Source organism: Vibrio sp. NC2 (assembly GCF_025195005.1).
Classification (GTDB): domain Bacteria; phylum Pseudomonadota; class Gammaproteobacteria; order Enterobacterales; family Vibrionaceae; genus Vibrio; species Vibrio splendidus.
The window spans coordinates 398,914-456,584 of the sequence record NZ_JANVFC010000001.1 but is presented as its reverse complement, the minus strand read 5'-3'; the positions used below and the strand labels follow the sequence as shown (position 1 = coordinate 456,584).

The 57,671-nt window shown below is 43.7% G+C and carries 59 protein-coding genes (2 of these 59 only partly in view); 32 read left to right on the top strand and 27 right to left on the bottom strand.

From position 1 onward, the window contains the following. On the top strand, positions 1 to 977 hold the 3' portion of the coding sequence (locus NX845_RS02090) for an L-cystine transporter (protein WP_108093543.1). 397 nt of this gene lie to the left of the window's left edge; 977 of the gene's 1,374 nt are visible here — the last part of the coding sequence; its start codon lies beyond the left edge, outside the window; the stop codon is at positions 975 to 977. 113 nt (positions 978 to 1,090) lie between these two features. Here NX845_RS02090 and NX845_RS02085 read toward each other — a convergent pair whose 3' ends face one another. Both NX845_RS02085 and NX845_RS02080 read right to left on the bottom strand, forming a co-directional pair. Next, entirely contained in the window at positions 1,091 to 1,483 is a 393-nt protein-coding gene (locus tag NX845_RS02085) for a heme-binding protein (protein WP_108123426.1), read from the bottom strand. A 9-nt stretch (positions 1,484 to 1,492) separates the two neighbouring features. Next, positions 1,493 to 2,503 (bottom strand): aldo/keto reductase family oxidoreductase, encoded by a 1,011-nt coding sequence (locus NX845_RS02080; protein ID WP_260256462.1) that lies wholly within the window; start codon positions 2,501 to 2,503, stop codon positions 1,493 to 1,495. 132 nt (positions 2,504 to 2,635) lie between these two features. Between NX845_RS02080 and NX845_RS02075 the strand changes: the two genes are divergently transcribed. The 4 genes from NX845_RS02075 to NX845_RS02060 all read left to right on the top strand — a co-directional run bounded on the left by NX845_RS02075 (position 2,636) and on the right by NX845_RS02060 (position 7,011). Continuing rightward, entirely contained in the window at positions 2,636 to 3,520 is an 885-nt protein-coding gene (locus NX845_RS02075; RefSeq protein WP_102511349.1) for a LysR family transcriptional regulator, read from the top strand. Positions 3,521 to 3,872: 352 nt separating this feature from the next. After that, the gene (locus NX845_RS02070; protein WP_260256461.1) at positions 3,873 to 4,634 is read left to right on the top strand and encodes a YdcF family protein; all 762 of its coding nucleotides are present in this window, start codon (positions 3,873 to 3,875) and stop codon (positions 4,632 to 4,634) included. A gap of 465 nt (positions 4,635 to 5,099) precedes the next feature. Continuing rightward, positions 5,100 to 6,569 carry an aerolysin family beta-barrel pore-forming toxin gene (locus tag NX845_RS02065; protein ID WP_260256460.1) on the top strand — a complete coding sequence of 490 codons (1,470 nt, stop codon included), beginning with the start codon at positions 5,100 to 5,102 and terminating at the stop codon, positions 6,567 to 6,569. A gap of 220 nt (positions 6,570 to 6,789) precedes the next feature. After that, positions 6,790 to 7,011: a hypothetical protein gene (locus NX845_RS02060; protein WP_102427808.1), complete on the top strand. Its 222-nt coding sequence runs from the start codon at positions 6,790 to 6,792 to the stop codon at positions 7,009 to 7,011. Between the two features lie 129 nt (positions 7,012 to 7,140). Here NX845_RS02060 and NX845_RS02055 read toward each other — a convergent pair whose 3' ends face one another. Continuing rightward, complete coding sequence (locus NX845_RS02055) at positions 7,141 to 7,662, bottom strand: DUF2058 domain-containing protein (protein ID WP_017091882.1); 522 nt, start codon at positions 7,660 to 7,662, stop codon at positions 7,141 to 7,143. Positions 7,663 to 8,063: 401 nt separating this feature from the next. Here NX845_RS02055 and NX845_RS02050 point away from each other — a divergent pair, with 401 nt between their 5' ends. Then, entirely contained in the window at positions 8,064 to 9,398 is a 1,335-nt protein-coding gene (locus tag NX845_RS02050; RefSeq protein ID WP_260256459.1) for a sphingomyelin phosphodiesterase, read from the top strand. 39 nt (positions 9,399 to 9,437) lie between these two features. After that, complete coding sequence (locus NX845_RS02045; protein WP_260256539.1) at positions 9,438 to 10,388, top strand: chromosome partitioning protein ParA; 951 nt, start codon at positions 9,438 to 9,440, stop codon at positions 10,386 to 10,388. Between the two features lie 4 nt (positions 10,389 to 10,392). On the opposite strand, the gene NX845_RS02040 is transcribed toward NX845_RS02045, so the two are convergent. After that, on the bottom strand, positions 10,393 to 11,427 hold the full coding sequence (locus NX845_RS02040) for an AraC family transcriptional regulator (protein ID WP_017080649.1): 1,035 nt from the start codon (positions 11,425 to 11,427) through the stop codon (positions 10,393 to 10,395). Positions 11,428 to 11,596: 169 nt separating this feature from the next. Here NX845_RS02040 and NX845_RS02035 point away from each other — a divergent pair, with 169 nt between their 5' ends. Together NX845_RS02035 and NX845_RS02030 are read left to right on the top strand one after the other, a co-directional pair. Beyond that, positions 11,597 to 12,610 carry a DUF2804 domain-containing protein gene (locus NX845_RS02035; protein ID WP_017080648.1) on the top strand — a complete coding sequence of 338 codons (1,014 nt, stop codon included), beginning with the start codon at positions 11,597 to 11,599 and terminating at the stop codon, positions 12,608 to 12,610. Between the two features lie 87 nt (positions 12,611 to 12,697). After that, a complete protein-coding gene (locus NX845_RS02030; protein ID WP_017080647.1) occupies positions 12,698 to 13,546 on the top strand; it encodes a sterol desaturase family protein in 849 nt (282 codons plus the stop codon). A gap of 15 nt (positions 13,547 to 13,561) precedes the next feature. Here the strand turns inward: NX845_RS02030 and NX845_RS02025 are convergent, their stop codons facing one another. From NX845_RS02025 to NX845_RS02010, 4 genes are read right to left on the bottom strand one after another with little or no spacing between them, the layout of a single operon-like run. Continuing rightward, positions 13,562 to 16,000, bottom strand: coding sequence for a carboxypeptidase-like regulatory domain-containing protein (locus NX845_RS02025; protein WP_260256457.1), 2,439 nt, complete (start codon positions 15,998 to 16,000; stop codon positions 13,562 to 13,564). Positions 16,001 to 16,047: 47 nt separating this feature from the next. Beyond that, positions 16,048 to 16,758 carry a molecular chaperone gene (locus NX845_RS02020; RefSeq protein ID WP_017085122.1) on the bottom strand — a complete coding sequence of 237 codons (711 nt, stop codon included), beginning with the start codon at positions 16,756 to 16,758 and terminating at the stop codon, positions 16,048 to 16,050. Next, positions 16,755 to 17,192: a DUF4402 domain-containing protein gene (locus NX845_RS02015; protein WP_004734872.1), complete on the bottom strand. Its 438-nt coding sequence runs from the start codon at positions 17,190 to 17,192 to the stop codon at positions 16,755 to 16,757. Before NX845_RS02015 ends, NX845_RS02020 begins: the two co-directional genes overlap by 4 nt. A gap of 52 nt (positions 17,193 to 17,244) precedes the next feature. Next, positions 17,245 to 17,679 (bottom strand): DUF4402 domain-containing protein, encoded by a 435-nt coding sequence (locus NX845_RS02010; RefSeq protein WP_004734871.1) that lies wholly within the window; start codon positions 17,677 to 17,679, stop codon positions 17,245 to 17,247. 1,045 nt (positions 17,680 to 18,724) lie between these two features. On the opposite strand from NX845_RS02010, the gene sbcB reads away from it, so the two are divergent. The 5 genes from sbcB to purT all read left to right on the top strand — a co-directional run bounded on the left by sbcB (position 18,725) and on the right by purT (position 23,813). Further along, on the top strand, positions 18,725 to 20,149 hold the full coding sequence (gene sbcB / locus NX845_RS02005; protein WP_017091224.1) for an exodeoxyribonuclease I: 1,425 nt from the start codon (positions 18,725 to 18,727) through the stop codon (positions 20,147 to 20,149). A gap of 24 nt (positions 20,150 to 20,173) precedes the next feature. Continuing rightward, positions 20,174 to 20,545 (top strand): CidA/LrgA family protein, encoded by a 372-nt coding sequence (locus NX845_RS02000; protein WP_017080643.1) that lies wholly within the window; start codon positions 20,174 to 20,176, stop codon positions 20,543 to 20,545. A 2-nt stretch (positions 20,546 to 20,547) separates the two neighbouring features. After that, positions 20,548 to 21,225, top strand: a complete 678-nt coding sequence (locus tag NX845_RS01995; protein WP_017080642.1) for an LrgB family protein — start codon at positions 20,548 to 20,550, stop codon at positions 21,223 to 21,225. Positions 21,226 to 21,582: 357 nt separating this feature from the next. Next, on the top strand, positions 21,583 to 22,470 hold the full coding sequence (gene cdd / locus NX845_RS01990; RefSeq protein ID WP_004734864.1) for a cytidine deaminase: 888 nt from the start codon (positions 21,583 to 21,585) through the stop codon (positions 22,468 to 22,470). Positions 22,471 to 22,637: 167 nt separating this feature from the next. After that, a complete protein-coding gene (purT, locus tag NX845_RS01985) occupies positions 22,638 to 23,813 on the top strand; it encodes a formate-dependent phosphoribosylglycinamide formyltransferase (RefSeq protein WP_102489429.1) in 1,176 nt (391 codons plus the stop codon). 193 nt (positions 23,814 to 24,006) lie between these two features. Here purT and NX845_RS01980 read toward each other — a convergent pair whose 3' ends face one another. Next, complete coding sequence (locus NX845_RS01980; protein WP_260256455.1) at positions 24,007 to 24,660, bottom strand: thiopurine S-methyltransferase; 654 nt, start codon at positions 24,658 to 24,660, stop codon at positions 24,007 to 24,009. A gap of 323 nt (positions 24,661 to 24,983) precedes the next feature. Here NX845_RS01980 and NX845_RS01975 point away from each other — a divergent pair, with 323 nt between their 5' ends. Further along, positions 24,984 to 25,760: a RelA/SpoT domain-containing protein gene (locus NX845_RS01975; protein ID WP_017077978.1), complete on the top strand. Its 777-nt coding sequence runs from the start codon at positions 24,984 to 24,986 to the stop codon at positions 25,758 to 25,760. Positions 25,761 to 25,891: 131 nt separating this feature from the next. Here the strand turns inward: NX845_RS01975 and NX845_RS01970 are convergent, their stop codons facing one another. From NX845_RS01970 to ihfA, 8 genes are all read right to left on the bottom strand, one after another. Then, entirely contained in the window at positions 25,892 to 26,491 is a 600-nt protein-coding gene (locus NX845_RS01970; RefSeq protein ID WP_102575370.1) for a c-type cytochrome, read from the bottom strand. Next, positions 26,488 to 26,991: a cytochrome C gene (locus tag NX845_RS01965; protein WP_260256453.1), complete on the bottom strand. Its 504-nt coding sequence runs from the start codon at positions 26,989 to 26,991 to the stop codon at positions 26,488 to 26,490. The genes NX845_RS01970 and NX845_RS01965 overlap by 4 nt, the downstream gene beginning before the upstream one ends. Continuing rightward, the gene (locus NX845_RS01960; protein ID WP_260256452.1) at positions 26,991 to 28,217 is read right to left on the bottom strand and encodes a molybdopterin-dependent oxidoreductase; all 1,227 of its coding nucleotides are present in this window, start codon (positions 28,215 to 28,217) and stop codon (positions 26,991 to 26,993) included. The genes NX845_RS01965 and NX845_RS01960 overlap by 1 nt, the downstream gene beginning before the upstream one ends. Next, positions 28,214 to 28,519 (bottom strand): c-type cytochrome, encoded by a 306-nt coding sequence (locus NX845_RS01955; RefSeq protein ID WP_004734857.1) that lies wholly within the window; start codon positions 28,517 to 28,519, stop codon positions 28,214 to 28,216. The genes NX845_RS01960 and NX845_RS01955 overlap by 4 nt, the downstream gene beginning before the upstream one ends. A gap of 432 nt (positions 28,520 to 28,951) precedes the next feature. Then, positions 28,952 to 29,818, bottom strand: a complete 867-nt coding sequence (locus NX845_RS01950; protein ID WP_260256451.1) for a DUF302 domain-containing protein — start codon at positions 29,816 to 29,818, stop codon at positions 28,952 to 28,954. 145 nt (positions 29,819 to 29,963) lie between these two features. Continuing rightward, a complete protein-coding gene (locus tag NX845_RS01945; protein WP_017089322.1) occupies positions 29,964 to 30,629 on the bottom strand; it encodes an NAD(P)H-binding protein in 666 nt (221 codons plus the stop codon). 39 nt (positions 30,630 to 30,668) lie between these two features. Further along, positions 30,669 to 31,160 (bottom strand): hypothetical protein, encoded by a 492-nt coding sequence (locus NX845_RS01940; RefSeq protein ID WP_017089323.1) that lies wholly within the window; start codon positions 31,158 to 31,160, stop codon positions 30,669 to 30,671. A 418-nt stretch (positions 31,161 to 31,578) separates the two neighbouring features. Then, positions 31,579 to 31,875, bottom strand: a complete 297-nt coding sequence (gene ihfA / locus NX845_RS01935) for an integration host factor subunit alpha (protein ID WP_004734853.1) — start codon at positions 31,873 to 31,875, stop codon at positions 31,579 to 31,581. Positions 31,876 to 32,528: 653 nt separating this feature from the next. Here ihfA and NX845_RS01930 point away from each other — a divergent pair. From NX845_RS01930 to NX845_RS01920, 3 genes are all read left to right on the top strand, one after another. Then, complete coding sequence (locus NX845_RS01930; protein ID WP_017080634.1) at positions 32,529 to 32,984, top strand: Fur family transcriptional regulator; 456 nt, start codon at positions 32,529 to 32,531, stop codon at positions 32,982 to 32,984. Between the two features lie 62 nt (positions 32,985 to 33,046). Next, the gene (locus NX845_RS01925) at positions 33,047 to 33,607 is read left to right on the top strand and encodes a carbonate dehydratase (protein ID WP_017092536.1); all 561 of its coding nucleotides are present in this window, start codon (positions 33,047 to 33,049) and stop codon (positions 33,605 to 33,607) included. After that, complete coding sequence (locus tag NX845_RS01920; RefSeq protein WP_260256450.1) at positions 33,597 to 34,601, top strand: GTP-binding protein; 1,005 nt, start codon at positions 33,597 to 33,599, stop codon at positions 34,599 to 34,601. Before NX845_RS01925 ends, NX845_RS01920 begins: the two co-directional genes overlap by 11 nt. A gap of 220 nt (positions 34,602 to 34,821) precedes the next feature. On the opposite strand, the gene NX845_RS01915 is transcribed toward NX845_RS01920, so the two are convergent. After that, a complete protein-coding gene (locus NX845_RS01915) occupies positions 34,822 to 35,718 on the bottom strand; it encodes an EamA family transporter (RefSeq protein WP_260256449.1) in 897 nt (298 codons plus the stop codon). Positions 35,719 to 35,821: 103 nt separating this feature from the next. Here NX845_RS01915 and NX845_RS01910 point away from each other — a divergent pair, with 103 nt between their 5' ends. After that, on the top strand, positions 35,822 to 37,204 hold the full coding sequence (locus NX845_RS01910; RefSeq protein ID WP_065681967.1) for a PLP-dependent aminotransferase family protein: 1,383 nt from the start codon (positions 35,822 to 35,824) through the stop codon (positions 37,202 to 37,204). A gap of 295 nt (positions 37,205 to 37,499) precedes the next feature. After that, positions 37,500 to 38,681 carry an alpha-hydroxyketone-type quorum-sensing autoinducer synthase gene (cqsA, locus tag NX845_RS01905; RefSeq protein ID WP_065681968.1) on the top strand — a complete coding sequence of 394 codons (1,182 nt, stop codon included), beginning with the start codon at positions 37,500 to 37,502 and terminating at the stop codon, positions 38,679 to 38,681. Between the two features lie 178 nt (positions 38,682 to 38,859). Here cqsA and NX845_RS01900 read toward each other — a convergent pair whose 3' ends face one another. The 5 genes from NX845_RS01900 to NX845_RS01880 form a co-directional block, all read right to left on the bottom strand. After that, positions 38,860 to 40,908: a response regulator gene (locus tag NX845_RS01900; RefSeq protein ID WP_260256448.1), complete on the bottom strand. Its 2,049-nt coding sequence runs from the start codon at positions 40,906 to 40,908 to the stop codon at positions 38,860 to 38,862. A 255-nt stretch (positions 40,909 to 41,163) separates the two neighbouring features. Further along, positions 41,164 to 41,979: a TauD/TfdA family dioxygenase gene (locus NX845_RS01895; protein WP_260256446.1), complete on the bottom strand. Its 816-nt coding sequence runs from the start codon at positions 41,977 to 41,979 to the stop codon at positions 41,164 to 41,166. Positions 41,980 to 42,241: 262 nt separating this feature from the next. Further along, positions 42,242 to 42,817: a hypothetical protein gene (locus NX845_RS01890; protein ID WP_017095232.1), complete on the bottom strand. Its 576-nt coding sequence runs from the start codon at positions 42,815 to 42,817 to the stop codon at positions 42,242 to 42,244. A gap of 24 nt (positions 42,818 to 42,841) precedes the next feature. Next, a complete protein-coding gene (locus tag NX845_RS01885; RefSeq protein ID WP_260256445.1) occupies positions 42,842 to 44,029 on the bottom strand; it encodes a carboxylesterase in 1,188 nt (395 codons plus the stop codon). A gap of 37 nt (positions 44,030 to 44,066) precedes the next feature. Then, positions 44,067 to 44,993 carry an SDR family NAD(P)-dependent oxidoreductase gene (locus NX845_RS01880; RefSeq protein ID WP_260256444.1) on the bottom strand — a complete coding sequence of 309 codons (927 nt, stop codon included), beginning with the start codon at positions 44,991 to 44,993 and terminating at the stop codon, positions 44,067 to 44,069. A gap of 278 nt (positions 44,994 to 45,271) precedes the next feature. Here NX845_RS01880 and NX845_RS01875 point away from each other — a divergent pair, with 278 nt between their 5' ends. Together NX845_RS01875 and NX845_RS01870 are read left to right on the top strand one after the other, a co-directional pair. After that, positions 45,272 to 45,847 carry a TetR family transcriptional regulator gene (locus tag NX845_RS01875; RefSeq protein WP_017095235.1) on the top strand — a complete coding sequence of 192 codons (576 nt, stop codon included), beginning with the start codon at positions 45,272 to 45,274 and terminating at the stop codon, positions 45,845 to 45,847. 44 nt (positions 45,848 to 45,891) lie between these two features. After that, positions 45,892 to 46,248 (top strand): DUF5329 family protein, encoded by a 357-nt coding sequence (locus tag NX845_RS01870; RefSeq protein WP_017095236.1) that lies wholly within the window; start codon positions 45,892 to 45,894, stop codon positions 46,246 to 46,248. Positions 46,249 to 46,508: 260 nt separating this feature from the next. On the opposite strand, the gene NX845_RS01865 is transcribed toward NX845_RS01870, so the two are convergent. Then, positions 46,509 to 46,670 (bottom strand): hypothetical protein, encoded by a 162-nt coding sequence (locus tag NX845_RS01865; RefSeq protein WP_260256547.1) that lies wholly within the window; start codon positions 46,668 to 46,670, stop codon positions 46,509 to 46,511. Positions 46,671 to 46,796: 126 nt separating this feature from the next. Here NX845_RS01865 and NX845_RS01860 point away from each other — a divergent pair, with 126 nt between their 5' ends. Beyond that, on the top strand, positions 46,797 to 47,198 hold the full coding sequence (locus NX845_RS01860; protein WP_102538433.1) for an ACT domain-containing protein: 402 nt from the start codon (positions 46,797 to 46,799) through the stop codon (positions 47,196 to 47,198). A gap of 106 nt (positions 47,199 to 47,304) precedes the next feature. On the opposite strand, the gene NX845_RS01855 is transcribed toward NX845_RS01860, so the two are convergent. Beyond that, positions 47,305 to 49,191: a methyl-accepting chemotaxis protein gene (locus tag NX845_RS01855; RefSeq protein ID WP_017065491.1), complete on the bottom strand. Its 1,887-nt coding sequence runs from the start codon at positions 49,189 to 49,191 to the stop codon at positions 47,305 to 47,307. 334 nt (positions 49,192 to 49,525) lie between these two features. On the opposite strand from NX845_RS01855, the gene NX845_RS01850 reads away from it, so the two are divergent. Together NX845_RS01850 and NX845_RS01845 are read left to right on the top strand one after the other, a co-directional pair. Beyond that, positions 49,526 to 50,227, top strand: a complete 702-nt coding sequence (locus NX845_RS01850) for a YafY family protein (RefSeq protein WP_102538434.1) — start codon at positions 49,526 to 49,528, stop codon at positions 50,225 to 50,227. Between the two features lie 115 nt (positions 50,228 to 50,342). Continuing rightward, a complete protein-coding gene (locus tag NX845_RS01845; protein WP_017065489.1) occupies positions 50,343 to 50,702 on the top strand; it encodes a VOC family protein in 360 nt (119 codons plus the stop codon). A 67-nt stretch (positions 50,703 to 50,769) separates the two neighbouring features. On the opposite strand, the gene NX845_RS01840 is transcribed toward NX845_RS01845, so the two are convergent. Then, positions 50,770 to 51,486 (bottom strand): DUF1826 domain-containing protein, encoded by a 717-nt coding sequence (locus NX845_RS01840; protein ID WP_260256538.1) that lies wholly within the window; start codon positions 51,484 to 51,486, stop codon positions 50,770 to 50,772. 290 nt (positions 51,487 to 51,776) lie between these two features. Between NX845_RS01840 and NX845_RS01835 the strand changes: the two genes are divergently transcribed. The 6 genes from NX845_RS01835 (at position 51,777) to NX845_RS01810 (ending at position 56,353) form a co-directional block, all read left to right on the top strand. Continuing rightward, on the top strand, positions 51,777 to 52,349 hold the full coding sequence (locus NX845_RS01835) for a YceI family protein (protein WP_260256443.1): 573 nt from the start codon (positions 51,777 to 51,779) through the stop codon (positions 52,347 to 52,349). Positions 52,350 to 52,754: 405 nt separating this feature from the next. Then, the gene (locus NX845_RS01830; protein ID WP_260256442.1) at positions 52,755 to 53,945 is read left to right on the top strand and encodes an MFS transporter; all 1,191 of its coding nucleotides are present in this window, start codon (positions 52,755 to 52,757) and stop codon (positions 53,943 to 53,945) included. A gap of 50 nt (positions 53,946 to 53,995) precedes the next feature. Beyond that, positions 53,996 to 54,652, top strand: coding sequence for a glutathione S-transferase family protein (locus NX845_RS01825; protein WP_108161488.1), 657 nt, complete (start codon positions 53,996 to 53,998; stop codon positions 54,650 to 54,652). A gap of 171 nt (positions 54,653 to 54,823) precedes the next feature. Continuing rightward, positions 54,824 to 55,519 (top strand): VC0807 family protein, encoded by a 696-nt coding sequence (locus NX845_RS01820; RefSeq protein WP_260256441.1) that lies wholly within the window; start codon positions 54,824 to 54,826, stop codon positions 55,517 to 55,519. 371 nt (positions 55,520 to 55,890) lie between these two features. After that, complete coding sequence (locus NX845_RS01815) at positions 55,891 to 56,166, top strand: HU family DNA-binding protein (RefSeq protein WP_004734824.1); 276 nt, start codon at positions 55,891 to 55,893, stop codon at positions 56,164 to 56,166. A 40-nt stretch (positions 56,167 to 56,206) separates the two neighbouring features. Beyond that, a complete protein-coding gene (locus NX845_RS01810) occupies positions 56,207 to 56,353 on the top strand; it encodes a hypothetical protein (RefSeq protein ID WP_004734823.1) in 147 nt (48 codons plus the stop codon). A gap of 96 nt (positions 56,354 to 56,449) precedes the next feature. Here NX845_RS01810 and NX845_RS01805 read toward each other — a convergent pair whose 3' ends face one another. Continuing rightward, positions 56,450 to 57,598 carry an MFS transporter gene (locus NX845_RS01805; protein ID WP_102453066.1) on the bottom strand — a complete coding sequence of 383 codons (1,149 nt, stop codon included), beginning with the start codon at positions 57,596 to 57,598 and terminating at the stop codon, positions 56,450 to 56,452. Between NX845_RS01805 and NX845_RS01800 the strand changes: the two genes are divergently transcribed. Then, a protein-coding gene (locus NX845_RS01800) for a hypothetical protein (RefSeq protein WP_181258072.1) crosses the window boundary here: on the top strand, positions 57,540 to 57,671 show its 5' portion. 60 nt of this gene lie beyond the right edge of the window; 132 of the gene's 192 nt are visible here — the first part of the coding sequence; its start codon is at positions 57,540 to 57,542; its stop codon lies off the right edge, out of view. The genes NX845_RS01805 and NX845_RS01800 overlap by 59 nt on opposite strands.

Genomic DNA, 57,671 nt, shown 5'->3' with positions numbered 1-57,671 from the left:
CGGCTGAAGGCTTAACAGAGGGCGCGCGTGAAACAGCTCGTATCGCAACACTAGAAAGCCGCATGGGAAGCGTGTCTGACCTAACTATTCCACAAATGCTGATTAGCTTCATTCCAACTAACCCGTTTGCTGATCTAACCGGTGCTCGCTCTACGTCTATCATCGCGGTGGTTATCTTCGGTGTGCTTACAGGCATTGCTGCTCGTAAAGTAATGGCTGAGAAAGAAGAGCTAGAATCACCGATCCGTACTTTCGTTGACGCTGCACAATCTATCGTTATGCGCTTAGTTAAGATGATCATGGCACTCACGCCATACGGCATCGCTGCGTTAATGGCGAAAGTAGTCGCAACATCGAGTGCTTCAGACATCCTAAGCCTGCTGGGTTTCATCGTTGCTTCTTACGTAGCAATCATCCTGATGTTTGTTGTTCACGGTGTGTTGGTTTCTTTTGTTGGTGTAAACCCAAAAGAGTACTTCCAAAAAATCTGGCCTGTCCTAACGTTCGCTTTCACTTCGCGTAGTTCTGCTGCAACGATTCCACTGAACGTTGAAGCTCAAATCACTAAGCTAAATGTGCCACCAGCGATTGCTAACCTGTCTGCAACTTTCGGGGCGACGATTGGTCAGAATGGTTGTGCGGGTATCTACCCTGCAATGCTCGCAGTCATGGTCGCGCCTACGGTTGGTATCGACCCAATGGACATCAACTTCATTCTATCTCTGATTGCTATTATCACAGTGAGCTCATTCGGTATTGCTGGCGTAGGTGGCGGTGCAACGTTCGCGGCGCTTATCGTACTTCCAGCTATGGGTCTTCCTGTAACTATCGCAGCACTGCTTATCTCTATCGAGCCACTTATCGATATGGCACGTACGGCGCTTAACGTATCTGGTGCAATGACAGCCGGTACGATCACAAGCCGCCTATTGGGTAAGAAAGACAAGCAACAAGATCTGGAACAAGCGAACGCTTAATGAGTTCGATTGATTCAATAACTTGAGTCTCGTTAAACAAAAAACCGATGCACATGCATCGGTTTTTTATTATCTGTTACTTCTAACTTCCATTGCTTCACAAGCAACAGCACTTAGAGCACAAGTTGAATCACTTTCTCAGCAAGTGCTTCATCGTCATCTTCACTTAATCCGCTGATACCAATAGCGCCAATCACCAGCCCCTTTATCTCAATGGGAACACCGCCTTTAAAGCCAGTGATCTTTGAGTCGGTCCAGTAACTTAAGTCTTTACCGGTTTCTCTCGCCCAAGCGCCTAAGTTACCGCTTGGCTGTCTGTCTCTTGCAGACGTATAAGCTTTGTTCTGTGCTAACAACCCGGCTTGTAAGCTCACATTATCCATGCGAATAAACGCCAATAACTCTCCGTGCGTATCACACACGCTCACCGCAATTGCTTGTTGATTATGCTCAGCAATATCGAGAGCGTTAGACACCAACTGTTGTGCGATCTTTTGATTCAACATGCTCATTCCTTATGGCAGTGCTTGGCCACGTGAGTACACGTATAAGTTGTACCACTCTTCACGAGACAGACTTATCTGAGTCGCTACCGATGAAGCTTTGATTCGCTCTAGGTTTGTGGTGCCAATAACAGGTTGGATACGAGCAGGGTGACGAAGCAAAAATGCCAACACAATCGCTTCACTTTCTACGCCATATTGGTTTGCTAACTGAGCCACGTAGTGCGCCGTCTTTTTCACGTTTTCATGTTCTGAATACAAACCTTGCTCAGCAAATCGGCCTTGTGCCAAACAACCCCAAGCTTGCAGTTGGATGTTATTCATTTGGCAATGTTCAAGGGTGCCTGCGGCGAAGTCTAATTGATGGTGCCCTTGCGAGTTAATCATCACCCCATCGTTCAACCAATCCAGCTTGGCTAAGCTCATCTCAACTTGATTCGCGACAATGGGCTGCCCGAGCGCAGATTGTAGGTACTGAACTTGATGGCTGTTCATGTTCGACACACCAAAGAAATCGACCTTACCTTGCGCTTTTAAGTTCTCTAACACTCTTGCCAGCTCATCAAGTTCCATCAAAGGATCAGGACGATGTAATAGCAGTACATCGAGCTTTTCAGTATTCAATCGGTTGAGAATACCGTCTACCGATTGGCTTACCCAATCAGCCGAGAAATCATAACGACCAACATTGCCCCCGCCTTCAAAACGAATCCCACACTTAGATTGAATGAACATCTGTTCACGCAGATCAGGCGCTTGTTGTAATGCTTGACCAAAGGCTTGCTCAGCTTTGCTGAAGGTATAGATGTCCGCATGGTCGAATAAATTAATACCCGATTCTAATGCTGTATCGATTACGTTTCGTGTTTGAGCAACATCCGCACTATTCACTGGATTATCATTCCATCCACCACCTAAGCCCATGCAACCATAGGCAATTTGCCCAACATTCGGTAGATGGTTTGATAATGGGATACTCTTTTTATCACTCGTTTTGTTTGTAGATTCAGTGCTGTTCGTCATATCGATTCTCGCTTAGAAGATTTGCTGACCAGAAATATGCCTCTATCATATTGTTCTTTTAAAAAAACAGAATATGCTAGTTACGAAATGATTGTTTGATATGACGAACAATAGGTTGATAGGAACGCGCGAATGAACGAACACAAAAGAATTGAACGACTGATCCTGTTTGTAGAACTTGCTCAGCAACTCAACTTTACCAAGGCAGCCGAAAAGCTCGGTATCTCTAAGAGCTACCTTTCTGAGCAGATCAAACGTTTAGAAAACGACTTACAATGCCCGCTTTTGGTCAGAACCACGCGCAGTGTTCGTTTAACCCAAGAAGGCGAACGCGCGTTACAACAAGGCTTAACGATTCGTTCGCAAGTTTTACAGCTTGAGCGCAGCGTTTCAGAGCAACACGACATCGTAAAAGGTCTATTACGCCTTACTGCGCCAAAGATGTTTACTGAGGTATATCTATTCGATATCTGCCAACAGTTTAGGCAGCAATATCCAGAAATCCGTTTCGAGATAAACAGTAGCTACACCAACTTTAATCTAAACCTAGATGATATCGATATCGCGTTTCGCGCCACCAATACGCCACCTGACAACATGGTGGCGAAACACTTGATTAGCTATCAGCATGATTTAGTCGCGACTCCTGGCTATCTTGATCAGTTTGGCCGCCCCAACAATGCCAACGACTTAAATGACCATCAATGCTTAGCAACGCTGCACCAAACCGAGTGGCCTTTAAAATCGGCAAATATTGATGTGTCCGGTTGGCTTTCAAGCAATGACAACCACTTGCTCAAACAACAAGCTATGGCAGGCAGTGGCATCATCCGTATTGCAAGTTACTACGTTGCGAAAGAGGTCGAGCTTGGAGAGTTAGAGCAAGTGCTGCCTGATGAATGTCTGCAACAAGGCAACAGTATTTACCTTTTCTATCCGCAAGTTATTTATCCGGCAAAGAAACACCAAGTGTTCGTTAAATTTGTTCAGCATTACTTCGAAAACTTGAGAGCTTGAAAACTTGAGAGCTCGATCATTTAAGAGCTTGAAGATTTGGTAGTTTAAGAATATGAGAGCAGATCTAACGAATTGAAAAAATGAGAAGCCGATGAACAGATAAATTAAATAACACGAAATAAGGTTTAAATAACCCTCTTGATTTATATGCCTATATTTAGAGTGGGGTTATCGAACAATAATAAAGCGATTTTTTCGAATGCTCTCATCGATGATTGTGTTTAATAGAAAGAAATCGTGCATTTGTTCAATAATACAATGAGTTAGCTATGAACGATTAACATAACTGATATATGATGCACCGCTTCAGTATGTCACATCATTTTGGCACCAGTTCGATAACAGGATCCTCATGAGCTTTATTATATTATTACTTCTTCTGCTATTCATAGGCTTTACACGTTTACTTAAGTGGCGAAAAACCTCTCTGTTTTTATCTCTTGTTCTTATATCGTCATTTGTGTTGATTGGTTCAGGCTTAATTCCTCGTTATTTACTGAACGACCTACAAGCCGATTACGAAAGTAAGCCTGATATCCAATGGTCTGACAATAACGCTATTGTTCTTCTGGGTGCGGGAACGCAATTAATTAAAAGCACGCAAGAGTTCGAGCCAGCCTTTTTCTCTTTTGGCCGAATCAGCGAAACAGCCAGCCAATATAAAGATTGCGCCAAAACCCAAACCACATGCAAAGTGATCATCAGTGGTGGCGATGCACAAAATAACGGTGTAACTGAAGCAGAAGTTTATCAACAACAATTGCTGAGACTTGGCGTTCCAATAGGTGACATCATTCAAGAGCCGAATAGCGTAAACACTTGGAAGAATGCACAGCTCACTAGTGACCTAATGAAGCATCATAAATTCGACAACATTGTGTTGGTTTCATCTGGCCTACATATTCGTCGTAGCGAGCTCTACTTCAACCACTTCGGCTTGAATGTTATTCCAGTGAGAGCCGACTATATGGCCGCTCAAATTTCATGGTTGCCATTATGGTACAACTTTGCGGTTACAGATTTTGCTTTGCATGAACAGATTGGCTTTGCTCGTTACAATATCTACAACTTTATGGGTTGGAACAGCAAACGCGAAAAGCCAGGTGATGCTTAATCACGTTCAATTGAGTTAACTAGAGCCATATAAAACAAAGATGCAGCAATAATCGAACGGTTGTTGGCTGCATTTTTTGATCCTGCCTATCACAACACCGTTTCTTATTCTCATTTACGTCTTTTCTTACCATTCGGCAACCATTCCTGCTAGCTAATCACTCAGCCAATTTCCCAAATAGCAAGGCTACGAAAATATAAATGTCCAACAATCAACCACCTAATATTTTGATAGTTGAAACTAATTGAAAACAATCGAGATAATCCTTTATCAAACAACAAGCCAGTCAACATAACCAACTGATAATTATAAGTATTTATTTTCAATTCATTTCAGTATTTTTGGTATTGTTTTATATGACAGAGTACACCCCGCTAGTAACCCTCGGCTTTAAATAATATCAATAAAATCTAATAACTCGATTCTAATAAAAATAGCCAAATAATGGCATTTAGGAACTTATTAATGATTAACGTCAGTAAAACCATTCTATTTAGCACTGCCCTATCGGTAATATCCTTTACTGCTCATGCGAAGATATACTCAGACCAAATCGTCTTAGACAAACTTGGAGAAGATATCTGTCGTTTCGACTATCGCGCTCTCAACAATTCAGAAGCTCAAGAACATAAAACAGCCCTGATATCCCGCATGAATGTTTGGGACATTGTTGGCCTTCAGCATGATTGGGTGATCATGGGCTCCGGCTATCATGGCCTCATTAAACCAGGTCAACCAAGCGACAAAACCTGGTGCTACCCTAATACACCAGAAGCGGGCTTGCCATACTACGAAGCACAAGCTATTCAAGAGAACAGTAACCTTGAAGTTCAACGAGCTTTAGTCAATGACGACACGAACTTTATCAGGCCGCTAAGTTACTTGGCTCATAGTCTTGGTTACGCTTGGGTTAGCGGCAATAACGGGCGTTACGTCGGTCAAGATATGGCAATAGAGCAACTTAACCATGGTTGGGAGATCAAAGGGAATAACAATGGAAGCTGTACCGGTGAGCGTTGTAATGAGAAGACAACCATCACTGTCGATAACTTCTCTTACGTACTCGATAACACTGCGTTTTGGCACGGCTCGGTAGAAGAAACTGACCAAGAGCTGGTCAACACCCTTACAGCTTATGCTATTAACAAGACTGATCAGCCGAAACAAATCGTCGTTGACCTTCATTTTAAGCAATCCACCCAATGGAGAAAAACACAGCGCTTCGACCTTGCTGATTCAGTCGTCATTGATGAGACCTTTCATTGGCCACAAGTTGGAAAAACAGAGGTAAGAGTCGCGCTAGAAGAAGGCCAACGTTTCTCCGATACCAACAGTGGCACTCGTTTTGAGCCGACAGAACTGCAAGCCATCATTACCGTGCCTGCTCACTCCGTGCTGCCTTTTCAAGTCGAGTTCTTACGCTCAACCATCACTTACCCATACCGTATCAAAACCAACATGAGTTACGACGTGAACTTCACAGGTTTCCTTCGTTATAGTGGCAATGCGCTAAGCTCACATCCAACAAACCGCCCGACTGTCTCACACACCTTTACTATGGGAACCACCAGCGAAGATCAAGCCAATATTCGTTACCAATGGGATCACCGCTATATTCCTGGAGAGATGAAATGGTGGGATTGGAGCTGGGCAATCAACACCAATGGCTTGAGTAGCATGCAGTACGCCGCAGGAGCAAGTGTCCGTCCGTTCTATTCTCACGTGTCTGGTCAATTCAGTGCTGAATCTCAATATTCAGGGATGATAGATATCGGCGCTGAGCATTCTGTTGATTCATTCGATACAACGACGTTCAACAATCACGAAACCTACTACGCGGGTGATATTAAAATAGTGACTGATTTCGCCCCTGACACCCTCGCTCAACTTGGGTATCAAGATGCTCAACTTGTGATTAACCCTGTGCAGCAATAAACCCATTAGAAATAGTTCATTTGTTGTTCCAAGCCCATTGCGTCTGCTCTGGGCTTGATTCGCCTTATATTCTCTCGGTCGAACATCTGCATTGATGCCTAGGTATTCACTCTCTGAATCGTTTTTCACTGACTTAAAAGTGAAATCATAACGACACACTAATTTGCGTAACTTAGGGTGCAAATAGGCAATTAGATTACAGTGCCTATCAGGAGGATGTATGAAACCAAATCGATCTACGGGACTCACTGGACATATAAGACATTGCCCATGTTGTTCTACCGAACTGGTCATCAAAGACCACATTCACGTTTGCCCGCGCAATGAAATTGGCGACTGTTACTTCGATGGCTATGACCAACACGAACAGCGCGCTAATACCGATTTTATCGAGCATGCAAGTGCCAATGGTAGCCTTGTTTACGGCATGTCAGAACACTAAGCGTTATTCAGGATTTGTTGAAGTCATTTCGCGCCAAAAAAAAATGCAGCGCCAATCGAGTGATTGTTCGCTGCATTCTTAGATCCTGTAAACTTAGCTAGCCATTAGAATGGAGCTAGGTAAAACGGATTACCACATTAGATCATCGGGGATCACGAAGTCTTTGTACGGGTCATCTTCGTCTATTTCATCAGAGCTTGAAGCTTGAGTATCAACGATAGATTCTTCGTCACGCATCGCGATCTTGTTCGCTACCGCAGTAGGAATAACAACATAGCTTTCGCCTTGACGCGCGATACTTAGAATGCCTTTACTTAGTTGCTTTTGAGTCAGATCTTCTACGTAAAGGTATTTAACTAGCGTACCATCGGTGAAGTTGTATTTGATCTCACCATTCTTCTGTTCGATCTTGTTCATCTCAATCAGTTGCTTCACTTGAGCTTTAATTTCTTTGCTCAACTGCTGTTCTTTCAACTGTTGGTTTAACTCTTTGTCTTTCGCTTGCTGCGCCAGTTTAGTTTCTTCTGCTGCCGCTTTTGCTTCACGAGACTGAACGCGAGACTTTTTAGAGCCCTTCTTCGCCTTCTTTAATTTTTTCTCATTTACCAAGCCAGCTTTAAGCATTTGCTCTTGGAGTGTTAACTTTGCCATGACTTTCCCAGTTCAGGATTAAAAACGACACTATCATACCTGTTTTTGAGGAATCTGTTTACTGAACAATGGCAAAATTTATGCTGATAGAGCAAGGCGGTTAGCGTTTTCCCTTATCGTGATTCACAGCATCCATTTCTGATTATTTACCGACCTATGATTTCCACGAAAACAACCAGTAGTGACTTACCCTCAAACCCAAATCGTTCCTCTATTTTTTAGCGTGCGCGCGTATCACTTATCATTCAGGCAAAGCAATATGTTAATTTTCAATGAGTAATCTAATTTATAAAACCATGGCATATATCTAATATTTGGATAATTCCCATAGAGTTATAACTCCAATGTCACAACTCTTTACTACGTTATTCTTTAAACCAATCAGTAAGGATAACGTGAAAATGAAAACTCAATGGACTTGCCTGAGTGCAATACTTGCATCAGCTTCATTCATTTCAACCTCGGCTATTGCAGATACCGATGTGTACCTAACCAATAACACCAGCCAAGTAATGACGATTCAAACCAATCACACGGGTACCGACCAGCTTCAATTCGGTGATGAGTGGCAGCAACATGTTGAACAGATTGGCCCTTGGGAGACGAAGAAGCTGATCAGTTTTAACCGCTGGACTGGTGTGAAATCTGGGAAGACCTATGAGTTTGACACTGTGGTATCGAACGCTGTGGGTGAGAGTGTCACGCTCAACCAAACCATGAAGGGTCATTGGTACAACTCGACACTGCAACATGGCTTGAGTGCCGCAGACGTCAACCTAACGTTGCATGACGATCGTAATATTCATCGCAGCACAACCGATGCATTCGGGGTCAATGCAGAGCTAGCACTTAAAGCCGATTCTACGGCGCGCTACGATGATATTTATTACACCATCACCCCACCCAAAGTGGATGAACAGCCAGAGCCAGATGCCAATACACTCAAAGTCATGACCTATAACATCTGGGCGCTGCCTGCCATCGCTTCACATATTGGTGACCGCTATGACCTGATCCCTCAATACGTAAAGGGCTATGACGTGTTGGCGCTACAAGAGGTGTTTGCTAACGGCAGAGATGAATTCTTGCGTGAGCTTTCGAAGGAGTATCCTTATCAAACCAAAATGCTCGATAAAGATGGGATTAACATATACGACGGTGGTGTGATCATTGTCAGCCGCTATCCTATCGTTAACGAAGCTCAGTATGTTTTCCCTGATTGTACGGGCACAGATTGCTTTGCTGATAAAGGCGTTAACTACGCGGAAGTGATCAAGAATGGTCAGGCTTACCATGTATTCGGCACCCACACGGCATCATTCGATACGGACACCGCTCGTGACTACCGACAACGTCAATTCAAGCAGATGCGTGCACTGGCGCAGTCTCTGAATATCCCGGCATCAGAAACTGTGGTTTACAGCGGTGACTTCAACGTGAACAAGCTCAAGTTCCCAGGCGACTACCAACAGATGTTTGCTAACCTGCAGGCTGATGAACCAACATACTCAGGTTACACCGCTTCTACCTTTGACCCACGCATCAACAACTTTGCGGGCGAACCTATGTCGGGTGGCGAGAACGTTGAGTATCTCGATTATGTGGTAGTGAGCTCGGAATATGCCGCCAAAGCTCATAATGACAATCGCGTGTATGTCCCAAGATCAACAAGCAGTGAGTTATGGAAGCACTACAACCTTTCAGACCACTTCCCTGTTAGCGCTGTCATCAAGTAACTCGGTGAATCCATAATGCATCGAGTTATATTAATCCTAGTGCTCGTCTTAACGGCGAGCATTGTTTGCTATTCGTGGTCATCAAAATCCACTGAAACACCGCTATCTTCTGCTCAACACACAGGACCTAAGCCGCGTGTTTCTGCGACAACTGCTGAAGATAATTTCACACCAACTGCAACCGCCAGTTCGGGAAATGCAGCATCACAGAATAAACAAGCCGAAGCTGAATCATCGGGCGGGGAAACGAATGCTGAAAACTTAAGCGAACTTGAAGGTAAAGCTCTATTCGATGAACTCGATGGGTTCTGGGCGCTTTGCCAACAACGCGATGACTGCACTGAGCAACTCGCACGATTGAAATCAGAGTTACCGAGTATATGGTTTGAGTTACTGAGCGACTATCCGCAACTATCAGTCGACTGGCAATTAACCCAAAGCACTATCCCACTTGAATCCATAGAGACTCTTGAAGATCGTGTTGCCTTATTCAAGCAATCTGCACAGCAAGTATGGGGAGAGTTGGCCCACCAGCTATTCGCTGACCAGTTTGCTCATCTGGATTTTACGCTTGACGCTAACACCCTTGAAAAGAACGAAGCGAGCCAGTTTTTGGCCAACTATCAAGATTTGCTTAGTGAATGGCAAAACAATACGGGCACGTTAAACGCCGAAACACAGCTTCAAAAATATGAACTGGCAGTCTCTTTGATACCCAGCAGCTATAGCCCTGCTGAGATAGTATCAGTCAAAGCCGACCTTCAAGATACCTACTTAGATGAAGCGCAGGCCAGCAACATTGCCGCGCGAGAACAACAAGTCGCACAACAGCAACAAACCGTGATGAGTTATCACGAGCAACTGGATCAGCTCAAAGCAACCTTAGACTCTCAGCGCTCATCAAGTTATGCCACTTGGACTCAACAAGATTGGGACAGTTATTATCAACAGCAAGTCACCGATTTCAGGGAGCAGTTCTTTAGCAAGTAACGCCTTAACTTAAACCATCACGAAACTGAGCGGGCGTTTTATTGAGCCAACCTTTAAACGCCCTCCTGAAATTTGCGGGGTCGCTATAACCGAGTCTTTCACCGATGTCATCGATACTCATGGTTGTGCCGAGTAACAGCTCTTTGGCCAGTTCCACTCGAACTTCGGTAAGCAATATTTGATAACTGGAATCATGGGTCACTAGCTCTCTCCTGAGCGTACGAGAGCTACAACCAAACTCATCCGCGAGTTGCTCTATATTCGGGAAACTGCCTGCGGTTTGATAAAAGATCGTTTTGATCTGGTTAGTCAGCAGGTGCTCAGAGTCCAGCGTTTCGACTATCGACTGGCAAGACGCAAGATAGCGCTTCAGTGTCGCGGCATCATGAGTCAATAAGGTTTGTGATAAAACCGAGGCATCAAAACGCAGTTCACAATGGTTTTGTTCAAAAATCACCGGGCACTGGAAACGCTCGTCATAAAGCTTGGTGTAATTAGGGCTAGCATAAGGCAAAGCCAAAGTATGAATATCCAACTCATGACCAGTCAGTTCTTTGAACAAAGAGACGATTGAACTCAAGAAATACTCACTGCAGAAAGGTAGGAGATCGCCCACTTCCAAGGTGTTCTCAATCTGAATCACTGCTTGCTCGGAGTCTAGAAACAATTTAACCGAGAAAATAGGACCGTTCAGGCGCAGATATTTAAAGCCCGACTTGATGGCCTCCCCGACATTTTGACTGGTCGATAGCGCATAACCCAACACACCAAAGTGGCTCAAGCTAGCGTGTTCGCCCAACCAAAGCCCTAGACCATCGTGAGGAAAACTCTGATTAGCCGCGCTAAATAACGCAAGTTTATCAGCGTAAGTCAGCTTTCCATTCGGGTCTCGCCAATCCATGTTCGGCAAACCCACATCATTGAGTAGCCTTTCAATATCGATACCTCGTTGCTCTAACGTATTCAACAGCAGCGCGATATCTAATGTACCCAACTGATGCCGATGTCCGGTCGGCTTATACTCCGCGATAATCTCCAATCGTCTCTCCTTATATCGAGCCCATTCCCATAAACATGACTACTCAGCTTCAACAACACTACTGACAAAATCGTGATTGGTAACGCGCTCTTGTCCGAATATGACCTCCCAATTCTACGCTACTCATCGCACAATGGCTTTAATTGTTAAATTAATGTGAACCATCGCAATGATAAAAACCAACCCAGCCCCACACAGTTTGATTGATTCTAATGGTCAGCCGATCATTGGACATTTCGATGGCATCCCCAAGCACCTGAACATCGAGAGCTTTGACTACCGAAATTCGATGGATTCAAAAGCAAACTCTTGGCAGAAGCACCTCCACTACAAACAATTCCAATTTGTCAGCATTGTTACCGACACGCACATTATTGGTGTCGCTATCGCGGATATTCGCTACTTAGGCTCGGCATTTTGTTATCTGTACGATATTGAAAACAACCATCTAGAAGAGTCATCTTGGTTGAGGCCATTAGGGTTTGATAAACAAGTTACCGCTTCGCCATTTGACGGCACGACAAGCATTGCAGGCCAAAGCATCACCTTTAATATTGAAGGCGGGCAATGGCAAGTTCGCTTGAATACCAAACTCATCAAGGCCGATATCGCTTTAGAGCCTAAAGCCGACAGCTTGCCCTTGGCGATGTGCAGCCCAACGGGTTATTCAGGTTGGACTTACACTCAAAAGCACAATGCTTTGCGCATCAGCGGTGAAATCCAAATCAAAGGAGAATCACTCGTTCTCGAACAAACTCGTGCTGGTTATGACTTTTCAGCGGGCTACATGAGACGTGAAACCAGTTGGCGCTGGGCAAGTATCAACACGCAATCCAATGGCACAGATATTGGCCTAAATCTCGCGGCGGGCGTCAATGAAACCGGAGGCTGCGAAAACGTATTATGGATCAATGGAACTCGGCACTTACTTAACCCGGTACAGTTTACGTTTAATCGCCAAGACACGAATTTACCTTGGCAGATAACATCACAAGATGGACGTATAAACCTGACCTTTACGCCCTTAAATAATCGCAGCGAAAAGCTCAATTTATGGCTGTTAAAAAGTAACTTTCGTCAGTTCGTTGGTCACTTTTCTGGCTCGATTGAAGACAACAATGGAGTGACACATCAACTCGATGGTGTTCTTGGTCTAACAGAAGATCACTTTGCTCGCTGGTAGCGAAATTCTGCTGACTGAATCTCAGACGATCAAGTCTAAGTAAGCTTGATACTAAGAACGCGTATGGCGTCTCAACAAGGATAAAACATGAATATCGACGCATTAATCAATCACCCAGAATGGCTACTGCTGGTATTAGCGCCCTTATTCGTGGTGTGCATGTTGGCTGAGTATTTTATCGGTCAGAAGCAAGGTCGACTACCAGATAATTCCAGCTATAAACTTTCAGAAGTGATGTGTAACTTCACGCTTGCGGGAATGCATCAACTCTCCGATTTGCTCACCGGGTTATTGGTCGTGCAGTTGTATCTTTGGATGTTCGGTTGGCACTTAATGGACATTGAAATGGGCGTGCTGAGTTTTGTTGTATTGATGGTGTTACAAGACTTTTTCTATTATTGGTTCCATAGAGCAAGCCATCGTATTCGCTGGATGTGGGCCGCGCACGTCGCGCACCACAGCTCAGAACAGATGAACTTCAGTACGGCTTTCCGTCAAAGCTTAATGTACCCACTTGCTGGGATGTGGCTATTCTGGGTACCGTTGGTCATCATAGGTTTTGACCCTAAATGGGTCATCTTTGTGGTGCTTCTGAATCTAGGTTTGCAGTTCTTTGTCCATACACAATGGATACGAAGCTTGGGACCACTTGAATACATCTTTAACACCCCTTCGCATCATCGAGTACATCACGGCAAAAACCCGCAATACATCGATAAGAACTACGCCGGTGTTTTGATCATTTGGGATAAGTTGTTTGGTACGTTCGAACCTGAAATTGAAACCGTGCGTTACGGCGTCACCAAGCCCGTAAACAGTTTTAACCCGATAGTAGTCACCTTTCAAGAATGGAAGGCCATATTCAAAGATTTGAGGAACCGAGAGCTAACCATGAAGCAGAAAGTCCAGTTGATACTCTCGCCTCCTTCAGACTAATCAAAGCGATCAGGTCTAATACACCTTATGAAAATCGATGAGGTTGAATGTGAGGTCGCTTACCCAGAAATCGCCGTTCAAGTCGGCACCTTGCACGTATCGCCTGTCTCCCATTTCTAAAGTCACAATGTATTTGCCCGCGATGAGCCCCTCTACCATGTAAAAGCCATCGCTCTCAATCTCGCTCGAATACTCAGTACCTTTCTGGATATGTTTAAAGTGCAGATAAGCACTGTTTTCTAGATCGCCTTCCACTGTGCCATCGACGCCAAATGACACTACCATTTCGATGTGAGCATGAGTTAGCCCGACTTGCTTAGTGTTTACAAACACAGGGTTTTGAATCGGCGTGAGGTTAAGGTCGAGTGCCCCTTCATCGATATAGATAGGTAGATTATCTCGAGCCGGAACACTTGAGAATTCAAATCGGCCTTTTGCATCACTGACCGCTCGTTGGTCCAAGATTTGTAGGCTTACGCCTGGTATGGGTTGTCTGTGGTGATCGTAGACAACGCCCGTCAGCTTAGAATGGTTGTATCGATTCCACTCAACAAACTCACCAATGCTTTCATCAAAGTAAGTTTTAGCACCGAATTCTGTCGTCATCTCGACACCGTATCGGTCTTCGGTTCCTTCTAGCTTAAAGAGTAAATAAGGGTTCACTCGAGCTTCTAAAGAAGCGGAAAACGAAACTTCCTGTTTCTGATAGCGAGCCGATACGTTCGTCGTGAGCTCTTGAAAAACCTCCAACGGATCTAACAGGCACTCTTTGCACGCATTTCTCAGAGACAGCTCCGTTCGTTCATGATGACCAGAGCCATCAACAGTTCCAGAAATATTCCACGACGTATCCGAAAAACCGCTTTTAGCCAAGCCAATCGTATGGAGGTAATCGTCTTGATGAGAAGCTTTGATGTATCGATAGTCACCGGCGTATGAGACAAACAGATTACGAGCCACTTTCGAGTTCAACTTGGGTTCAACGCTCAACTCATCTTCATCATCCCTTACCGTCAAAAAGGCCGTTAGATTGGCAAGCGACAGGTTGTATTTGAACACATCGTACTCCATCGACTCTAAGTCCAATTCATCGGTTTTATTGAGCTCTATCGATGCCGACTGATCACCATTGATCAAAATATCAAACTCCATTGGAAACCGATTGAACTCTGGTAACCAACCGATATGACCCGCAAACCAATGCGCCGGTAAGTATCGTCCTTGAACACCAATCAAGTCTTTACCATTTTGCCTCATAAAGGCACTACCCACGGTGAAGTAATCGGCAAGCCCATATTCGAGCGACACAGCGCCAGCCCGGTCAGCACCTTCATTGCCTACCACTTGCACGCCCCACTCATTACTTGGCAGAAATGCATCTTCTAAACCGGCGACGGTGATCTCTTCTTCCTGCCAGACACCTTTCGATAAGTAGTAGCGAAACTTGATGGTGTCACCGGGGGAGATGTTGTCTTCTTCAACCACGAAACGTCCAAACTCATCAGAGCGATAAGTGGTTTGATAAATGCCATTGACTAAAACATCGATGCTGATGTTGGGTTGAGTAGTTCGTTCGAGTTGAAGGTTGCCGAACTCTGTCTGTCGCTTTCGGTTGGTGTAATAGAGCCCATCTTCGAGGGTTTGATTCACGGTAAAGACGCTGCCATCTAATAACACATGGCCGACTTCCAAAGAGCCTTCACCATCATGAGCTTCTACCGCAATGTTGTAATAAACGATAGGGTTATCTTCTCGTGAATCAATCGACAAGCGAGACAAGGAGTGTTCAGTGCTTAATATGGTGTCTGAGATTGCGTAAACATCACCGCCAGTTTCACTGTCGTGATAAACAGAACTGGCTAACCGAGTCGCCAAACCCACGGCGGCAACAGGTTCGAAAGCTGGCGTGTTTTCAGCTCGCTTAAGATCCTCGGCCTTCTTACGTGATTCATTTTTCATCTTAGAAATAGCGGCTTCCAGTTCAGTCAATGAACTGAATTCTGGAGTAACGGTGAGCCGGTAATCATCAATATCCCAACGCACTTTAGCCGGGATACAAGCTTGTAAGCTGTACCAGTGGATGTAAGTTTCTGAGTCGATGACTTGATATTTGATCGACTGGATATTGGTGTCATCGCGATAACAAATGGCTTGTTCGGTATCTAAAATGTACGGAGGAGATTCTCTTCCCACATCTTGAGGCAAATACAGTTCGCAATATCCGCTTTCATCACACTGACCATTCATTTCGAGCAGATAAAAAGCGGCATTGGATATCGAAATGAAGGGTTCTTCGTAGTCATCCATCATGACACGGTAAAAGCTATCCCCCACTTTCCCGACTCGAACTTCAACATGGGCTGGATAGAGTTCACTCGCCTCACTTTCTGCTTTAGATTGCGAATACGCACCAAAAGGAAACAGTGAAGCGAGCAACAAAAGTCGCCAAACCATGCAATTGAACACTGGCTTTTACAGAGTCAGCGACAATGAAACGAGCACTACAGAACACATTCGTACAGAGGCTGTTCGTTCTGAACCAGTGAGATCTTTGAGCCTTTTGGGAAAGGCTTGGTTAATTCAGCATTACGAAGTAGCACCACTTTTTCGCTATGCTCGTCTACATTCAATTTCGCAGTAAACTGAAAGTTACCATCGTTACGAATCTTGATGCTTTGGTTGTCACACGCAAACTTAACATCTTGCACCTGCTCACCTTTCTGAACATAAACGGGTACATAACTGTTGATGTGAAAGTTCAGTTGAAAGGCTGAACCATCATTGTTGGTTTTACTTGAAGACAACGCAATGTCTGATAGCTCTGCAGCTTTTGCTATTGGGGAAAACCACAAGTAAGCACGATATTCACCATCAGCCATGTCAGCAGGCAGAGCATTCATACGTAAGCGAACCGTGCGTCTTTGATTGGGTTTAAGTTCACGAATTATTGGTGGTGACACTTTAATCCAACTCGCGATATCTTCTGATTGCGCGATATTAGCGTCAGTTCGAACTAAGCCACTCGCCTTTACCGGGCGATAAATCGGTTTTATCTCCAAGCGAATCGGTTGATCTGAATTGTTTTCGACGACGATTTTTTCAGTCACCGAAGTGTCGGCATCCAGCACAAAACGAGTCGGTGCGATGAGTAACTGAGCATAGGCTTGTGTTGTGAAGATTAAGCCGAGAACACATGAGATAAACAACTTCATTTATAATTAACCTCAAAAGGGATTGTACTGGTGTAAAGGCCTGCTGGGTGGTTAGCGCCGATTTTCACTTTGGCACCAATACACAATAATTTGCTTCTTCCATTCCCTTTGATTTTGGCTCTACCACGCTTTGATAAGCCACAACCAAAATAGAACTTTCTAATACGCAGGCGTTTGGATTTACGAGAATGGTTTAGATATTGCTTGGAAGGGAGAGAAACCACGATTTTTTTACCAGGCTCACCTTCAACATAAAAACGAACCACATAAACCTGACTATTGGATGGGTTTGAATCCGCATTCTGGCCCGACCCAGAGATATACATGCCCGGAAATTTCACTTCCATATTCTCAGGAATAATTTCTAGCGCATGAAAAGGGCTGGAGTAAATCATCAGACCAATATAAATTGCGTATTTGAATAGAACACTCATAGTAAAAGCGGCTGCTTTATAGCAGCCACAATATTACACTGGTTTCATTTAATTACTGGTAAGTTACATCTACTGCAACGTTAGCAGTATATGTACCAGCAACTAATGTCGCACTTGAAGTACGTGCAGTACCACCAATATTAAGAGCCGCAGTACCACCGGTAAGAGTAATAGCGTTATTAAAGTCGAATTCAGCTGCAATCGTATTTACGCCGTTAACCAAGTTAGTATCAGAAATACTTACTGTTACTGCATCACCAGATTCTCCAGAAAGAGTAAATGCCGCAGCTCCAGCATCACCTTGAGCGATAACAACGTCCGTTGTGTTGTCTGAAGTGATGATACCGAAGTCAAGATCACTTGTTTTTGTCATTGTAATTGCTTGTTTTACTTCTAGTGTTGCATCAAAAGTGTCACTCACAGCGAAAACGTTCGCAGAAGAGATAGAAAGTGCAGATACAGCAACAACCTTAAAGACTTTGTTCATTTCTTTAATCCTTTATATAAAATCGGCTTTATTATTAGGGTTACCTAATAGTCAATCAAAGTTAACAATTAAGTAACAACAATCCTATTTGGAAAATATATATATTGACACTTATTTATAAAGAAATGAGGCGCAGTGAGAATAAGATCACGCAAATTGATATAAATAACACTAACAATAATAATGGTATTGGATCATTTTTACCAATTATATATAAAACTGGTTTTACACTTAATTCCTTTATTTTTGTATGTAATTACTTCTATAAAAAGACCTTAATTAAAGTAACCCTAAAATAAAGGACAAGAATAAAGGACAAGAATAAAGCCTTATTATATTCAGGTTAATTACTATATAGATCACCGTGTTGCAATACAGTCTCAGAAGTGAAACACACTGACAATTAAAATAAATTGTAATAAAAATGAAATATTAGAGTTTTCTTTATATCCAATTCAAACGAGGATTATAAAAAGCATTAAAAATGAGACAGAAATAACGCTCCAGTAAAATTAACCCCGACAATCATAAATACCGAAAAATTAATTAAATCTAAGAGGATTGTATTGCGAAAAACACCTTGATTGGACAGATCCAAGACAGGCAAGTGAAGCAGTTTAAACATCTGCGCTACGGATTAGACATCTGCGCTGCGGTTTAGACACAAGCACAGCGGATTAGCCTCAGGTACAGGTACAGCCGATTAGCCACCAGTCAAAAAACAACGAGATGTTTCTAATCACACAGCTTTAGAGTACAAGACAAACAAACTCATTCGCGGTAAACCTGAAACCCGACTCATCGCCTTACAACAGCTAAGGTGACAAGATAGGTTAAAAAAGAGGTACACAGGCAGAATTGTGACCATAGAAAAGCCACAATTGGATTCAAAACCTTCCCCACCGACTCGATTGAATAGTAAAGCACCGTTTTCCGGCAATTTATTTGTGATCTGGGTTGCACGCGTACCGCATACTATCAGATACTGAACAAAACTAACCTTCAGCCACAGTAAACGTTCCGCGCTTGCTGTTCAGGAAATTCAATGAGTTCAGATAATCAGCCGACCTACTTCTTTTTCGATTACGAAACGTGGGGCGTTAGCCCAGCAAAAGACCGTCCGAGTCAATTTGCGGGTGTTCGTACCGACCAAGATTTCAATGTTATTGGAGAGCCTCTGGTTATCTATTGCCAACCTCCCGCTGATTACCTCCCTGCGCCTGAAGCTGCACTGATCACCCGTATCACACCACAAAAAGCGGCTTCACAAGGTCTTCCTGAACCAGAGTTTATCGCTAAGATCCATGCTGAGTTGGCGAAACCAAACACCACAAGCCTTGGCTACAACAGTATTCGATTCGATGATGAAGTAACGCGTTACACCTGTTACCGAAACTTCATCGACCCATATGCGTGGAGTTGGCAGAACGGCAACTCGCGTTGGGATCTGTTAGATGTAATGCGCGCTGTTCACGCACTGCGCCCTGAAGGCATTGTTTGGCCAGAGAACGAAGAAGGTTATCCAAGCTTCAAACTGGAACACCTATCTGTGGCAAACGGCATTGAACATGAGAACGCGCACGATGCGATGGCCGATGTTATTGCGACCATCGAGTTAGCGAAGAAGCTGAAAGCTGCACAACCTAAGATGTTCGATTACCTCTACAACATGCGTCATAAGCGTAAGCTGAATGACCTGGTTGATATTGTAAACATGACACCATTGATGCACGTTTCGGGCATGTTTGGCCGTGACTGCAACTACACAAGTTGGATTGTGCCTATGGCTTGGCACCCAACCAATCAAAATGCCGTTATCGTGGTTGATTTAGCCAAAGATCCAAGCCCACTGTTAGAACTGGACGCTGATGAACTCAGAGACAGACTCTACACCAAACGCAGTGAACTGGGTGAAGACGAGCTACCCGTACCAATCAAATTGGTTCAACTGAACAAGTGCCCTATTCTTGCTCCAGCTAAAACGCTGACGGCTGAAAATGCCGAAACCATCGGTATCGATCGCCAACAATGCTTGAAGAACTTAGCACTGCTGCGCGAACACCCAGAGATCCGCGAAAAACTGATCGGCCTGTACTCACAAGAGCGCGAGTACGAAAAGAGTGATGATGTTGATACACACCTTTATGACGGTTTCTTCTCACCTGCTGATAAAACAGCGATGAACATCATTCGCGAAACTGACCCAAATAACTTGGCAGCTTTAGATATCACCTTCGGTGATGAACGTATTAAACCGTTACTGTTCCGTTACCGAGCTCGTCATTTCCCATGGACGCTCGACGAAGCTGAGCAATTGAAATGGGCGAACCATTGTCGTGAGTTTTATGAAAGCCGTTTAGAAGAGTACATGCTCAACCTTGAAAACCTCGCGCATGAACATGAAAGCGACGAGAAGAAAATGGCTATCTTGAAGGCGGTTTATCAATACGTAGAAAAGTTAGCTAGTTAATTCATTATCAAGAGATGTGACACTTTGAAAGAAAGATTGATCAAACTCGTTTACTGCTTAATCTCCTTCACCTTAATCATAGGTGCTCTCACTGCAGGCAACGCGTTACAACAATATCTAGAGACCTCTATCCCAGGCAGTATCTTTGGCATGTTGATCCTATTTACTGCCATGGTGATAGGTATCGTCCCTTCACATTGGGTACAGCCCGGAGCCAGTCTGATTATTCGTTTGATGATCTTATTGTTCGTCCCAATCAGTGTTGGATTAATGGATCACTTCGACATGCTTATCGCCAATGCACTACCAATTATGGCAAGTGCAGTTGGCGGAACGCTGATCGTATTGGTGTCTCTATCATGGTTCTTAGACCGCTTGCTTTCGAGAGGTAAATAATCATGTGGATTCTACTCACTATTGTAGTGTTCTTGTTTGCTCGCTGGGTAAGCCAGAAAGTGAACTCACCGCTGTGCAACCCTTTACTGATCAGCATTGGCATCATTATTCCTATTCTGTTGTTCTTCAAGGTCCCTTTCGAGACCTACTACGCAGACAACACTTGGATTACTTACATGCTTCAGCCTGCGGTTGTTGCACTTGCTTACCCGCTTTATGAACAGCTACCTCAAATCAGAGCCAACTGGCGCATTATTACCTTTGCTTGCACGCTAGGCAGTGTGATGTCGATGACAACGACAGCATTAATCGCAGTGGCTTTTAAAGCGGACTTAACTTTGATTGCGAGTTTATTAGGTAAATCAGTCACCACGCCAATTGCGATGGAAGTATCGAGCCATTTAGGTGGTGAAGCAGCGATTGCGGCAATTCTGGTATTGATTGTTGGTCTGTTTGGGGCAATTTTTGCTTACCCAATCTACAATCTCATTGGTATTAAGAGCCCTATCGCGCGTGGTTTAACCATGGGTACTGTGTCTCACGCTTTAGGCACGGCAACCTGTGCTGAAAAAAATCAGGAAGATGCTGCATTCAGTTCGTTGGCATTGGTTCTTTGTGGGGTTATCACCTCAATCATTGCACCGAGTATATTTTCGCTCGTGGTTTGGTTCTATTCTTAACCACTTTGATTACAGTTTATACGCGTTCTAATAGATGAGTTGGTAAATAGCTAAACTCACTGGTTCGCGACTTTTAGGCGTTACAGATATCAATAAGCCCAAGCATAACCTGATTATTTCAGTGATAGCTTGGGCTTTTTTCTCTCATTTATTCATCAATACGTGACAAACCAAACTCAATTTCAAGCAATAAGTGCGATATCAATGGTAGTTTTTACTCTTGCAATCGATTTCATCTGTGACCTCACTCTAACTATGCAAACCAATGTAACAACAACAACACAGTGGTGATCAAAGTCACAGAAAATTCCTGAGCATTGCATAGAATTAAAGCCTAAGGTCAATTAAGGATTCAACATGAACAGTCGTATTACCCTGGCGCTGGAAAGTGCTCCAACAGCAATCAAAGCACTTTTGAGTGACATCGTATTAGCAGACAACTTTGACGCGACATTGTCTCCAGAACAATTTGCTAGCCTACTGCAAGCAAGTGGTTTAGCGGATGACGAGCTACGTATTGCGCTACTTCCTTTTGCCGCAGCCTATTCTTACGCTCCGTTATCTGACTTTTATGTTGGTGCAATCGTGCGTGGTTTATCTGGCACTCTGTATTTTGGTGCAAACCTTGAAATCGCTGGTGCTCAACTTGGCCAAACAGTACACGCTGAGCAATCTGCAATCAGCCACGCTTGGATGAAAGGCGAACAAGGTATTTCTGATATCACCATCAACTTCAGCCCTTGTGGTCACTGTCGTCAATTCATGAACGAACTGACCACAGCAAAAGAACTTAAAGTTCAGCTTCCACAACGTGATGAAATGTCTCTGCAAGAGTACCTACCAGACTCATTCGGCCCTGCTGATTTAGGTGTGACGACTGGCCTAATGACTAAGCTTGATCATAAACACACGACTGAAGAAACAACGCCTATTGTTGTAGAAGCGCTAGCAGCACTAAACCGCAGCCATGCTCCTTACACCAAAAACCTAAGTGGTGTTTCACTGCAATTGACTTCGGGTGAGATTTTCACCGGTGCTTACGCTGAAAACGCAGCGTTCAACCCGAGCTTACCTCCTCTACAAGTGGCGTTGATTCAACTTAAACTGGCTGGCTTCGATTTTGAACAGATTGAAAGTGCAGCGTTGGTTGAAATTGCCGAAGGTAGCATCAGTCACCTAGCGGATACGCAATCTACATTAGAAGCGATTAATCCCGACATTCCAGTGACTTACTTAGCAATCTAAGTACATCTAATTAACAAAATTTTAAATAAGCAGCCCTATTTAACGGGGCTGCTTTTTTTATACCTGTAATTAACGCAACAACTTGCGCAAACGTTTGCTTTTATCATTAAAATAAGTATGATCACCCCGTTTTCAATCAATCGCTCAAAAGATCGGAAGGAATTTCTATGTTTGGTACTGCTACTCGTGAAAATGCTACTCGTGTACTTCTATTAGGTTCAGGTGAACTCGGCAAAGAAGTTGCTATCGAGTGCCAACGTTTAGGCTTGGAAGTTATTGCATGTGACCGTTACGCAGACGCACCCGCAATGCAAGTTGCACATCGTAGTCATGTATTAGACATGTTAGACGGCGATGCACTGCAAGCAGTCATTGAACTAGAAAAGCCAGATTATGTGGTTCCTGAAATTGAAGCTATTGCCACCAGCAAGTTGGTAGAGCTAGAAGCGCAAGGCTTAAATGTCGTTCCCACTGCAAATGCGACTAAGCTAACGATGAACCGCGAAGGTATCCGTCGCCTAGCTGCAGAAGAGCTAAAGCTGAGCACTTCTCCTTACCGCTTTGCAGACACCTTTGAAGACTTCGCTACCGCTGTTGAATTCGTGGGCATGCCTTGCGTTGTTAAGCCAGTAATGAGCTCTTCAGGTAAAGGCCAAAGCGTTATCAAAACAGAGGAAGACATTCAAAAGTCTTGGGACTACGCACAAGAAGGCGGTCGTACTGGCGCGGGTCGCGTAATCGTTGAAGGCTTCATCGACTTTGATTACGAAATTACGCTACTTACCGTTCGCGCAGTCGACGGTGTGCATTTCTGTGCGCCTATCGGTCACCGCCAAGAAGATGGTGATTACCGTGAATCATGGCAGCCACAAGTCATGTCAGACAACGCACTTAAAACAGCGCAATACACAGCTGAACAAGTGGTTAATGCACTAGGTGGTCACGGTATCTTCGGCGTAGAGCTGTTTGTTAAAGGCGATCACGTTATCTTCAACGAAGTATCCCCTCGTCCACACGATACTGGCTTAGTGACATTGATGTCTCAAGACTCATCTGAATTCGCACTGCACGTACGCGCCTTTACTGGTATGCCGATCAAATCCATCACGCAATACGGTCCGTGTGCATCAGCGGTTATTCTGGGCCAAGGCACTTCAACCAACATTCGTTTTGAAGGTCTTACAGAGGCGCTAGACGCACCACAGACGCAAGTTCGCTTGTTTGGTAAACCTGATATCGATGGTCGCCGTCGTCTAGGTGTGGCGCTGACTCGTCGCAACAGCACTGAGACTGCGATTGAAGATGCAATTGAGAGTGCTTCTAAAGTAAAAGTAATTTACTAGCTGCTAATTACTATTTTCTAGCTAATGACTACTAATTGGTAACGACTAACTCAGGTCTGAACCATTACGTTCTCGCATCTGAACAATCACGACTTCAAATCTGAACAACAAAAAGACGGGCTATCGAGCCCGTCTTTTTGTTGGTGTTATCTTTTTTATTGAAGCGGTCTTTTCGCTAGAGAGCTCACTGCGCTTAAGCGTCTGACTCAATCAAGTACACTTCTTCACTAAATCGAGACAAGCCTTTTTTGGCAATCTTCGGATGTTCATCGTCTGCAATATCTTGATTCAACAATGTGATTTTGTATCCCGCGAACAACTGATCAATCTCTAGTTTAGGTACGCTAAACGGAGGCCCTGCCATCTCGTCTTGGTCGTAATCTAGAGTCACCAGAAGGATCTTACCACCCGATTTCAGCAGTTGTTTCAAACGCTCTACATACTGCACTCGCATCTCTTCAGGCAATGCGACTAAAGACGCGCGATCATAAATGGTATCGACAGGCTGGATTGGCGCAGAGAAGTAGTCGCCCGTGTAGATGTTCAGTTCATCGAATTGATACAGCTCGTGCTGACCACTGATTTGAGTCACAGTCGGGGTGTAAAGGTGCTCTGCAAAAAATGCGCGAACCGCAATCTGGCTGAGTTCGACCCCTTGCACATCACTATGCTTTGTCGCCAACCAAATCAAATCTTCACTCTTACCACAAAGTGGAACAAACACACTTTTCTCGTAGCTAGGCTCAGTATTTTCCCAAAATTTAATCAGAAGTGGGTTTACATCTTCGAGGTGGAAACCAATTTGGTTGGCTGCCCATTTATTGTGCCAAAATTCAGGATTATTCATCTTTCGTTCATGTTAAACAGTCATAATGCAAGGGTACAGTATAGAGAGGTAAGAGCAACCTTAGCTTGGTTTAAACTACCACATTGGTTTCGATGAAATCAGAAACTGGCTAAGTTCAAAGTTCTAATAATTGCGGAACTAACGGTTGGATTATTTGTCTATATCTTCACATTTTAGAGCAATATTAAACGTTAGAGTTGGTTTCTGTCTTAGCTAGCCCCATTTAATATGTAGTGAGTTTAGTTAAGCTGTTTTTACTCTTATGCGTTACTGGTTACCCCTTTTGACTACCCGTTTTTGTAACCTTGTATTTTGGAGTTTGAATGAGTGTATTTCTCCGTACGACGGCCCTAATGCTATTGGTATTGAGCCGAGCGCCTGCATTCGCAGCAGCACCTGTTTCAACAAGTTCGACTGATCAAACGCGCACTCCTGCGCAAAACCAAGTTTCATCAAACGTATTCCGTCATAGTTTGAGCGGCCTTTACGGCATCAAAGCCTTCGACTCACGCCCGACTCAGCCTTACACCGACTTCGATATTCTGTACAGCAAAGCACATCAAGGCCAAGCTGAACTAGAAACTATCTGTAAAAGTACTGCCCTACTCACCAATTCTGAAGCGCTGTTTGCTGGCGTTAAATCTCAAGCTCGTGCAGAAGAAAAAATCGCCCTTGAGCTTGATGGTGATGTAACAAAAATTACCGACTTAGCTCGTGCAACTATCATCGCGAATGATGTCGAGAGCTTGGTTGAAGTTTACGAAGCACTAAGCCGTGAAGCAGACGTTGTTAAACTGAAAAACAAGTTTAAATCACCGGCTGACTCTGGTTACCGTGACCTTAACTTGTTGGTTCGTTTGCCTAAAACCAACATCATTGCAGAGGTTCAACTTCACTTAAAAGCAATTGCTGATGTGAAAAGTGGTCCTGAGCACGAGCTGTACGAAATTATCCAAGGTATTGAGCGTCACGCAATTGCAGAACAACGCCCTATCAATGACATTGAAGCGGCACAAATTAATAGCCTAAGACGCCAATCTTTAGAGCTTTACCAACAAGCATGGCAACCTTACATTACCACGCACATCAAAGCGGCTTAACCACTGGCATAAACGCTTATCACAAACAAGAACGACAAAGGGCTGCATAATCTCAGCCCTTTGTTTTATTTACTGTTTTACCTATCGAGCCTCGTAAAAACCAACTTAACCAACGTCCCAGAAAGCCTCACCTATTGGTGATAATACTCTTTAGTGCGATTGTATAAATCCAATGGCTTCAACGTGCTATAAAACGCAGCCGCATCTTGTAAGTCTTCATCCGAAAGGTGTTTCACCACCGACTGCATGTACAAATCTTGGCGCTCATCGCTTTTAAAATTGCGCAGCTGCTTAAGAATATACCCAGCTTTCTGACCTTTGATGTTGGGATAAGATTGTACGAAGGGAATAATTTTGTCGCCATGGCACTGACTACATAAGTTCTGAACCAACTTTTCACCTGAAACTAAACTAGGTATGTAATCTTTGGTGGTTACCTTGCTATCGACAAGCGTTTCAACCTCAGTTTTAGCTTCCGCTTTAAGCTTCGGTGCTGGTTCCAACTCTATCCCTAATGATTCGACTCGCGAGGCAACTTTATCTTCAGTGCTCGGCTGTTCATCAGTACACGCCGATAACGACAAAACTACTGCTGCAGCGGCTATCGCAATAGCTCTATTAGCAACAACTCTATTAACAATAGCTCTATTAACAACAGCTCTATTAACTATAGCTCCATTCGCAACAATTCCATTTACAAGAGAGGTCCGTTTTAATCGATTGATGATCATTGGCTCTCTCCCGGCATAGGTGGCATCAAGGCGCTATCAATTGGCTTACGACGATACTTGTTCATATCGATGCCTTTGTTTTGATAGTAAGTACTGAGGTAGTCCAATACTGGATCCCAAGTATCAGACAGATCCCACAGCCCTTGAGTGTCGACCATCCACTGAATGGTTTCACGCCATTGCTCTCTGTTGCCACTGTTCTGAGCAACGATTAAGCTGGTATGGCAGGCGTTACATTGCCCTTTCACTGTCTCCCAACCGGGTGCCATGATCAGACCCGACGCTTTATCTACGCCGTAGTACTCTTTTGGGTTCTCTGGAATGTCTTCAGCATGAACAAGCATCGACGTTAACAAGCTGCACACCAATGCCGCTCTCATTATGCCTTTACGGTAACTGCGCTGACTGACAGGAGTGGAGTCTGCATGAAATGAGAGGCCATCAATCAAATTGACTTGTTTCGAACGGCCATAATTAGGCTTATTGGAAATAGACGGCATCACGACACTCTTACAGCAATACGGTGACAACCATTGAACAGATAACCTTTAGGGTTCCATTGCGGTTGTACGACTGGCTGGCTATCGCCTTCACTGTCGGTTGCCTTTGCCCAGATCTCGTAATAACCAATCGTAGGAAGGTCTAAATCAGCTTCCCACTGTTGCCACGCGCCCTTATTTACTGGCTTGTTCAGCTTCGCATCATGCCAAGTAGTACCGTAATCGTAACTCACTTGCAGCTTCTCAACTGTTCTCAAGCCAGCCCAAGTATGACCACTGACTTTGACCTTCTTACCTAACGTAAACTCAGTGCCACTCTTTGGCGAAGTAATTAACGATTTAACGATCATCTCTTCAATGATTCGGAAATCTTTATTATCCACTTTCTCACCCGGTGCGATTGGGTTCTTAGGAACTTGATAGGCAGGAGCTGCCATCTTGTGTCCATCATGGATCTTATTTCGAATACTGATGCCGGTCGTGCATTTCTGAGAAACAGAAGCCGGTCGGCCGCCAAATACCGTTCGTAGCGGATAACCATGGAGATAAGGGATCGGCTCGCCATTCATTTCCCATGCGATTAACGCGTTATCGTCCATCGCAGCTGCAATGGGAACGCCACGTGAAATCGCCTCACCTTTACCACTCAAGTGCTTATCAAAGCCATGGTTACCGACGTAAACCGCATCATCTTTAATGCCACAGTCTTTAAGCACATCACTCAGCAACACACCTGTCCACTGTGAGCAATAGACGCCAGCATTGCTCCATTGATTGCCTTTGGTGCTTGGATAAAAGTTATTACGGCTGTTACCACCACACTCCAACACAAGGCTTTGCGTGTGATGCTTAAACTTAGATTTGAGCTCAGCTATCGTGTAGGTTTTGCTCTGTTTTACCGATTCACCTTTCACTTCGAAGGTCCAAGTATCAGGGTCCATCTCCGTAAAATCTGGCATCAAGCCATTCCAACGAACAAAGGGAACACCTGTAGGAGTCACAGCAGGCGCAAGCATACTTTCTGGCGGATACGCATTCAAAGGGTTGGTATTTAAAACGGTGTAGTAATCCGGTAGATCTTCTGCTTTTGCCCACGTTAATGCATTGATGTCCAGTGCAGCTAAACCTTCAGGGCGATTCGCGGCAAATACCCACGACACCGGCAATGCAGATACTGCGGTTGCTGAAAGCGCGGCTTTAAGGAACTGTCTTCTATCTAAACTCATTGCGGTGACCCTGTGTTATTCAGTTGGTAAAAGTAATTGGCTAACTTCTTGATGTCTTCTTCTGACAATAGTTGCGCGACTTTAGACATCGTTTTGTCCTCACGCTTACCACTTTTAAAGTCAGTCAGTTGCTCAGTAAGGTAGACTTGGTTTTGCCACTTAAGGTTAGGGATAGAGGGAAACGAGGTGTCGTTGTTACTGCCATGACAAGCAATGCACATATTGGCGAGTTGCTGGTACTCCGCTGCCGAAGCGACAGTCGATAAAAAGAGTAACATCAAAGCTAAAGCGGACTTACGCAAAGCTTCTCCTTAGATTCAGATTAACAAAATAGATTGACTGGCTGTTTATTGAGCGTATTACAGCAAATAACTCGGGTGATTTAAATTCAATTAGATTTAACCTCTGTTCAATTTTACTGAACGGATTTCAAAAACAAATAAGGTGCGTTGAATACATACTGCCTAGATGTCCATTTTAAATGTACGGGTAATAAATAAAGACGGGCGTCGATGTATGGAGACAAGATAAGGTGCTGGGAACAAAGTTGTATGACTGAGCTGAAGTGGTAGGTATTGATCGACTGTGGAGAGTCACTAGAACAAAAGAGCTCTGCTTGACGGGCGTAAACAGAGCTCATGCGATGGTAATTGGTAAACTATAGATATAGATATAGATATGCAGACTTACTGGAACCGCTTAGCAAACAAATAGCGCTTCTAGTAAAACAGCCCCTACTTCGATACAGCTCCGCCAAGGGTTTTGCTTAATCGAAAGTTAATAATCTTGTGAGATATTGCGTTATCGCCGTAATGCAGTTCCGACATATCGACAATGTCGTTATAGAGCACAATCACCTTGCCCTCTTGCTCGATAACAAGAACCTTTTGACCAAAAGCATCTAAACCAATACTAGGAAAATCAGTCATCGCGGTCGCGCCAGGCGCTGGCCCTCCAAACACTAACAAAGTTGCTTTAGGAAGCGATTGTCCAATCGATTCGGCCCGAGCTTTGTAGTCCCAATTCATAAACCAAACCGTGTCATCTTGTTCAAGAACATCTCGCTTAATGTTCTTTAACGTCGTCTCAAAGTCATAATCAGATTCAAGCGCTTCAATGCCATACCCTTGCTCTAAGGTGTCACTATTAACCGCAGAAGCGTTGTCTAGCCCACGAACAAGCTGTTCAATCTTCAATTGGTATTGTGTAAGCGTGGCGTCATCTGTGATCCCATGTCTTTTTCGAATAAACTCTGCATCTGTGTAGACCGTTTTTTGAATCCCGCCTTCCATGTAGTTTAAAACTCGAAAAGGCAGATCGAGTCCTACTTCCGGGTTGAGTTTTAATAATGCGGTATTAAGAGCGTCATTGGTGTAGAAATCCACACGACTTGGAGCCAAATACTCTCCTGCTTGTTCCGCTAAACGAGAATGGTCGATAGTCAGCACATGATCCAAACTTTGCCCTTGCGCATTAGCTTCGACGGTCAAAGCATTCTGATCGACGGCTTGTAGGTCAGAGACATAAGCAATGGGATCGACTGTTGACTCACATCCCATCAAAGGTAACGCCAGCAACATCATTAAAGAACGATTTTTCATTGATAACCTCTTAATTTTTAATCACATGGCCGACAAAGCTATGCCTATACCTATACCTATACCTATACCTATACAGTATCAGTATCAGTATCAGTATCAGTATCAGTATCAGTATCAGTATCAGTAGAGTGAACGCAGATTCACGCTAAGAAATGAGCTGATTCATCGCAACCGAATTCAATCTTTCGACCTGATTAGAATGAGGCATCATCGATATCGTCAAAATGCTTTGAGCAATAACTGACGACTCAATCGGGACATACTTACTTAGATTGCCGATCATTAGCGGCTTAACAATTTTCAATAAACCTTGCAGAAATTTTTCATCCGTTCTTTTCTCATCACGGTAGCCCGCTAAAGGCCCGGGATGTAAAAAAGTCGTTTGTTCGAAACCCAGAGATTCGACCTTTGCTTCCATTTCACCTTTGCAACGAAGGTAATGGGAACGAGCGTTAATATCCGCTCCAAGGCATGACACAACAATGATGTGACCTACGCCAAGCTGCTGCATTTTCTCAGCGGTCGCTGTGACTAAATTGACATCAATTTCGCGCAGTTTTTCTTTCGTGCCAGCTTTCTTAATCGTGCTACCCAAAGCAATGATGCCAACCTCAGGCGGTTGATCCATTGTGATGTCTGGAGAGACTGATAGCGCTTCGTCAATCACTTGAGTCAACTTAGAACCTTCAACAGCCAATCGATGTCGGGACAATGCATAAACGCGATTTACCTCATCACTTTTAAGCAGTGCAGCAAGCGTTTCTTTACCGACTAGGCCACTCGCACCAGCAATAATTATTGATTTGTTCATATTGGTCTCACCATTTAGTCGATTAACACTTACTCTGTACTATTTAATTTCTTCAAGCATTGCGTTAGGTATGATGCTTTCGATGGAAATGTACTGCTCAACATCGAGTAACAAGAAACAGCCATAAGCCAAACCACTCCAACCTAGGATCGACAACGTCAGCATGGCGAACGTCTTTCTCCAATCTTGATTCAGCCGCTTCGAAACAAAGGTGTAGCTTGGAATTCCCACCAGAACAGGGGCTAAAACAGCCATCGTGAGTTGACCGTATTTATTCCATCGCTTCATAAAGCGTCTCAGCTTGGGCTTAAAAGCAACGGTTTTGTGCCGATTAAAAATGCTCGAATAAACTGGCGCGACCTTCCACCCAACGTAAGCTGCCAGCAATGCGGGAAGTAGATTAAATAATAGCATTTCAGGGTATGAATATGACATGAGCGCTGCCAGAGCAGGCCCTGAATACGTTTTCCAAAGACTCAATAGCGCCATTGAAAACCCAATGAATAGATAACTTTCCAATGCTAGTGTCATAGATGCGATTCTCTCTTTGAACTGCCTGTTTGAAAGGCTCTGTGCAGAAATGCGCTGATTTTCAGTCACCCTTTCATTCTGTACTGCTGACACAATAAACAAAACAAACCGATCGGTCTAGTGTTTTTTTGAATCTGTTTACATTGAGCTCCTAGTACAAGCATAAGAAGCAAACTAGACAATTGGGTGAACTTTAAAAGTATATGGTGCAGATTAAGTTATGACAGAAGCAGAAATACATCAGTCGTAAGCAGTGGGATTGAGAGAACCAACCGTGAAATCAACGAATCTTAAGAGATGGGCATAATGATGGTGAATCTAGGATTGGGTTTGGAATTTGGAAGCCGTTAGAGATTGAATGGTTGTTTTCTTTGGGATAGATACAAAAAGACCACGCTAGGCGTGGTCTATTGCTTGGCTACTTCTCGATTTTAATATTCTCAACTCGGGCCTTTAATTTTTGTCCCGGTCTAAAAGTAACAACACGTCGAGCAGAAATTGGAATGTCTTCACCAGTTTTCGGATTACGACCAGGTCGCTCGTTTTTCTCACGAAGATCAAAGTTACCAAAACCAGACAGTTTTACCTGTTCGCCATTTTCAAGTGCCTTACGAACTTCTTCGAAAAACACTTCAACCGTTTCCTTGGCATCCCGCTTGCTGTATCCGAGTGTTTCAAACAGGTTCTCAGCCAAATCGGCTTTAGTGAGTGCCATAAAACTTTCCTCAAAGCTATGTTATACATTGCTACCATCGCCAGTAGCGCCAAAGCATTTACCCTATTCAATCAATGAGATAAGGTCGTTTACAAGGAAAGTGTATGCCAAGCTTCTGATTTTCGCCAACTTTTTTATCTCAACTATTTAATTATTCTTTCAAATCAGAAAGATAAGTCGCTTGTAAAGTCACATATATGGCTAAAAAACATCTACTTAACCATCATCAAATAGAACAATACACCTATTAGTTGACTAAAAATAGAATTTAATACTTTAGAGACCTAAATGATAATTTTTGAGACTTTTCTCCGATACCCAATAAAATCAGCCACTTGATTTGATATCGAACTCAACAGAGGTTATTAAATAAGCGTTATTAAATATGAGATTTGTATCATTTCAGCATTTAATTCGAATTAGCCTATATCAACACGTGTGCATTTAGGATTTTACCCGACAATCACAACGTCATAAAAAAGCTTCTTTGGAACAACATGCAAAATGATTGGCAATAAACAGATAATATTCATCTACAAAGTAAGCTTGAAAAGAGAGATCCCACCTAAGAGGTTCTTTAAGTAAAAGTTCGTTCCTTGCGACTGTTTGTTATGTTATAACATACCCATATTATCACTAATTTTGTGGATTGAATGAGAGACATCGAAGCGATCATCGAGCACGTAAAACAAGGCTGTAAAACAAACGGAAAACAGTTTACCGCTAAGAGACTGTTGATACTGCGTGCACTGGTTCATGCCGACAGAGCGCTGTCTGCGTATGAACTCGTTGAATATTGTAAGGAACACTTTGATCAACACGTTCAAGCGATGTCGGTTTACCGGGTATTAGAATTTCTCGAAGAGCAGCACTTAGCGCACAAACTAAAAGTCTCCAATAAGTACATACTTTGCGACCATATCCTTTGCGATCATGAACACGGTATCCCGCAATTTTTGATTTGCTCTAAGTGCGACAAAATCAGCGAGCAAACCATCGCCCCTTCCATTATTCGCGATCTTCAATCTCACGCAAAGCAAGAAGGCTTCACCGTAATAAGCCCGCAGTTAGAGATCAGCTGCGTATGCGATGAATGCGTCGATACATAAATGCCCAGAGCCATCAATGGTGGTATGCCCAGTGGCATTACGAAAAAATAAAAGAGCTCAATATGTTAAGAAGAAACCCTAGCGGCCATATGCCAAACGTGTCCGAAACCGCCTTCATTGATCCGACCGCCATCATCTGCGGTAAAGTCATCATTGAAGATAACGTGTTTATCGGCCCCTACGTCGTCATTCGTGCCGACGAGGTTAACGAACAAGGTGACATGGAAGCCATCGTGATTAAGCGCGACACCAATATTCAAGATGGTGTGGTTATTCACTCTAAAGCAGGAGCAGCGGTTACCATCGGAGAACGCTCTTCTATCGCTCACCGCTCCATCATTCATGGGCCTTGTGAAGTCTGTGACGATGTCTTTATTGGCTTCAACTCGGTGGTATTCAATGCTGTGATTGGTAAAGGTTGCGTAATTCGCCACAACTGTGTGGTAGATGGGCTCGATTTACCGGAAAGCTTCCATGTGCCACCAATGACCAATATAGGCTCAGGGTTTGATTTAAATAGCATCTCAAAAGTGCCACCCGAATACTCTGCATTTTCAGAGTCTGTGGTTTCAGCCAACCACACCCTAGTTCAAGGCTATAGGAGAATTGCCAATGAGCTCTGATAAGTCACCTATGTTAGGCATTCCTACCAACATTATTACCGGGTTCCTGGGAGTAGGAAAAACCTCTGCGATTCTCAACCTAATGAAGAACAAGCCAGTAAATGAACGCTGGGCTGTGTTAGTGAATGAGTTTGGAGAAATCGGCGTTGATGGCAGCTTGATTCAAGGTAACCAGACCACACAACAAGTGTTCATTCGTGAAGTACCCGGTGGTTGCATGTGTTGCGCGGCAGGTTTACCGATGCAAATCGCGCTCAACCAATTGCTATCAGAAGCAAAACCAGACCGCTTGTTAATCGAACCAACAGGGCTTGGGCACCCTAAAGAAGTGCTGCAAGTTTTGTCTTCTGAGCACTACCGTAAAGTCCTGTCACTACAGAAGAACGTCACCTTAGTCGATGCGCGTAAGCTCTCTGATTTTCGCTACTCAAATCACGATACCTTCAATCAGCAAATCTCTATTGCCGATACGGTGGTTGGTAACAAGGTCGACTTATATCAAGATGGCGACGCCGAAGCACTGGCTGAATACGTCACCCAGATTTGTCACCCGAATACCAAGTTGGTCTTCGCTCATCATGGAAAAGTCCCTTTTGAAGAGTTCGAAGGAGACACTAGTTTCTTCAGTCAACAAGCGCACCATCACCACCACATCCATAAACAAGAAAAGCCGCTCGCTTCAGAATTACCGATGCCAGAAAGCGGCATGATCACAGCGACCAACCAAGGTGAAGGTTTTGAAAGCGTTGGTTGGCGATTCTCAGCAGAGAAATTGTTTGACCACCAGCGTTTGAGACACTTTTTAGTTGGATTAAAAGCAGAGCGAATGAAAGCGATATTCATTACCCCAAGTGGTATCTTCGGCTACAACTTAACAGAAGATGGTTTGACGGAATCAGAGCTCGATGAGTGTGCCGAAACCAGAATTGAAGTGATCGGGCACCAAATAGATGAAGACCTAGAGTGCCAATTGCTCAAATGTATGGTGACTTGATCGCTTAGTTACTTGATCGCCTAGTTTCCTGATCGTTTAGTTAATAGAGTTCTGAATTAAGAGCTAGTTAATTGAGAGCAAGTGAATAGAGTGCTGTTAATTGATTCTTTGAGTAATTTCACTTCTTCGACATAGAGTAAGACCTCGCAAGTGCGAGGCCTTATTGTCATTCAAAGCATTTGAACTCTATCCGTTTCATTGAATGCTGCCCGCTTATCAATCACTTTTGTTCTGCGAGTTTCGTTGTAGCTTGGGTATTCGATGCCTTAGCAGGCTTCACAATCAAACCGATACCGATTAGAAACAATATAGATGCAACAACTTGAGCGACTGACAATACTTCGTCATACATAAAGTAACCACTGATCAATGCGAATATTGGCACTAGTAAGGTTAACGGCGCTGTCGTGCTTAACGGGTATTGGATTAGCAGCTTATTCCACACCCAATAACCAAATAGCGTGGTTGGGTAAGCCTGAAACAGCACCGCAATCGTCGTGTTCCAATCCCATTGTTCAATACCCTGCCAGATAATTTGGTCACCGTGTAACATCACGGCAAACAACACCAATGGCACCGGAGCAAACAGCATCCCCCACACATTAAATGCAAAAGCCTGAGTGGTTTTAGATGCCTTAACAATCACACCCATCAAGGTCCAACTGCATGCCGCTATCATAATCAAGATAACACCATTGAGTGTCACGTTGCCCGTTGCTGCCGAAACCAACACCGCTAACGCACACATGGCTAGCATCGCACCCATTAATTTACGAACGGAAGCACTCTCCTTGAACACCCACACGCCAACCGCCATGCCGATTAATACGTTGGTTGAAAGCAAGACAGATGAAAGCCCGGAAGACAAACCCGCAGTAATCGACCATGAAGCCATACCCCAAATTCCCACACCGAACACAAAGCCATAACTGACTAAGTAGCGCCAAGCGACATTAGGTCTCGCCACGAAAAATATCACCGGAATCACCGCTAACGAAAAACGTGCTGCAGTGGCCAATAATGGGTGAACGTTGGTCACGCCCATCTTGATCATCGAGAAATTGAACCCCCAAATTGCCATAACGAATACCGCTAACAACAAATCATTTCTTTTCATACTCACCCCTCCTTTGTTTCGAATGAGTATCCCTTGAACAATAAAACCAGTACAGATACAATTTTCATAATAAAAACAAGTACAGTTAATAACGGTCGTGACAATGAGCATCTACAGAAAGCTAGCCAATCAATTTATCGATGAAATAGAAACAGGCAAAAGACCGGAAGGCGGACGCATGCCTTCGCTTCGTCAATTGGCCAAGCAACAGGCGATCAGCATGTCGACCGTGGTGAGCTGTTACCAAGAATTAGAATCACAAGGTTGGATCCATTCTCGACCGCAAGCAGGGTATTTTGTTTCTCCTCATAAACCTGCTCACTCAACCCCAGAGTGGGCACAGTTTGAGAGTAAGGTGTCGAGCGTCAAGCAAACTTCTTCGACTCACAACTCAATCAACGGACCGTTAGGGGTTTCGAGCACCACTAATGATGAGCATTCGATCGTTGAACTGGAACGCAGTTTCCGCCGCGCTATCAAACGGATGGGCAACAGACTCAACCATTATCCTGATACACAGGGCGAGCCGATGTTACGACAGGCATTATCCACTCATTTCGCCAAGCTCGATGTGCACTTTTCACCTGAAGAGATGGTGATTACGGCTGGCTGTATGTCAGCGATTAAGGCTGCGCTTGAGTCGTGTACCAAACAAGGCGACACCATCGCTATTAGCTCGCCATGTTTCAACGGTATTCTGGAATTGCTCGGACAAATGTCGCGAAAAATCATCGAGATCCCGTCTCTAGATGATGGTGTAGACTTGCAACAACTGGAAGCGCATTTGAAGAATAAACGAGTGGATGCCGCGATCTTTTGTACCTCTCATATGAACCCTCAAGGGATCAATATGTCAGCCACTCAAAAGCAGAAACTGGCTGAATTAGCGAATCACTATCGAGTGCCGATCATTGAAGATGATGTGTATCTGGAGCTTTCTTATTCCTCACACACGCCACTGCCAGCAAAATACTATGACAAAGGCGGCTATGTATTTTGGTGTGGATCAGTATCGAAAAGCCTGTCACCGAGCTACCGATTAGGATGGTGCTTACCGGGTAGGTTTATCAACGAATACAAGGCTCAGTTTTCTGCAGCAAGCTATGGCGTTGCCCTGCCGACTCAGCTTGCGGTTGCTGACTTTATCGAATCTGGTCAATACGCAAAACACGTTCGAAGAAGGTGTGCTCAAATCCTTTTATTACGCCAGCAATACCTAAGCTATTTAGCTCAGCATCTTCCTCAAGATGTTAAGATAAGTAACCCACAAGGTGGCATGGTACTTTGGCTGCAAATACCCAATTTGAACCAATCAACCTTTGCTCAGGCAGTTGCCGACCAGAACATTGATATCAGGCTTGGACACCTGTTCAGCACTCTCGACCTTTACAGCAATTGCTTACGCATCAATATTGGTTACTCGTTAGAGGGGAAAGCCAAACAGCAATTGGACGACTTAATAGAACTGATTCACATTCATAGTTAATACGTGCTAATTCATAAACGAAGCTAACACACTGTAGCTTTTCATAATCGACCTTTTCATAGCCATTCGAACACCGAATTTTAATAGCCTTTTATCATAAAAAAGAAGGCTATTATTCCCATCTGAACTAGGTTAAAGCCCCGAACCGTAAGGAAAATCACTCGCCTCAAAACCCTTAAATACTGAGTTTGCAAGCACGCACAAAAATATGCAACTTGGCTAATGACACCTCACTTTTAATCGTCAATATACAGCCGTCAGCGCTGGCGTTTTCCTGTATTTGAAGAGAACTATTATGAGTGATAAAACAAAAACCAAACCACTACCTTCCTTTATCGAAGAACGCTTGAACTTCTATATTCAAGACCTAATTACCCAGAACCAAAGCCAAAAGCATTTGGTTGTGGGCAAACGACCTAAGCCCAACGCTGTTGTCATGCAGAGCAATGATTACCTAGCGCTGTCACACAACAAGCCGATCCAACAAGCTCACCAAGCGGCGATCAGTGAACACGATGACAACGTGGTGATGTCTGCAATTTTCTTACAAGATGAGCAGTCTAAACCTGCGTTCGAAACTGAGCTCGCGAACTATGTCGGAATGGAGAGCTGTTTGCTTTCTCAGTCTGGCTGGGCTGCTAATATTGGGCTATTGCAAACCATCTGCCCACCGGGCACACCTGTGTACATTGACTTCTTTGCACACATGTCGTTATGGGAAGGCATTCGCGCTGCAGGCGCCCTCGCCCACCCGTTTATGCATAACAATATGAATCACCTGCGCAAACAGCTAGAGCGCCACGGCTCAGGCATCGTTGTTGTCGACTCGGTTTACAGCACAATCGGCACCATCGCCCCACTACGCGACATCTACGAAATGGCGCAGGAATTTGATTGTGCCGTCGTCGTTGATGAATCGCATTCACTGGGTACGCATGGTGAAAATGGAGCTGGCTTAGTTCACGCATTGGGTCTCACTAATCAAGTCGACTTCATTACCGTCAGTTTGGCTAAAACCTTTGCTTATCGTGCAGGCGCTATTCTTGGGCCGAAGCAGCTTTCAGAAACCTTACCTTTTGTCGCGTATCCAGCTATTTTCAGCTCGACCGTGTTACCACAAGAGGTGGTTCGTTTAGAGAAAACATTAGAGGTAATAAAAGGCGCAGAAGACAAACGAGAAGCCTTATTCAAAAGCGCTAAATCGCTTACTACTGGTCTCAAACGGATTGGCTTTAACATCCACAGCGAGTCTCAAATCGTGGCACTAGAGTGTGGTAGTGAAAGAAACACCGAACGTGTTCGTGATTTCCTCGAAGAACGAGATGTATTCGGTGCGGTTTTCTGCCGCCCCGCGACGGGCAAGAACAAAAACATCATCCGCTTTTCGGTCAATGCCGACATGACACCAAGAGATATTGACCATGTGCTCACCGTTTGTCATGAAGCGTACAATCATCCGGAATTAGAATTCGTGTGATTGTAACGGTAATTCACACAACAGGATTCTTTGAAAGATAAGACCCCTTCCGATAAACAATATAAACGGCAGGACTGAATGGACGCTATCATGTCGCGTTACAAAAAGAGCCCAGCGAATTGCTGAGCTCTTTTCTTGTGTTCATCTATTCATCTAGATAACCGGACGGTGCAACAAATCAAATCCAGTGAGCAATTTTGTCGAACAGTCGGTTTTTGTCTGCCGGTTTCACAATAAAATCTGACATGCCTGATGATTCCATTTTTTCCAATGTCACAGGAGAACTGTCACCCGTGTGAGCAATAATTGGCACTGAAGAGTATGCTTTGTTAGCGCTTCGAATTCGACGAGAAGCTTCAACACCGTCCATGATTGGCATCTCGATATCCATCAGAATTAAATCAATATCATCGCTGTCCAACGCGTCTAAGGCTTGTTGCCCATCTTCTTTCTGCACGACATCAAAACCCTGCTTTTCCAATAACATCGCGGTAAATCGGCGCAGAGATTCGTTGTCATCGACCACCATGATCGTGCGCTTATTGGTAGCTTCTAACGGTTTTACAGAAACTGATGGCATCACATAGTTGGAGTCGAAAAGTAAGCGTTCAATGGTCGCCTTGGTATTCAGTAGCCAAACTTGTGTTTCCACCCAAATAGGTTCAAAAGCAACGTTTCGGACACGTTTAATTGGGTGATGTTCATACAAATAGATGATTCGAGCTTCAGTGAATGAAAGTAAAGATTCAATCCTATCGAGGCAACTTGCTCTTAAATCCAAGCTCTCCATGTCAACGAATATCAAGTCGAATTCGAACTGGTATTCCTTATTTTTAAGCGCAGATGCTACATCCAACACCGTGAGCTCAAACCCCATAAAACGGGCTACCTCAGTCATTTTATTGGTGAGAACTTTCTGGTCACTCACCATTAGCACAATCTTAAGTTTAGTCAGTTCATTCTTGATTTCTTTCACCGAATGGGAAGACAAAGATGGAAAAGTCATCGTGAACTGTGTCCATTGATCCACTTCAGACTGACATTTAATTTCACCACCAAACGAGCGCATTACCTTCTGACAAAATGGCAAACCTAAGCCGTAATTACCCGATTGGCCAGTAGTATAAAAGTCCTGAAAAATGCGTCGAATCACATCATTTGAGATGCCTGAGCCGTTATCGGTAACCATTATTTGATTGGCCACTTCATCACTACACATGGTGACATGAATATGAAAGTCTTCAGGGCTGCGATGGTGGAATGCGTTCTTGAACAAGTTATACATCACGTACTTCAACAAAGTGTCGCTACCCAAGAAATCAAAGTTACTCTGTACGTCTAAAGAGATTGCTGATTTATCGGCTGAACGCTTGTAGTTAAAGCTGTCTATCGCACCCTCAATCACCGCTTGAGCTGAATGCTTCTTGAAGGTAGATCGAGATACTCGGTTTTCATCAATTGAAGTCAGTAACAGGTCAATCGTCTCGTTACCTGAGTGAATGATCTCCATCGCTTCATCGCCCACTTCACGTAATTGTACGACTTCTTCGTTGCTTAAAGCATATTGCCCTTTGTGATCACCACTTTTAGGGTTCGGCAATATGGACTGCATAACATCAATAGAGGTCAACAAACCGCTCAGGGGGTTTCGCATCTCGTGCGCGATACCGGCTCCAAAAGATTTCGCCAACGACACCTTATTCTCGTGTTCCATCTGATTGCGGAAGTAGAACAAGTTACCAAATAAGTAGATAAACAAAAAGATTGGCACATGCGTCCAATCCATTGTGAGTTCTAGGTAGAAGCCTTGTGCAATCCAAGCGCACAAGGTAGCAATCCCAATACCGGCAAAGGTTTGTGCAAACATCACTCTCGTCACGTGCACTAATAAAATATGAAGGAAAATGGCCGACATGAATGACATAACCCAAACGTTGGACCAATTATTCATGAGTAGCATGTAGAAGAAGAAACCTGGCAAACAGATTGTTACAGCAACTTGATAATAAGCCGGAAGGTATTTTCGCCATTCAAATGGGACACGATTGCGATAGATAATGCCGAAAAATAACACTGAGCAAAACAGACGCAGCATTAAGTTTTCATAAGGTTGAGGGAACAAGAACTCCCACACTATGTAGTAAATTGGGAAGCCGACAAAGCCCATCCAACCCACGAGAGTAAGGTTTGGTTCTGCGTACTGATAAACTTTACGAATAGCGTTCATACGAAATTCTTTATTCTCTAAGCCCTAACGTTTACTAATTCTATGGTTTGATTTTTATTCTTATATTTTGGCCTCGATTATATTACACATCACGTCCGAGCAGTGAGGTTTCAATCAAATATGTATCAACGCTTTTTTTTTAATTATTGACTAAGATGAATGAAGTCTCAGTTTTATACTCTAATTCAAACACTAAACCTGAGTTCCTAAGATTTGTCCGTTAGCACTTACACCAATTACCCCTCTTACTTACCATTATGTCACTGTAACGCGATGCATCTTTCTTGGGGTATCGCCGTAATCGATCACAGCATAGTGCTGAGTTACTCGATTATCCCATATCGCTATTGATCCCTTGTCCCATTTGAAACGAACTTGAAACTCAGGGTGTCGTGCAATTGCGAACAGTTGGTTAAGCAAAACATCACTCTCTTGTCGGTCGAGTTCATTGATATAACGAGTAAACTGCTCATTGATATAAAGTGTTTCTTTACCTGTTTCTGGATGGCTCTGAACAACAGGATGGATTACTGGTGGATTTTCCTGTGCGGTTTTAATTAACGACTTATGCCAATCAAGCTCAATCTGATCCGACTCTATACCTTCAAAAGCCACCAGCGAGTGAGTCGCCGATAAGCCCCTCAGCTTTGCTTTCATACTTTCATCTAATGAATCAAACACAGCGGTCATCGAACACCAAATCGTATCTCCGCCTACGCTTGGAATATGTTGGGCATGCAACAAAGAAGCTTTAGATGGCAGGCTACGCCACGTTAAATCGGTATGCCAATAGCTTTCCATGGGAGCATTGCCTCGCGTTGTTTCTATCACGCTCACCTGAGGAGCGCTTTCCACGCGAGAAAAGAAAGGATGCGCAGGTTCGAGTTGTCCAAATCGCTCTGCAATCATCAAGTGTTGTTCTGGTGAGAGTACTTGTTCACCGAGGAAGATGACTTGATGGGTAATCAGTGCCTGATACACCTTATCGAGTTCATCAGCACTGCATGTAGAGAGCTCTAATTCATGGATGTGAGCTCCGATGTGAGGAGTAATGGGTTCTATTTTCAACATACTTTCGCTTATTGATGATGTGACATTTCAGAGTCAATTTGGATACTGACTAGTAAACCGGACAAATACGCCATTTCTTTCAATCCTACTCGCTATAAAAGCAAAAAGCAGTTTTCCGACTAAGATCAATGATCTTATCTCGCCTAAAACATAAAAGCCCCAGTCTTCAAGCTGTTAAGAACAGCGTCAATACTGAGGCTCTGAGTTTGTTTGGTTTTTATCTATTAACTATTAACTATTAACTATTAACCTAGGATATCGACTAGCGAGTCGTTGGTTTAACCATTTGCCATTGAGATAACGCTTTGTCAGCAACATTGCACTCCTGCATATACAAGCTTCTCCATCGGTGCGCCGCACTGTAGGTTACTTTAGATACATCGCCGGCAGTAATACAAAGGTTAGAACCCACCAACTGGACCTGTTTATCCTCTGTAAACTCAAACGTTTGGAACTGAGTGGCTTTCAAAAATGGTTCGTCGACGTGGCAGCGTTTTAGCATCAGCGCATTGTAAGGTAACGAATTATTATTAACGCCCATAACCGTTACGCATGCCTCGAAAGCCGGAAAGAACAATGTCCCGTCATCTCTATGGGTCACCGCCTCATCAGCGTACAAGCCTTCTTTGCAATTGTGCGTCAATAACGGCAAATCGAATCTTACATAGTCACCACTTCCAGCAACATCAATACAATAGCCGTCTTCCCTGTCTAACAGATCAACCAACTTTAAGTGGGAGCCCGTTTCCTTCCAATCTGCGCTTGCTGGGCCAGCAAACAACAGCGATAGCAACGATATCAGCCCCAATGGTAATACAGGGTATGGTTTTTGATACATTTTAGTGTCCTTCTAATATCGACTCTACAGGGCAGTGATAGATTTGGCGTAATCCAACATTTCGTCAAAATATGGATTGTAGGTTAGCCTCGCATGAACTTTCCCTTCTTCCTTATACCCCCAAGCGGAATACCACGGTTCATCACTATTTAAACAAGCTTCATAATCAAGAGGATCGGTGCTGTTATGGCACATTTGGAATTCACCATTAGCGCCGTAATAAAAATTGTCTTCACGGTACAACAAGCTCATGTGAGAGAAGTTACTGATGCGTTTTGACGGCACACGACTGTCGAAGTGAACAACGCGTTTATCTAGAGTATCTGGCTTATCTCCAAACCAAATAAATCGGCTGTTTGCATTGATAAACTGTGTTTCAAACAGTCGAAGGACTTCAGTAACATTAACGACACTGTCATCTTGGGTGACGGCTAAAAATGCGGGCCTGTCGAAAGGTTTCCTTTCTAGGGATTTTTGAACCTCGTAACTACTCCAGTAATACTGCGCAAAGCCATTCAAAGGTACGCTGTTGTATTTCATTTGATTGTTGTGATTTTGCGGATCGTCTTGGAACACCCAATCCACAAATAGAGCGCCAGCAGGTGCAAGGAAATCAATGTCACTGTCAGATTTAAACGCGGGAGAAAACAGATACAGAGCCTCTATGCTTGGGTCGCTATTAGCATAATCTGTCACCAAATTCGCGCCAGTAGAGAACCCAGATAAAGAAACCTCGAGCCCCTCTTCCTGCATAATTTCAACTTGATTTTTAACCGTATTTTCCCAATCAGATATACTTATTGGCACTAAATCGGCGGGGCGGCTGCCATGTCCCGGAAGCAACACACTACGTACTAAGTAACCGTCATCAGCGAACTCTTTAGCAACATCGACAAAAGACCATGGAGAATCACCTAAGCCATGAACAAAAATAATGCCTTTTTTCACCGAGTTTTCTTGGTTTGGCATGATTTCAAAAGGGGTATTATACGAAAGCTCCGCTGCGTGATCGCCTTGCAAAAACACTCGATTCACTTCGAGCCAAGCTTGAATGGTTTGTTGATATTCGGAAAACGAATCAAACTGTTGCACTGGAAATGCACTTGCTGAGGTGTCATAGAGCGGATGATCATATTCTTGCTCGCTGCTAATACATCCAATCAGCAATAAAGCACAACCTATGATCACAAGAGCATTGAACTTACATTTCATAAAAATATTAACCTTAATGTATAACGAAACTTCATTTCTATTTTCCAGATAACTTAATGTCACACGCTTGCAGGTAAGGTGCGATAATCGATTCAAGTTGGTCCCACAGCTTCCTAGAACCAGATGCATCACAACCAGGATCACTCTCAGGTAAATCAACCAAACCAAATACATTGTGCCAATAACTTCCTCTTGGGAGATCTTGCGTTGCAGCAATCAGAGAGGAATGGGAACCTTGCTCTTCCGACACCAGTTGTTTAGTACGAAGCCATGCGAGAAACCCTTTTTTACTTCCAGCAAAGCCACTGGCAACCACACCGGGATGAACCGCAATTGGGTGGATATTTGGGTAACGCTTTGATAACTCCCGCACTTGCCATAAATTCCCCAGCTTGCTTCGTGAATAAGTACTGGATGTGCCATCAAAAGGAATATCAGCCGCACACTCATTTTCCATAATGTAAATATCGCCACTAGTCATAACCAGACGAGCACCGTCAACCAACATGTTTTTCTGCATAAGAAGCCGATAAAGAATGTGATGACCTAACACATTGACTGAAAATGTTTTTTCATAACCAGAAGGCGATATTTCAGACTTTTTAGACACCAGCCCCGCGTTACAAATGACAATGTCGAATGGCGTCTCCCCTAGTTGTTTTACAGCAGTGACAATACTCTTAGGATCCGCAAGATCCATATAGATTGATTCGGCATGAAGAATGTCATCCGTCGCATCCGATAAGCCTCTCGCTAACGATGTCACCCTCGCACCTTGAGCAAGTAAAGAGCGAGTAATGAACTCACCAATGCCAGCGGTTCCGCCCGTTACAAGTACCCTTTTCCCATCAAGCCTTGGTAACTCAGGGCAAGCATGATGTTTTCTTTTCTGTCCAATAATGGCCGATATCACTCGGCGATGCCTGCCCTTCGGGGGACGACTGGCAATCAAACTTAGCGGCATAGTGATGCTCCTAATGGATTAGATAGTAACAAATGACAATTTACAATAAATGTCATTTGTTACATTGTCAACGCGCCAATTTGATACAAGAACACATTAACTCTTATGTCTAACGGCAAGAACTTATGTATAACGGCAATAACCTTTGCATTAAACGATGACCTCGTTTGACTGAGTAGACGGTAATCGATAGCATCAAGCTAATACTGTCGTTATCGAAAGTCCTTACTTTCAAAGCCTTAAATAAGGGTTTAGACACAATTTATTGGTAATTAGAAATGCTTACTAAAGAAAAGATATTAGATGCATCGGAAATCGTTTTACGTAAGTTCGGCCCTAGAAAAACGACTGTTGTTGACGTAGCTCGTGCCCTTGATGTGAGTCACGGCACTGTTTACCGACACTTTGCAACTAAAGCGGAATTGCATGAGGCGATAACATTAAGATGGTTGGAGCGTGTGACTGCGCCATTAACTGAGATCACACTTAGATCTGAAAGCGCATCAATAAGACTTCGAGAGTGGTTTGAGGCATTAACGGCCATTAAGAGAAGCATTTTTATTGGCGAGCCTGAGTTGTTTGAGTCGTATTCATCATTGGCACAACAAACACCAGAGCACGTAAAATCAAAACACATCAACCATCTGTTGCAGCAAGTTGAGTCGATTTTGAATGATGGCGTTACAGAAGGTGCCTTTGAGATTGAGGATTGCGCTATTACTGCGCGCTGCTTCTTTTTCGGTACCGTGCGTTACCACCACCCACTTCATTCATCAGAATGGAAGAGCGACACCATTGAACAAGAATTTACACAGCTTTTTTCTTTGTTAGAGAAAGCTATTTATAAACACTGATTCCTAATCGTTCTCTGTAATAGCCGATTAGATGGGAGAGGATGATGGTGAAGCGTACACGGTTTCTATGTGGGTTGATGGTCAGCCAATTGCTATCGCTGAATCATGCATTCGCCTCTCCTCAACAAGAGATTGACCATCTGCTTACCTTTGTTGAATCAACGCAATGCAAATACGAACGAAATGGCACAATTCATAACGGACCAGAAGCGGCCGCACATATAAAAAAGAAAGCCGATTATTACGCCGACGATATTGAGTCTGCTGAAGATTTTATCGCGTATTCAGCAACAAAAAGTATGTTGAGTGGGCGCCATTACCAAGTTCACTGTGAAGGCAAAACATCGGTTAGTAGTGAAGTTTGGCTAAAATCCGAACTTGATGACTTTAGGTCTCGCTAACTTTTTAGCTTTCTTACTCTCTAATGTTCAGCCCTGTTAACTTACTGCCTTGCTAAAGACTAAACAACAAGTACACAAACAAAAAAAGAGCCCCTAAATAGGCGCTCTTTTCGTTTTTTGATACTTCCTGTATCCATAGACAAGTCCAATCTGTAGTACTTTCACTGAAAGCCAGATCATCGATATCTCCAGTTGTGTATCACCAATAAATCTAGCACACAATCTTCAAGCTTTTCTGAGACACAACCGAGATAATGAACTTAGTGCCACTCCATCTCACCACTTAGCACTTTGGCACCCAGTTCTAGGTCGCCTTCTGTTGCCTTAGATTGTGGGTATGCTTTCTTCATGTAATCACTGATATCAACAGACGTTGGATTGCTTATACTTACCAGTGCGTTTTCAATATCTGCAAGATGCAAGCAGGCTCGACATTAACGATACTGATGTGGAATAAGTATTATTAATTTTACTTATGCAGAGCTAAATTCTATCTTGGCTGCATTATCCAACACCATAAACAAACGCGATTACACAGGGAAAAGACGATGACTGCCATTACCGATTTAGACATTTTGTTAAAGTCCATGTCACCAGAACTCATTGAAGGAAACTATGTTTTTTGTACTGTCGACGGGGAATTGGCAGACTATGTTCAGCTCAATCCAATCTCGACTTTTCGTGAGAAAGAAGGTTTAACACTTGTTCTGAAAGAAGAAGTTGCGACCAAAGCTCAGCTAGACTTCGACGGTGTGTTTAGCCTGATCACTTTGTCGGTACACTCCAGTCTTGAAGCTGTGGGACTAACTGCAGCCTTTGCTACCAAGCTAGGCTCATACGGCATTAGCGCCAACGTGATTGCTGGTTATTACCATGACCATATCTTCGTTCAAAAAGACAAAGCTGAAGCCGCAATAAGTGCGCTAAGAGAATTTTCAGAAGTAGATTAGTAAAGAATTCTATTGTTCACAGGCACAAAAAAAGCGACGTAATCTACGTCGCTTTGGCTTATTGCTTACTGTTCATTCACTGATCAGGCATCAGCTAATGAAACAGTTAAGCAAGCTTAAAAGTCGCCACTTTATCACTTAAACCAGCGGCTTGGCTCTTAAGTTCGTTCGACTCAGTTAAGCTGTCCTGTGCGCCCACAACTAGGTGGTCGGTAACATCTTTAATGGTCGTCACGTTCTGGGTAATTTCACCCGTCACATGTGTTTGCTCTTCAGCAGCCGTCGCGATTTGAGTCGCCATATCGCTGATCAAAGCAACCGCCGTGTTGATCTCTTCAAGCGCATGCGAAGCTCTGTCTGCATCTTCTACTGAATGTATCGCCAGTTTAGAACTGCTCTCCATAAGCTCAACCGCTTGCGCCGTTGTGCGCTGCAGGATATCAATTGTTGATTTGATCTCTTCTGTTGAAGAGTGGGTACGCTGTGAAAGCACACGTACTTCATCCGCGACCACAGCAAAGCCACGACCTTGTTCACCAGCACGAGCCGCTTCAATCGCCGCATTCAAAGCAAGCAAGTTGGTTTGCTCAGCAATACCTTGAATCGTGGCGAGTACTGTCGAGATCTCTTGAGCGTGCTTGTTAAGTTCGCTGATCACGTTACCCGCTTCGTTGACTTCATTGGCTAGGTTATTGATAGAACCTTTAGTGTCGACTACCAGAGCGTGACCACTGTTAGTGCTTGTCGCTGAGTCTTGTGCCGCTTTTGCTGTTTGCTCGGCATGCGATGCAATCTCTTGAGTTGCACAGGCCATTTCCGTTACAGCCGTTGCCACCATTGTGATTTCTTGCTGTTGATGGTTAAGCTCATCCACAGAACGGTTCGCACGTTGAGTACTTTGCTCTGACTGGCTATTTAACTGTTCTGACTGCCCACGGATATGGCCAATCAACTGCTGTAAGCTTCCAACAAAGGTATTGAAGTTATGAGCCAACTCGCCCACTTCATCTTGGTTTTCTACATGAATGCGTTGAGTCAAATCACCGCTACCATTCGCGATTTGCGCCAATGCTTGAGATACGTGGTTCAACGGACGGAATAGGATAGTACACAAAAGGTTAAACAATATGGTACATACAATGACGACCAGCAGTGTCACTAAAACTTGACCAATCACTGCATCAAATAACGGTGCAACCAGAGAGTCATGATTAACAACACTCACTGTAATCAGGCTCGTTCCGTCAATAGCACGTGCGTACAGAACATAGTCGCTGCCATTCAGTTCGATAGAAGTGTCTTTACCGCTAGTCAGAGCCTTTTGTACATCGGAGAAATTTAACCCAAGTGAACTGATATTCTTGTTCAGTAACTTAGTGTCAGGGTGCGTATAAACCGTGCCTTTGTTGGTCGCGATGAACATGTAACCTTCACCTGGAAGAATCACCTGCTCTAGACTGTTTAAGATGTCTGTAATTTCTACATCAGCACCCAACACAACCTGTTGCCCATGCAGTTGCATTGCTGTTCCTAATGAAACAACGTTCGCCCCAGTTGCTGCAGCAACCGTTGGGTTATCCATGAACACCTTGCTTGGGTTCGCAACCGCATTGGTGTACCAACCCCATAAACGGGGATCATCATTGCCCGGCGGCAGTACTACTCCGTTCGCGTTCTTTTGCGAACCATCAGGAAATGCCAAGAAGACATTATCAAAAGAGGCTGAGTCACGAACCTGTTTTAGATGAGTCACCAAGCCTTCTTGTTTGGATTCTTTCGAAAGAGAAGTAAGCGCACGCTCTTTGGATAAGATCCAATCCGATACATATTGATTGTACGAAGCCGATGCGCCCTCTAAGCGCTGTTCAACTTCAATATCCAACCTTTGCAGTGAAGCACGAAAAGACAATGCCTCGACCAAAATCCCCCCCAGGATAATGGCCATACTGGCTGAAATCGCCAGCTTATTTTTAAGCGAGAGTTTCTTGAACATAGGAAACCTATAATTTGGAAGTAAAAACCGTGGCGAACAAATTGGTTGCCAAAGCGGTTTGCAAGCGGGATATATTTTACGCTTTAAAATAAATTAAGAAACCAGCTAACCGGTTGAATTATTCATATGTGTGAGTAAGAGCACGCATCGTAACCCATTGATTTAGAGAATGGTGAACTCTAAGTTTCAAATTAGAGACGAGAATAAGTTCAACGGTAGGCGTCAAACTTTAGGACTGGTAAAGGCGCAGAACACGCCATTTCTCACAACCTAAATAGCGTTACGAGTTTTGATCCATTAATCTAATCGTTCATTCTGTCGTCTGAGTTTTCCTATGTCCCGAAGCCAACGTCTCTTTGACCTACTCCAACTATTACGTTGCCATAAATACCCAGTTACCGCCGACTACTTGTCGATAGAACTCAATGTAAGTACTCGCACCATTTATCGCGATATCGTGACGCTGCAAGCACAAGGTGCTGAAATTGATGGTGAAGCAGGAGTTGGCTATCTGTTAAAACCGACCTTCACTCTCCCTCCGATGATGTTTTCAACGGAAGAATTGGAAGCGTTACGGCTTGGTGCTGAATGGGTAGCGAAGCAAGCCAATGGGGAATTCAGTGAGTCAGCTAGAAATGCCATTGCCAAGATTTCTGCTGTGTTACCTGCTGACCACCAGGCCAAACGCAGTGAAGATATCGTGCGTGTTGCTTCAATCATTGAAGTCGCAGAGTTAACCATTGACCTGTCGGACATCAAGTTCGCAATTAAGCAACAGAACAAAGCTGAGATTCATTACACAGACGCCAAAGCTAAGATTAGCTCTAGAATCGTTTGGCCAGTGTTGATTGGCTTATTCGAACAACAATATGTCTTGGTCGCTTGGTGTGAAACGCGAAGTGCGTATCGTAATTTCAGGCTCGACAGAATTACCGAATGGAAAATACTTGAGCAAAAGTACCAGCATGCGCGCCACGACTTGATCAAAGATTGGCAGAACATGGAAGGCATTGCAGATAAAGTGATTCGCTACTGACAAAAACTGTCACAGGGGTTAGATACATTGCTGTGGTCCCAAACCGGGCTCAACACAAAAACCGAGTTAACTGAAACCAACACGGCAAACCCAATTGAACAGTTCAGGAGCTACTATGTTTACCATCGATTCATTTGTTCTTTATGTCACTGACATTCACCGCAGCATGGATTTCTATTCTAAAGCCTTTGATTGCGAGCCAAAGCTTCTATCACCGACCTTTGCTGCTCTAGACTTTGCAGACAACGTTAAAATTACACTCAAACAGTCAGATGTTCTAACCCCAGCAAGTAGCATCAAGGGTGGTGGCACCGAGCTCTCCATGCCTGTTGCAAACAAAGAGACACTAGAAAGTCTTTACCAAGCATGGAAAGAGAAAGGCATTCAGTTTGAACAAGAACCAGAAAAGTCGGTTTATGGCATCAACTTCCTTGCTGTTGATCCAGACGGACACCATATCCGCGTCTTCGCTTAAATGAGTGAGAGCAAGCTGCACCTAGCCGCTTGCTCATATCATAAAAAGCTCATTTCATAAAAGCTCTCTAACCGAAATCTAGAGTCAGCAATAGTCGTGTCTCATTTGGTGACGTAACTGGTGAACGGTGAACAAGGCCTCTATTCTCATTGCCACTCCAACGCTCCCCTTTTAATAACGCAACATCACCACTGGCCATTTTCTGGATGTCAGATTCGTCGTTGTACAGGCCTGAAACAGAATCAGGCTGTCCATTACTTCCACGGCCAAGCTTAGAACGGTCGACCGATTCGTTTGGCAGCCATTGCGTCGCGACACCATGATAAGTGGTCACTAAGCGGCAAGGTACTTGGTCAAAATGAAAACGAGGACACATCGCCTTATTCAGAACCGCGAGACGGAGCCCTACTTCTTCAAGATCGAACAAACAACTGAACATATCCACCAGCTCTGCCATGTTTTCTAATAATGCTTTAGAAGCGGTTCCATCGGTGGCAAATTCCAATTTATCGAGAGCATTTTCAGGTGACACGCTAACAGACTTACTGAAGCTAGGATTCGAGGCGATGAATTCACTAATTGCCGTCGTTAAACCTTCATTAAACTGTCGCTGCCATACCGCTATATTAATATCACTTTGGTAGATATCCGCTAATACCGTTGGCTGCTCAGAAGCGCTAAGTCCAGGCTTATGATTCGCCTGATCCTTGATACTCACAACGGAACTAATGTTAAGTGGCTGATTGCTATTCGTTATCAAAGACTTGGTTAACACGGCATTCATTACGTCATCTCCTTGATGCATGCTTATCGTTTCTCTTTTAATACTGCAAACGTCGTTCACAGTAATAGCGACTTTTGGTTATGTTATAACATAACCAAACTTACACAAGTAACTTTGCCGATCATGGTTCCAATAATATGGCGATGCTCTACCTTCGTCAGGTAATTTGATGAATGCTGAACTAAGCTTCTATCTATCTTTTTCTAATTTATCTTTAGTTCAAATAAAGACTCCAAAATGCACGACTCGAGAACGTTAAACTTGTGAATTCATCAATGTGGTGACAACTTATGAAAAAACTAATCTCTGCACTCGGCCTCCTATGCACCGTTATCTCCGCTCAATCTTTCGCGGAAACGGGCTACACGTTAGACCCCAATTTATCGAATATTACGTTCGCAACTATCAAGAAGCAGTTTGTTGTTGAGCCCGCATCCATCAAGCCTTTATCTGGAGGTCTTACCGAAGCGGGTCAATTTGCCATATTGTTGGATTTGAAAAGTGTGAGTACTGGCGTGGCTATTCGTGACCAGAGGCTCAATGAGCTTTACTTTGAATCGATGACTTTCCCTGAAGTAAAAATCTCTGGAAAAGTTGAACCGTCAATGTTGTCTGGTGACCCAAAAAGAACAACCATTGCAGCGGAGGTTACCTTGCACGGCGTAACAAAAACGATTGATTTTCCCGTTTTAATCGTTCCATCAGAAGAGTTAGTGATGGTTAGTTCAGCCTCGACAATCATCGTCAATGGCGCTGATTTTGGAATATCGACAGACAACTTGAACAAGCTATCAGCTACCGTTGGTGGGTTAGCGATTTCCGACAAAATCCCTTTAAGCTTCAATCTGCTCTTCGATAAATAATAGGGTCACACCTACCCAGTTAGATCTTTTTTAATTCACATTCATCCATCGTTTAAGGCGGGTGAATGTGAGTTAGAACCGGCAAGTCAGTAAACAGTTCTAGATAAACAAGTCACTCATGTTCAATTAAAGTGGTCGGTCGTCCAACTTTAGTCTAACCATTAATCACTCAAATCTGCGGTGATTAAAACAATCGCTTATTGCCTTATCCTCGGCAGAACAACACATCCACCTAAGTGTTTAAACACACTCGCTATTTACCTATCTCAAACCGGTTTTAAATGAGAAAATTATATGACTAACCGCCTAGTGATATTGATGGTGAATGATGTCAATATGCAAAACTAAACAAAGATCTTGTCCTAGTGCTAGAACATCTAGCTGAACCTAAAAAGAGCCCTTTTCATGCTGAATAAACACATCGTTAATCGAGACAGCTTGGCTGGAATGGGGGCCACTCTAATAGGCAACGGGATCGGTAGGTTTGCCTATATAGCATTAATGCCGGCTCTCATTCAAAGTGGTTGGTTTAGCGAAAGTGATGCATCTTACCTTGGTGTCGCGACCCTTCTTGGGTACATATTGGGTGCACCTGCTGCCAACATACTGCTGCGTTACTTTAGTGCTGGGCAGTTAATTCGATTCGCTATGTTGATAAGCAGTTTTAGTTACTTAGGCTGTGCGCTACAGGAGGCGCCCTTAACATGGTTCTATGTTTGGCGAACTTTGGCTGGAATTGCGGGTGCCTTATTAATGGTTGTCGCCCCACCAGTGATTGTCCGAAAGTTTAATCCCGATGTGAAGGCGCGTGTCAGCGGTGTCATATTTTCAGGCATTGGACTTGGTGCGATGTTATCAGGCACATTAATCCCAGTACTGATCTATTTTAGTGTGATGTCGGCTTGGATTGGCATGGGAGTCATCGCATTAGTCACAACGATACTGACTTGGAATGCATGGCAAACCCAACCTAACACATCTAAAGCGCCTTATATAAAATCCTCCTTCTCTCAGCTCTCAAAGCCAAAATCAATCAGCGTTGCGCTTATTCTAGTGGCTTATACCTTCGACGCTATCGGCTACTTACCCCATACCTTGTTTTGGGTAGATTACATCGTGCGCGAACTGGGTATGTCGTTTAGCAGCGGTGGTCTGTTCTGGGCTACCTTTGGTATTGGTGCCGCCATTGGACCATTGATTACCGGTATCTTGGGAGACAAGTTAGGGCTTAAAAAATCCCTCTGTATTGCATTTAGCCTCAAGGCTTTAGGCGTCGCATTACCGCTTGTTAGTACACACCCTATCGCGCTGTTAATTTCTTCATTACTGGTTGGTATTTTCACGCCGGGAACGGTAACTCTAGTGTCGACTTACACGTTGGAGATTGTAGGCTATGAACTGCATACCAAAGCGTGGGCAGGCATGACACTCTCTTTTGCCGTATCACAAGGTGTGGTTGGGCTTTTGATGGCGTACTACTTAAATCATATGGCTTCATACGACGTGTTATTCACCGTTAGTACTGCTGCTTTGATGCTGTCTGCGGTGTGTACCTTAATGACTGTAACTCACTCTAAGCCTGAATACTTGACCTAGATCTAAGCTAACTTCCTCAGTTCATCTGACGAATATAATAAAGGATTATCATGCAACTCTACTTAAATGAAACCTCCCCGTTTTCACGCGTGGTCGCAGCAACTGCGCTTCTATCACGCTGCTCTCCTTTGTCTTTTGTTTGGGTTGATCCATGGAGCTCCCCGGCCAATCTAAAAAGCGTCAATCCGTTTTGTTTAATTCCAGCACTCAAACTTGAAGACGGAACAGCACTAACGGAAAGCTTGTGCATTTGCCAATACCTAATTGAAACGTACCAGCCTCAAACGCTACGTCAGGTAACGTTAAGTCGTGCCAATGAAATGCAAACGTTAGGAACAGCAAAGACCTTAATGGAGATCGCGTTTAGAACCGCGGCATTGATTCGCTATACAGACAGTGACAATGCGCTTATCCAAAGAGGGCAAGAAGGTATGGTTGCCGCCCTAGAGCAACTTGACCAAGAGATAAAAGAACAAGGACTAGAATCCCTTTTGAGCGACAACTTGGCCACCTTGTATCTCCATGTAGCTTTAGATTACGTCCAGTTTCGACATACTGAATTGTTTGATGAAGTGGACAGCCGCAACATCATCGATTTTTTACACCTTTCTCCGTTCGCAGACGTACTGACATTTATTAGCATTGAGAGTTTGGCAAACAAGTCTGATTATGAAACGTTGCTTGATTCGTTCGGTCGGGATACCTAAAAGCATCCAAAACTAGAATGCGTAAAATCTTGAATTCAAAGTGAGATAGGCTCAGAGATGTCGTTGATGTCACATGTCGTTACACAGCATGACGTGTTAAGGCTTTACATCTTGGGCGAGGTAAACAACAATCCCTGAGAATAAATCCATAACATAATGTATTTAGAAATTATGAGTAGTACAGAAAATAAAAAATCGAGTCCTCTTTTCGAAGTCGTATTTAACGTCCTTCTTCCTTCATTCATCTTAATGAAGTTCAGTGGAGAGGAGGATCTCGGAACAGGCTTAGCATTACTTGTCGCCCTTGCCTTCCCTATTGCTTACGGTGGCATGGAGTTAATCCGCAACAAGAAATTCAACTTCATCGCGGCGCTTGGCTTCGTCAGCGTGTTATTAACGGGTGGCATTGGTTTCTTCGAACTAGACACTCGTTGGTTAGCGCTAAAAGAAGCATTAATACCTGGCTTAATTGGTTTAGCGGTTCTTGGATCGACCTTCACTCGCTACCCGTTTATCCAAAAAGTTATCTTTACGCCAGCTCTGTTAAACATCTCTCTTATTGAAGAGCGCTTAAGACAGTTCGGTAACCAAGCAAAGTTTGATCGTTGTCTAATGACATCGAACTACCTATTCGCAAGTACCTTCGCTTTCTCTTCTGCGATGAACTATTTCCTAGCGACTTGGATTGTGACAAGCCCTGCCGGCACTGCAGCCTTTAATGAAGAGTTGGGTAAGCTCACGCTATACAGCTACCCAGCCATAGCTATCCCTAGCATGCTGATGATGTTAGGTATTTTCTATTACATTTGGCGCCAAGTTCGCGCTATGACGTCACTAGAAACAGAGAAAATCTTTATTACTAAGTAGATCTTACCGAACTACCTTAGTGTCTCGTCCTAAAATAGAAACACACACCAAAAGCTCAGCACATTCGCTGGGCTTTTTTGTTTCTGCTCTCTCATTTATCCGACAAGTGATACGCTGAATTATGATTAGCTTTCTCAAAAATGAGAGATAACGTTCACCTTTCCCATACTAGCTTGATAGCTAGCATTTAAATTACCGATAGCTAAAGAACTGCATTCGGTTATACTGAAAGATGATTTAACGCTCAATCTTGTTGATTACTTTACAAAACCCTGCCTAGGTGTTAACACTATTTCAGCCCTTATTGCTAAGATAGAACAAGCTTGGCCTTAAAGTTAAGCGCCAGCCGTACTCAATAAGGAATATAGAATATGAACAAATCTCAGTTGGTTGAACACATCGCAACTTCAGCAGACATCTCAAAAGATCAAGCAGGTTCAGCGTTAAACGCACTTGTTGAAGGTATCTCTAACACATTGGCTAAGGGTGATGATGTTGCCATCCTTGGTTTCGGTAGTTTCAAAGTTAATTCTCGTGCTGCTCGCACTGGTCGTAACCCAAGAACCGGAGAAGAGATTCAAATCTCAGCATCAAAAACGCCTGCGTTTAAAGCAGGTAAAGCACTAAAAGAGTCATGTAACGCTTAGAGTAAATACGATCTCAAAGCAGAATCCAAGGAAGATTACTATGTCTATAACCAAAGAAAAAGTTAAAGCTAGCCGCAGTAAAAAAGCAGGCAAGTCAACCAAAGCACAAGCCGAAACGCCCAAGACTCGTCAACGCATTGAAGAGCTTATGGAAGAGCGTGAATTGGCAAAACTGTTAGAGTTATAGTTTGTTATTCTTCTAATGCCACTGCAGCCTTGCAGTGGCATTTTTGATTTAAGAAACAGCGCTTCACTAATCAAGTGCTTATACCGGTTAACCCTTTCAAGCGACCTCTTTCTGCAATTCAGTCACCCCATTAATGCGTTGATGCAATTTGGTATCGATAGTCAACGAGATTAGAAAACTCAGCAATGCAATAATAGCTCCTGTAACAAACACCCATTGATATCCAGACATCCACACCACTCCCAATAAGAATGGCAGAAATACTGCCGCGATATGATTGATAGTAAACGAAAGACTCGCCGTGGACGCCACTTCGTTTGACCGGACGGTTTTCTTAAAATAAGTAGTCAACGCTATCGCAAAACTGAAAATGATGCTGTCGGCAACGTATAGCCCACCTGCCAGATAATGATTCTCAACAAAAGCATACGATAAGAACACCAACATCAACGCCACATACTCAATCAGTAGAGCTCTCTTTTCTCCTACTCGGTCAATAAAACGACCCACCACAGGTAATGCAACAGTGGCGGACAAGCTGGATAACATAAATAGAGCGGCCATCATTGCGATCGTGTAATGGAATTTGGTGACCATGAGTAAGCCTGCAAACACGACAAAGATCTGTCTTCTTGCCCCGCTTAGAAAGGTCAATATGTAATATGTGGTGTATTCACGACGTACAATAAGCTTGGTGTGCTGTCGTTCACCGCAGCTAGCATTTTTGAATGTGAGTAGATAAAAAGCTAACCAGAAGCACGCTGTACCACTAGCAAAAAATATAGCCTTATCTGATACACCAAAAACATAATTGGCGACAATAATACATATGAAAGTCACCATGGAGAAAAAGGATGCCGCGGCTCGAATCCTCCCCATGGATTCACTAAAGTTTTCCGTACCTAGAAGTTGTGTAGACAGTGATTTATTCACTGCTTCTAGATAATGAAAACCAACAGACATCAGGGTTGTGCTGAAATAGAAGCCATAGATTGAGGGTAAGTAACCCGTTATGGCAACGCCTAATCCCAGCGCGGCGACAGAGAGCACCGCAACTTGTTGTTCAGAAATAATAAGTAATAGAAACAGCACTGTAAATGAGAGTAAACCAGGGATCTCCCTTACACTCTGAAGCAGACCAACGTCCGCTCCTGTCATGCCCACGGTATCGACAGCGAAATTGTTCATGACAACTCGCCACCCCGTATTCGCTATCACGGAGGCAATAGCGATGATCACTAACATCGAAAATGAACTTCTCGATGTTAACAAGCGTACCCAACCAATCATTTATACCACCGATTCCATCGGCTTCGCC

Bases quoted from the DNA above. Each gene is read 5' to 3' on its own strand.
- NX845_RS02085 (WP_108123426.1), bottom strand. From the start codon at position 1,483: ATGTTGAATCAAAAGATCGCACAACAGTTGGTGTCTAACGCTCTCGAT.
- NX845_RS02080 (WP_260256462.1), bottom strand. From the start codon at position 2,503: ATGACGAACAGCACTGAATCTACAAACAAAACGAGTGATAAAAAGAGT.
- NX845_RS02075 (WP_102511349.1), top strand. From the start codon at position 2,636: ATGAACGAACACAAAAGAATTGAACGACTGATCCTGTTTGTAGAACTT.
- NX845_RS02070 (WP_260256461.1), top strand. From the start codon at position 3,873: ATGAGCTTTATTATATTATTACTTCTTCTGCTATTCATAGGCTTTACA.
- NX845_RS02065 (WP_260256460.1), top strand. From the start codon at position 5,100: ATGATTAACGTCAGTAAAACCATTCTATTTAGCACTGCCCTATCGGTA.
- NX845_RS02060 (WP_102427808.1), top strand. From the start codon at position 6,790: ATGAAACCAAATCGATCTACGGGACTCACTGGACATATAAGACATTGC.
- NX845_RS02055 (WP_017091882.1), bottom strand. From the start codon at position 7,662: ATGGCAAAGTTAACACTCCAAGAGCAAATGCTTAAAGCTGGCTTGGTA.
- NX845_RS02050 (WP_260256459.1), top strand. From the start codon at position 8,064: ATGAAAACTCAATGGACTTGCCTGAGTGCAATACTTGCATCAGCTTCA.
- NX845_RS02035 (WP_017080648.1), top strand. From the start codon at position 11,597: ATGATAAAAACCAACCCAGCCCCACACAGTTTGATTGATTCTAATGGT.
- NX845_RS02030 (WP_017080647.1), top strand. From the start codon at position 12,698: ATGAATATCGACGCATTAATCAATCACCCAGAATGGCTACTGCTGGTA.
- NX845_RS02025 (WP_260256457.1), bottom strand. From the start codon at position 16,000: ATGGTTTGGCGACTTTTGTTGCTCGCTTCACTGTTTCCTTTTGGTGCG.
- NX845_RS02020 (WP_017085122.1), bottom strand. From the start codon at position 16,758: ATGAAGTTGTTTATCTCATGTGTTCTCGGCTTAATCTTCACAACACAA.
- NX845_RS02015 (WP_004734872.1), bottom strand. From the start codon at position 17,192: ATGAGTGTTCTATTCAAATACGCAATTTATATTGGTCTGATGATTTAC.
- NX845_RS02010 (WP_004734871.1), bottom strand. From the start codon at position 17,679: ATGAACAAAGTCTTTAAGGTTGTTGCTGTATCTGCACTTTCTATCTCT.
- sbcB (WP_017091224.1), top strand. From the start codon at position 18,725: ATGAGTTCAGATAATCAGCCGACCTACTTCTTTTTCGATTACGAAACG.
- NX845_RS01995 (WP_017080642.1), top strand. From the start codon at position 20,548: ATGTGGATTCTACTCACTATTGTAGTGTTCTTGTTTGCTCGCTGGGTA.
- cdd (WP_004734864.1), top strand. From the start codon at position 21,583: ATGAACAGTCGTATTACCCTGGCGCTGGAAAGTGCTCCAACAGCAATC.
- purT (WP_102489429.1), top strand. From the start codon at position 22,638: ATGTTTGGTACTGCTACTCGTGAAAATGCTACTCGTGTACTTCTATTA.
- NX845_RS01980 (WP_260256455.1), bottom strand. From the start codon at position 24,660: ATGAATAATCCTGAATTTTGGCACAATAAATGGGCAGCCAACCAAATT.
- NX845_RS01975 (WP_017077978.1), top strand. From the start codon at position 24,984: ATGAGTGTATTTCTCCGTACGACGGCCCTAATGCTATTGGTATTGAGC.
- NX845_RS01970 (WP_102575370.1), bottom strand. From the start codon at position 26,491: ATGATCATCAATCGATTAAAACGGACCTCTCTTGTAAATGGAATTGTT.
- NX845_RS01965 (WP_260256453.1), bottom strand. From the start codon at position 26,991: ATGCCGTCTATTTCCAATAAGCCTAATTATGGCCGTTCGAAACAAGTC.
- NX845_RS01960 (WP_260256452.1), bottom strand. From the start codon at position 28,217: ATGAGTTTAGATAGAAGACAGTTCCTTAAAGCCGCGCTTTCAGCAACC.
- NX845_RS01950 (WP_260256451.1), bottom strand. From the start codon at position 29,818: ATGAAAAATCGTTCTTTAATGATGTTGCTGGCGTTACCTTTGATGGGA.
- NX845_RS01945 (WP_017089322.1), bottom strand. From the start codon at position 30,629: ATGAACAAATCAATAATTATTGCTGGTGCGAGTGGCCTAGTCGGTAAA.
- NX845_RS01940 (WP_017089323.1), bottom strand. From the start codon at position 31,160: ATGACACTAGCATTGGAAAGTTATCTATTCATTGGGTTTTCAATGGCG.
- ihfA (WP_004734853.1), bottom strand. From the start codon at position 31,875: ATGGCACTCACTAAAGCCGATTTGGCTGAGAACCTGTTTGAAACACTC.
- NX845_RS01930 (WP_017080634.1), top strand. From the start codon at position 32,529: ATGAGAGACATCGAAGCGATCATCGAGCACGTAAAACAAGGCTGTAAA.
- NX845_RS01925 (WP_017092536.1), top strand. From the start codon at position 33,047: ATGTTAAGAAGAAACCCTAGCGGCCATATGCCAAACGTGTCCGAAACC.
- NX845_RS01920 (WP_260256450.1), top strand. From the start codon at position 33,597: ATGAGCTCTGATAAGTCACCTATGTTAGGCATTCCTACCAACATTATT.
- NX845_RS01915 (WP_260256449.1), bottom strand. From the start codon at position 35,718: ATGAAAAGAAATGATTTGTTGTTAGCGGTATTCGTTATGGCAATTTGG.
- NX845_RS01910 (WP_065681967.1), top strand. From the start codon at position 35,822: ATGAGCATCTACAGAAAGCTAGCCAATCAATTTATCGATGAAATAGAA.
- cqsA (WP_065681968.1), top strand. From the start codon at position 37,500: ATGAGTGATAAAACAAAAACCAAACCACTACCTTCCTTTATCGAAGAA.
- NX845_RS01900 (WP_260256448.1), bottom strand. From the start codon at position 40,908: ATGAACGCTATTCGTAAAGTTTATCAGTACGCAGAACCAAACCTTACT.
- NX845_RS01895 (WP_260256446.1), bottom strand. From the start codon at position 41,979: ATGTTGAAAATAGAACCCATTACTCCTCACATCGGAGCTCACATCCAT.
- NX845_RS01890 (WP_017095232.1), bottom strand. From the start codon at position 42,817: ATGTATCAAAAACCATACCCTGTATTACCATTGGGGCTGATATCGTTG.
- NX845_RS01885 (WP_260256445.1), bottom strand. From the start codon at position 44,029: ATGAAATGTAAGTTCAATGCTCTTGTGATCATAGGTTGTGCTTTATTG.
- NX845_RS01880 (WP_260256444.1), bottom strand. From the start codon at position 44,993: ATGCCGCTAAGTTTGATTGCCAGTCGTCCCCCGAAGGGCAGGCATCGC.
- NX845_RS01875 (WP_017095235.1), top strand. From the start codon at position 45,272: ATGCTTACTAAAGAAAAGATATTAGATGCATCGGAAATCGTTTTACGT.
- NX845_RS01870 (WP_017095236.1), top strand. From the start codon at position 45,892: ATGGTGAAGCGTACACGGTTTCTATGTGGGTTGATGGTCAGCCAATTG.
- NX845_RS01860 (WP_102538433.1), top strand. From the start codon at position 46,797: ATGACTGCCATTACCGATTTAGACATTTTGTTAAAGTCCATGTCACCA.
- NX845_RS01855 (WP_017065491.1), bottom strand. From the start codon at position 49,191: ATGTTCAAGAAACTCTCGCTTAAAAATAAGCTGGCGATTTCAGCCAGT.
- NX845_RS01850 (WP_102538434.1), top strand. From the start codon at position 49,526: ATGTCCCGAAGCCAACGTCTCTTTGACCTACTCCAACTATTACGTTGC.
- NX845_RS01845 (WP_017065489.1), top strand. From the start codon at position 50,343: ATGTTTACCATCGATTCATTTGTTCTTTATGTCACTGACATTCACCGC.
- NX845_RS01840 (WP_260256538.1), bottom strand. From the start codon at position 51,486: ATGAATGCCGTGTTAACCAAGTCTTTGATAACGAATAGCAATCAGCCA.
- NX845_RS01835 (WP_260256443.1), top strand. From the start codon at position 51,777: ATGAAAAAACTAATCTCTGCACTCGGCCTCCTATGCACCGTTATCTCC.
- NX845_RS01830 (WP_260256442.1), top strand. From the start codon at position 52,755: ATGCTGAATAAACACATCGTTAATCGAGACAGCTTGGCTGGAATGGGG.
- NX845_RS01825 (WP_108161488.1), top strand. From the start codon at position 53,996: ATGCAACTCTACTTAAATGAAACCTCCCCGTTTTCACGCGTGGTCGCA.
- NX845_RS01820 (WP_260256441.1), top strand. From the start codon at position 54,824: ATGAGTAGTACAGAAAATAAAAAATCGAGTCCTCTTTTCGAAGTCGTA.
- NX845_RS01815 (WP_004734824.1), top strand. From the start codon at position 55,891: ATGAACAAATCTCAGTTGGTTGAACACATCGCAACTTCAGCAGACATC.
- NX845_RS01810 (WP_004734823.1), top strand. From the start codon at position 56,207: ATGTCTATAACCAAAGAAAAAGTTAAAGCTAGCCGCAGTAAAAAAGCA.
- NX845_RS01805 (WP_102453066.1), bottom strand. From the start codon at position 57,598: ATGTTAGTGATCATCGCTATTGCCTCCGTGATAGCGAATACGGGGTGG.